The 54,684-nt window shown below is 63.3% G+C and carries 59 protein-coding genes (2 of these 59 running past the window's edge); 28 read left to right on the forward strand and 31 right to left on the reverse strand.

The window, feature by feature from the left end:
* The 3 genes in view from GV819_RS24320 to GV819_RS24330 are tightly spaced (at most 29 nt apart) and all read right to left on the reverse strand, a layout consistent with a single transcriptional unit that may run on beyond the window.
* Positions 1-488, reverse strand: the 5' portion of a protein-coding gene (locus GV819_RS24320; RefSeq protein ID WP_161758591.1) for a transporter substrate-binding domain-containing protein. 415 nt of this gene lie to the left of the window's left edge; only the first 488 of its 903 coding nucleotides appear in the window; its start codon is at positions 486-488; its stop codon lies beyond the left edge, outside the window.
* A 29-nt stretch (positions 489-517) separates the two neighbouring features.
* Positions 518-868: a RidA family protein gene (locus GV819_RS24325; RefSeq protein ID WP_161758592.1), complete on the reverse strand. Its 351-nt coding sequence runs from the start codon at positions 866-868 to the stop codon at positions 518-520.
* Positions 869-895: 27 nt separating this feature from the next.
* Positions 896-2,137, reverse strand: coding sequence for a D-amino acid dehydrogenase (locus GV819_RS24330; protein ID WP_161758593.1), 1,242 nt, complete (start codon positions 2,135-2,137; stop codon positions 896-898).
* Between the two features lie 106 nt (positions 2,138-2,243).
* Here GV819_RS24330 and GV819_RS24335 point away from each other — a divergent pair, with 106 nt between their 5' ends.
* Positions 2,244-3,149: a LysR family transcriptional regulator gene (locus GV819_RS24335; protein WP_161758594.1), complete on the forward strand. Its 906-nt coding sequence runs from the start codon at positions 2,244-2,246 to the stop codon at positions 3,147-3,149.
* A gap of 75 nt (positions 3,150-3,224) precedes the next feature.
* On the opposite strand, the gene trhA is transcribed toward GV819_RS24335, so the two are convergent.
* A complete protein-coding gene (gene trhA / locus GV819_RS24340; protein WP_161758595.1) occupies positions 3,225-3,842 on the reverse strand; it encodes a PAQR family membrane homeostasis protein TrhA in 618 nt (205 codons plus the stop codon).
* Between the two features lie 154 nt (positions 3,843-3,996).
* On the opposite strand from trhA, the gene GV819_RS24345 reads away from it, so the two are divergent.
* Positions 3,997-4,914: a LysR family transcriptional regulator gene (locus tag GV819_RS24345; RefSeq protein ID WP_161758596.1), complete on the forward strand. Its 918-nt coding sequence runs from the start codon at positions 3,997-3,999 to the stop codon at positions 4,912-4,914.
* Positions 4,915-4,994: 80 nt separating this feature from the next.
* Here GV819_RS24345 and madM read toward each other — a convergent pair whose 3' ends face one another.
* From madM to mdcA, 9 genes are all read right to left on the reverse strand, one after another.
* Complete coding sequence (madM, locus tag GV819_RS24350; RefSeq protein ID WP_161758597.1) at positions 4,995-5,759, reverse strand: malonate transporter subunit MadM; 765 nt, start codon at positions 5,757-5,759, stop codon at positions 4,995-4,997.
* A gap of 1 nt (position 5,760) precedes the next feature.
* Positions 5,761-6,168 (reverse strand): malonate transporter subunit MadL, encoded by a 408-nt coding sequence (madL, locus tag GV819_RS24355; protein ID WP_161758598.1) that lies wholly within the window; start codon positions 6,166-6,168, stop codon positions 5,761-5,763.
* A 67-nt stretch (positions 6,169-6,235) separates the two neighbouring features.
* The gene (gene mdcH / locus GV819_RS24360; protein ID WP_161758599.1) at positions 6,236-7,171 is read right to left on the reverse strand and encodes a malonate decarboxylase subunit epsilon; all 936 of its coding nucleotides are present in this window, start codon (positions 7,169-7,171) and stop codon (positions 6,236-6,238) included.
* Positions 7,168-7,794 (reverse strand): malonate decarboxylase holo-ACP synthase, encoded by a 627-nt coding sequence (locus GV819_RS24365; protein WP_161758600.1) that lies wholly within the window; start codon positions 7,792-7,794, stop codon positions 7,168-7,170. The genes mdcH and GV819_RS24365 overlap by 4 nt, the downstream gene beginning before the upstream one ends.
* Positions 7,791-8,594, reverse strand: coding sequence for a biotin-independent malonate decarboxylase subunit gamma (gene mdcE / locus GV819_RS24370; protein WP_161758601.1), 804 nt, complete (start codon positions 8,592-8,594; stop codon positions 7,791-7,793). Before mdcE ends, GV819_RS24365 begins: the two co-directional genes overlap by 4 nt.
* Positions 8,591-9,442, reverse strand: coding sequence for a biotin-independent malonate decarboxylase subunit beta (locus GV819_RS24375; protein WP_161758602.1), 852 nt, complete (start codon positions 9,440-9,442; stop codon positions 8,591-8,593). Before GV819_RS24375 ends, mdcE begins: the two co-directional genes overlap by 4 nt.
* Positions 9,435-9,734, reverse strand: a complete 300-nt coding sequence (locus GV819_RS24380; protein ID WP_161758603.1) for a malonate decarboxylase subunit delta — start codon at positions 9,732-9,734, stop codon at positions 9,435-9,437. The genes GV819_RS24375 and GV819_RS24380 overlap by 8 nt, the downstream gene beginning before the upstream one ends.
* Entirely contained in the window at positions 9,734-10,609 is an 876-nt protein-coding gene (locus GV819_RS24385) for a triphosphoribosyl-dephospho-CoA synthase (RefSeq protein ID WP_161758604.1), read from the reverse strand. Before GV819_RS24385 ends, GV819_RS24380 begins: the two co-directional genes overlap by 1 nt.
* Entirely contained in the window at positions 10,609-12,285 is a 1,677-nt protein-coding gene (mdcA, locus tag GV819_RS24390) for a malonate decarboxylase subunit alpha (RefSeq protein WP_161758605.1), read from the reverse strand. The genes GV819_RS24385 and mdcA overlap by 1 nt, the downstream gene beginning before the upstream one ends.
* Before the next feature lie 193 nt (positions 12,286-12,478).
* Here mdcA and GV819_RS24395 point away from each other — a divergent pair, with 193 nt between their 5' ends.
* Positions 12,479-13,048 carry an NADAR family protein gene (locus GV819_RS24395; protein ID WP_161758606.1) on the forward strand — a complete coding sequence of 190 codons (570 nt, stop codon included), beginning with the start codon at positions 12,479-12,481 and terminating at the stop codon, positions 13,046-13,048.
* A 21-nt stretch (positions 13,049-13,069) separates the two neighbouring features.
* On the opposite strand, the gene GV819_RS24400 is transcribed toward GV819_RS24395, so the two are convergent.
* The 7 genes from GV819_RS24400 to pilG all read right to left on the reverse strand — a co-directional run bounded on the left by GV819_RS24400 (position 13,070) and on the right by pilG (position 24,052).
* Positions 13,070-13,978: a hypothetical protein gene (locus tag GV819_RS24400; RefSeq protein ID WP_161758607.1), complete on the reverse strand. Its 909-nt coding sequence runs from the start codon at positions 13,976-13,978 to the stop codon at positions 13,070-13,072.
* Positions 13,979-14,060: 82 nt separating this feature from the next.
* Positions 14,061-14,513 carry a chemotaxis protein CheW gene (locus GV819_RS24405; protein WP_161758608.1) on the reverse strand — a complete coding sequence of 151 codons (453 nt, stop codon included), beginning with the start codon at positions 14,511-14,513 and terminating at the stop codon, positions 14,061-14,063.
* Positions 14,506-20,418, reverse strand: coding sequence for an Hpt domain-containing protein (locus GV819_RS24410; RefSeq protein WP_161758609.1), 5,913 nt, complete (start codon positions 20,416-20,418; stop codon positions 14,506-14,508). Before GV819_RS24410 ends, GV819_RS24405 begins: the two co-directional genes overlap by 8 nt.
* 51 nt (positions 20,419-20,469) lie before the next feature.
* Positions 20,470-22,533, reverse strand: a complete 2,064-nt coding sequence (locus tag GV819_RS24415; RefSeq protein ID WP_161758610.1) for a methyl-accepting chemotaxis protein — start codon at positions 22,531-22,533, stop codon at positions 20,470-20,472.
* A gap of 140 nt (positions 22,534-22,673) precedes the next feature.
* Positions 22,674-23,213: a chemotaxis protein CheW gene (locus tag GV819_RS24420; protein ID WP_161758611.1), complete on the reverse strand. Its 540-nt coding sequence runs from the start codon at positions 23,211-23,213 to the stop codon at positions 22,674-22,676.
* An 11-nt stretch (positions 23,214-23,224) separates the two neighbouring features.
* Positions 23,225-23,590, reverse strand: a complete 366-nt coding sequence (pilH, locus tag GV819_RS24425) for a twitching motility response regulator PilH (protein ID WP_011064000.1) — start codon at positions 23,588-23,590, stop codon at positions 23,225-23,227.
* A 57-nt stretch (positions 23,591-23,647) separates the two neighbouring features.
* Positions 23,648-24,052, reverse strand: coding sequence for a twitching motility response regulator PilG (gene pilG / locus GV819_RS24430; RefSeq protein WP_161758612.1), 405 nt, complete (start codon positions 24,050-24,052; stop codon positions 23,648-23,650).
* A gap of 235 nt (positions 24,053-24,287) precedes the next feature.
* Here pilG and gshB point away from each other — a divergent pair, with 235 nt between their 5' ends.
* The 7 genes from gshB to GV819_RS24465 all read left to right on the forward strand — a co-directional run bounded on the left by gshB (position 24,288) and on the right by GV819_RS24465 (position 30,313).
* A complete protein-coding gene (gshB, locus tag GV819_RS24435) occupies positions 24,288-25,241 on the forward strand; it encodes a glutathione synthase (protein ID WP_161758613.1) in 954 nt (317 codons plus the stop codon).
* Positions 25,242-25,341: 100 nt separating this feature from the next.
* The gene (locus GV819_RS24440; RefSeq protein ID WP_161758614.1) at positions 25,342-26,241 is read left to right on the forward strand and encodes an energy transducer TonB; all 900 of its coding nucleotides are present in this window, start codon (positions 25,342-25,344) and stop codon (positions 26,239-26,241) included.
* 141 nt (positions 26,242-26,382) lie between these two features.
* A complete protein-coding gene (locus GV819_RS24445; RefSeq protein WP_161758615.1) occupies positions 26,383-26,952 on the forward strand; it encodes a YqgE/AlgH family protein in 570 nt (189 codons plus the stop codon).
* Positions 26,952-27,389 carry a Holliday junction resolvase RuvX gene (ruvX, locus tag GV819_RS24450; RefSeq protein ID WP_161758616.1) on the forward strand — a complete coding sequence of 146 codons (438 nt, stop codon included), beginning with the start codon at positions 26,952-26,954 and terminating at the stop codon, positions 27,387-27,389. Before GV819_RS24445 ends, ruvX begins: the two co-directional genes overlap by 1 nt.
* Positions 27,390-27,508: 119 nt before the next feature.
* Positions 27,509-28,015 (forward strand): bifunctional pyr operon transcriptional regulator/uracil phosphoribosyltransferase PyrR, encoded by a 507-nt coding sequence (gene pyrR, locus GV819_RS24455; protein WP_161758617.1) that lies wholly within the window; start codon positions 27,509-27,511, stop codon positions 28,013-28,015.
* A 25-nt stretch (positions 28,016-28,040) separates the two neighbouring features.
* Positions 28,041-29,045 (forward strand): aspartate carbamoyltransferase catalytic subunit, encoded by a 1,005-nt coding sequence (locus tag GV819_RS24460; RefSeq protein WP_159889569.1) that lies wholly within the window; start codon positions 28,041-28,043, stop codon positions 29,043-29,045.
* Complete coding sequence (locus tag GV819_RS24465) at positions 29,042-30,313, forward strand: dihydroorotase (RefSeq protein ID WP_161758618.1); 1,272 nt, start codon at positions 29,042-29,044, stop codon at positions 30,311-30,313. Before GV819_RS24460 ends, GV819_RS24465 begins: the two co-directional genes overlap by 4 nt.
* Before the next feature lie 68 nt (positions 30,314-30,381).
* On the opposite strand, the gene GV819_RS24470 is transcribed toward GV819_RS24465, so the two are convergent.
* Positions 30,382-30,801 carry an NINE protein gene (locus GV819_RS24470; RefSeq protein WP_161758619.1) on the reverse strand — a complete coding sequence of 140 codons (420 nt, stop codon included), beginning with the start codon at positions 30,799-30,801 and terminating at the stop codon, positions 30,382-30,384.
* Between the two features lie 251 nt (positions 30,802-31,052).
* Here GV819_RS24470 and GV819_RS24475 point away from each other — a divergent pair, with 251 nt between their 5' ends.
* Positions 31,053-31,676 (forward strand): C40 family peptidase, encoded by a 624-nt coding sequence (locus tag GV819_RS24475; RefSeq protein WP_161758620.1) that lies wholly within the window; start codon positions 31,053-31,055, stop codon positions 31,674-31,676.
* A 78-nt stretch (positions 31,677-31,754) separates the two neighbouring features.
* On the opposite strand, the gene GV819_RS24480 is transcribed toward GV819_RS24475, so the two are convergent.
* Positions 31,755-32,789 (reverse strand): type IV pilus twitching motility protein PilT, encoded by a 1,035-nt coding sequence (locus GV819_RS24480; RefSeq protein ID WP_161758621.1) that lies wholly within the window; start codon positions 32,787-32,789, stop codon positions 31,755-31,757.
* Between the two features lie 203 nt (positions 32,790-32,992).
* On the opposite strand from GV819_RS24480, the gene GV819_RS24485 reads away from it, so the two are divergent.
* The 11 genes from GV819_RS24485 (at position 32,993) to GV819_RS24535 (ending at position 40,597) form a co-directional block, all read left to right on the forward strand.
* Complete coding sequence (locus GV819_RS24485; protein WP_161758622.1) at positions 32,993-33,691, forward strand: YggS family pyridoxal phosphate-dependent enzyme; 699 nt, start codon at positions 32,993-32,995, stop codon at positions 33,689-33,691.
* A gap of 34 nt (positions 33,692-33,725) precedes the next feature.
* Positions 33,726-34,544 (forward strand): pyrroline-5-carboxylate reductase, encoded by an 819-nt coding sequence (gene proC / locus GV819_RS24490; protein WP_161758623.1) that lies wholly within the window; start codon positions 33,726-33,728, stop codon positions 34,542-34,544.
* Positions 34,545-34,568: 24 nt separating this feature from the next.
* The gene (locus tag GV819_RS24495; RefSeq protein ID WP_161758624.1) at positions 34,569-35,156 is read left to right on the forward strand and encodes a YggT family protein; all 588 of its coding nucleotides are present in this window, start codon (positions 34,569-34,571) and stop codon (positions 35,154-35,156) included.
* Complete coding sequence (locus tag GV819_RS24500; RefSeq protein ID WP_161758625.1) at positions 35,156-35,449, forward strand: DUF167 domain-containing protein; 294 nt, start codon at positions 35,156-35,158, stop codon at positions 35,447-35,449. Before GV819_RS24495 ends, GV819_RS24500 begins: the two co-directional genes overlap by 1 nt.
* Positions 35,450-35,611: 162 nt before the next feature.
* Positions 35,612-36,751, forward strand: a complete 1,140-nt coding sequence (gene metX / locus GV819_RS24505) for a homoserine O-succinyltransferase MetX (RefSeq protein WP_161758626.1) — start codon at positions 35,612-35,614, stop codon at positions 36,749-36,751.
* A gap of 7 nt (positions 36,752-36,758) precedes the next feature.
* Positions 36,759-37,379, forward strand: coding sequence for a methionine biosynthesis protein MetW (gene metW, locus GV819_RS24510; RefSeq protein ID WP_161758627.1), 621 nt, complete (start codon positions 36,759-36,761; stop codon positions 37,377-37,379).
* A 27-nt stretch (positions 37,380-37,406) separates the two neighbouring features.
* Positions 37,407-37,841 carry a DUF4426 domain-containing protein gene (locus tag GV819_RS24515; protein WP_161758628.1) on the forward strand — a complete coding sequence of 145 codons (435 nt, stop codon included), beginning with the start codon at positions 37,407-37,409 and terminating at the stop codon, positions 37,839-37,841.
* The gene (gene rdgB / locus GV819_RS24520) at positions 37,838-38,434 is read left to right on the forward strand and encodes an RdgB/HAM1 family non-canonical purine NTP pyrophosphatase (RefSeq protein WP_368668934.1); all 597 of its coding nucleotides are present in this window, start codon (positions 37,838-37,840) and stop codon (positions 38,432-38,434) included. Before GV819_RS24515 ends, rdgB begins: the two co-directional genes overlap by 4 nt.
* Positions 38,431-39,633 (forward strand): radical SAM family heme chaperone HemW, encoded by a 1,203-nt coding sequence (hemW, locus tag GV819_RS24525; protein ID WP_161758630.1) that lies wholly within the window; start codon positions 38,431-38,433, stop codon positions 39,631-39,633. Before rdgB ends, hemW begins: the two co-directional genes overlap by 4 nt.
* 9 nt (positions 39,634-39,642) lie before the next feature.
* Positions 39,643-39,966, forward strand: coding sequence for a DUF3392 domain-containing protein (locus GV819_RS24530; RefSeq protein ID WP_161758631.1), 324 nt, complete (start codon positions 39,643-39,645; stop codon positions 39,964-39,966).
* An 82-nt stretch (positions 39,967-40,048) separates the two neighbouring features.
* Positions 40,049-40,597: an RNA 2'-phosphotransferase gene (locus tag GV819_RS24535; protein ID WP_161758632.1), complete on the forward strand. Its 549-nt coding sequence runs from the start codon at positions 40,049-40,051 to the stop codon at positions 40,595-40,597.
* 94 nt (positions 40,598-40,691) lie between these two features.
* Here GV819_RS24535 and trmB read toward each other — a convergent pair whose 3' ends face one another.
* From trmB to GV819_RS24555, 4 genes are all read right to left on the reverse strand, one after another.
* Positions 40,692-41,417: a tRNA (guanosine(46)-N7)-methyltransferase TrmB gene (gene trmB / locus GV819_RS24540; protein WP_161758633.1), complete on the reverse strand. Its 726-nt coding sequence runs from the start codon at positions 41,415-41,417 to the stop codon at positions 40,692-40,694.
* A 9-nt stretch (positions 41,418-41,426) separates the two neighbouring features.
* A complete protein-coding gene (locus tag GV819_RS24545; RefSeq protein WP_161758634.1) occupies positions 41,427-42,221 on the reverse strand; it encodes a thiazole synthase in 795 nt (264 codons plus the stop codon).
* Between the two features lie 163 nt (positions 42,222-42,384).
* Positions 42,385-42,585 carry a sulfur carrier protein ThiS gene (gene thiS / locus GV819_RS24550; protein ID WP_161758635.1) on the reverse strand — a complete coding sequence of 67 codons (201 nt, stop codon included), beginning with the start codon at positions 42,583-42,585 and terminating at the stop codon, positions 42,385-42,387.
* A gap of 70 nt (positions 42,586-42,655) precedes the next feature.
* Positions 42,656-43,036 (reverse strand): DUF423 domain-containing protein, encoded by a 381-nt coding sequence (locus GV819_RS24555; protein ID WP_161758636.1) that lies wholly within the window; start codon positions 43,034-43,036, stop codon positions 42,656-42,658.
* 74 nt (positions 43,037-43,110) lie between these two features.
* Here GV819_RS24555 and mtgA point away from each other — a divergent pair, with 74 nt between their 5' ends.
* Positions 43,111-43,833 (forward strand): monofunctional biosynthetic peptidoglycan transglycosylase, encoded by a 723-nt coding sequence (mtgA, locus tag GV819_RS24560; RefSeq protein ID WP_161758637.1) that lies wholly within the window; start codon positions 43,111-43,113, stop codon positions 43,831-43,833.
* A gap of 100 nt (positions 43,834-43,933) precedes the next feature.
* On the opposite strand, the gene rpoH is transcribed toward mtgA, so the two are convergent.
* The 4 genes from rpoH to ftsY all read right to left on the reverse strand — a co-directional run bounded on the left by rpoH (position 43,934) and on the right by ftsY (position 48,139).
* Entirely contained in the window at positions 43,934-44,788 is an 855-nt protein-coding gene (rpoH, locus tag GV819_RS24565; RefSeq protein ID WP_161758638.1) for an RNA polymerase sigma factor RpoH, read from the reverse strand.
* Between the two features lie 113 nt (positions 44,789-44,901).
* The gene (ftsX, locus tag GV819_RS24570) at positions 44,902-45,924 is read right to left on the reverse strand and encodes a permease-like cell division protein FtsX (protein ID WP_161758639.1); all 1,023 of its coding nucleotides are present in this window, start codon (positions 45,922-45,924) and stop codon (positions 44,902-44,904) included.
* Positions 45,921-46,592, reverse strand: a complete 672-nt coding sequence (ftsE, locus tag GV819_RS24575) for a cell division ATP-binding protein FtsE (protein ID WP_161758640.1) — start codon at positions 46,590-46,592, stop codon at positions 45,921-45,923. Before ftsE ends, ftsX begins: the two co-directional genes overlap by 4 nt.
* Positions 46,589-48,139, reverse strand: coding sequence for a signal recognition particle-docking protein FtsY (gene ftsY / locus GV819_RS24580; RefSeq protein WP_161758641.1), 1,551 nt, complete (start codon positions 48,137-48,139; stop codon positions 46,589-46,591). Before ftsY ends, ftsE begins: the two co-directional genes overlap by 4 nt.
* A 355-nt stretch (positions 48,140-48,494) precedes the next feature.
* Between ftsY and GV819_RS24585 the strand changes: the two genes are divergently transcribed.
* The 5 genes from GV819_RS24585 (at position 48,495) to GV819_RS24605 (ending at position 53,985) form a co-directional block, all read left to right on the forward strand.
* Positions 48,495-49,850 carry a M16 family metallopeptidase gene (locus tag GV819_RS24585; RefSeq protein ID WP_161758642.1) on the forward strand — a complete coding sequence of 452 codons (1,356 nt, stop codon included), beginning with the start codon at positions 48,495-48,497 and terminating at the stop codon, positions 49,848-49,850.
* Complete coding sequence (locus tag GV819_RS24590) at positions 49,843-51,333, forward strand: M16 family metallopeptidase (RefSeq protein ID WP_161758643.1); 1,491 nt, start codon at positions 49,843-49,845, stop codon at positions 51,331-51,333. The genes GV819_RS24585 and GV819_RS24590 overlap by 8 nt, the downstream gene beginning before the upstream one ends.
* On the forward strand, positions 51,333-51,953 hold the full coding sequence (gene rsmD / locus GV819_RS24595) for a 16S rRNA (guanine(966)-N(2))-methyltransferase RsmD (RefSeq protein ID WP_161758644.1): 621 nt from the start codon (positions 51,333-51,335) through the stop codon (positions 51,951-51,953). Before GV819_RS24590 ends, rsmD begins: the two co-directional genes overlap by 1 nt.
* 204 nt (positions 51,954-52,157) lie before the next feature.
* Entirely contained in the window at positions 52,158-53,159 is a 1,002-nt protein-coding gene (locus tag GV819_RS24600) for a hydrolase (RefSeq protein ID WP_161758645.1), read from the forward strand.
* Entirely contained in the window at positions 53,152-53,985 is an 834-nt protein-coding gene (locus tag GV819_RS24605; RefSeq protein ID WP_161758646.1) for an AraC family transcriptional regulator, read from the forward strand. The genes GV819_RS24600 and GV819_RS24605 overlap by 8 nt, the downstream gene beginning before the upstream one ends.
* A 57-nt stretch (positions 53,986-54,042) precedes the next feature.
* On the opposite strand, the gene GV819_RS24610 is transcribed toward GV819_RS24605, so the two are convergent.
* Positions 54,043-54,684, reverse strand: the 3' portion of a protein-coding gene (locus GV819_RS24610; protein ID WP_161758647.1) for a sulfurtransferase. Its footprint extends 213 nt past the window's final position; only the last 642 of its 855 coding nucleotides appear in the window; the start codon falls outside the window, past its right edge — the gene reads right to left on this strand; it ends in the stop codon at positions 54,043-54,045.

Consider the following 54,684-nt stretch of genomic DNA (forward strand, 5'->3'; position numbering starts at 1 on the left):
TCGTTGGTGGTGCCCGCGGTGGTCACCACGTTCTTGCCCCGCAGGTCGGCGAAGCTCTTGATCCCGCTGTCCTTGGCGGTCAGCAACTGGCCTTTGACGTAGATGAAGCCGTAGGAGAACGCCACCTGCTTCTGCCGCTCGGCGGTGACCCCGGTCGAGCCGCACTCCAGGTCCACGGTACCGTTCTGCACCAGGGGAATGCGGGTCTGGGAGGTCACCAGGTTGTACTTCAGCGCCAGCTTGGGCAGTTGCAACTGCTGCTGGATGCGCTCCACCACCTTGTTCGCCAATTCCACTGAATACCCCATGGGCTGGCCGCTGTTGTCGCCCACATAGGAGAACGGCACCGAGGCATCGCGATAACCCAAGGTAATACTCGCGCTGTTGGCGATCTTCGCCAGGGTGCCGTCCAGGGGCGCCTCGTTGGCCTGTGATGTGGCACTGAACAACAGCCCCAGGGTGCAGCCGAGCAACGTGATCTTATGCATTGTTATTCTCCGTTGTGGGTAAAGGCGGTTCAGCGGCGAACGGCGATGACGCTGATTTCAACCAGGATTTGCGGACGTGCCAGGGCCGCTTGCAGGGTGGTGCGGGCCGGCGCCTGTCCGGGGGACAGCCAGGCCGACCAGACCTCGTTCATGGCGGCGAAATCCGCCTGGATGTCCTTGAGGTAGAGCGTCGCGCTGAGCAGTTGGTCCTTGTCGCTGCCGGCCTCGGCCAGCAAGGCGTCGATCTTCTCCAGGACTTCGCGGGTCTGGCCAGCGATATCGCTGCTGGAGCCCGGCACCTGGCCAGAAAGGAACACCAGTTCGGCAAAGGTCACGGCGCCGCTGAGGCGGTTGTTGCTGTGGATACGCTGGATGGTCATCAAAAAGCTCCTGTTGCAAGGGAAGGCTCAGGCAGCACAGGGCGTCAGGCCCTGCATGTCGATACTGGTGGGACGCTGGCCGATCAGTTCGCCCAGCAACCGGCCGCTGCCACAGGCCAGGGTAAAACCCAGGGCGCCATGGCCGAGGTTGAGCCACAGGTTGCGATAGGCGGTGGCACCGATCAGCGGCACGCCGCTGGGGGTTGCCGGACGCATGCCGGCCCATTCCACGGCGGCTTCAAAGTCACCGGCACCGGCAAAGGTTTCGGCCGCCTGACGGCGCATCAGGGCCATCCGCCCAGGGTCCGGGGACGGGTCGAAGCCGACGATGTCGACCATGGCCGCCACCCGCAACTGCTGGCCGATCCGGGCGTAGACGATCTTGCGGTTGTAGTCGGTGATGCTGATATCCGGCGCACGGTGCTGTGGGCCGATAGGCACGCTGAGGCTGTAGCCCTTGAGCGGATACAGCGGCAGCTTGAGCCCGGGCAGGCGCAGCTCGGCGCTGCGATGACCGGCCGCCAGCACCAGGTGCTCCACCGCTAGCTGCCGCTCCCCCAGATCGATGGCCTGCACCCGGTCGCCCTGGTGCTGAATGGCCTGGACTCGCTGGCCCAAGAGAATCTCGCAACGCCCGGAAGCTTGCAGTCGCGCCGCCAATTGCTGACAGAAGGCATGACAGTCGGCCACTTCCTCGTCGGCGGTATGGATGCCGCCGACAAAGGGCGTGTCGCCCAGGGCCGGCTCCAGCGCCGCGCATTCGGCGGCCGACAGCACCTGCTGCTGGCGGCTGTCTGCGAGGTTGTGCCGGGCATGCTCGAAGCTGCCACGCTCACGAAAGGTCACCAGCTTGCCATTGCGCCGCCAGTCGAAGCCCTGCAGGCCATCCTCCTCGCGCCAGCTCTGCAAGGTGCTCTGGCTAAGCTGCGCCAGGCGCAGCAGATGAGCAGCATTGCGCTGGTTCACCGAGTGCCGGCAGGCCCCGAGAAAGCCCGCCAGCCAGCGCCATTGCGCCGGGTCCAGGCGTGGTCGCAGCTTGAGCGGCGAGTCACCCTTGAGCATCCAGCCCAGGGCCTGCCAGGGCACGCCGGCATCGGCCAGGGGCGCCACATAGCGATAGGACAACTGACCGCCATTGGCGAAGCTGGTCTGGCTGCCCAGGGACTCCTGGGCTTCCACCAGGGTCACCTCGAACCCCTGGCGAACCAGGGCGTAGGCACTGGCCAAGCCGATGACGCCGCCTCCGATGATGCAAACCCGCTGACTCATGACTGCCCCTGACCGGTTGTTGAACGGCCTCAGGTTAGGGGCAGGTGACAGGCATCGAACAATGAATAAAGATGGACCTCCCATAAACAAAGGTTATGGACTGCCCATGCGACTGCGTCACATCGAAATCTTCCAGGCCATCCGCCAGGCCGGTTCCATCAGCGGCGCCGCGCAGTTGCTGCACGTCTCGCAACCGGCGGTGACCAAGGTCCTGCAGCACGCCGAACTGCAGCTGGGCTTCCCGCTGTTCCTGCGGGTGCGCGGCAAGTTGCAGCCGACCCCGGAAGCCCTGGAACTGGAGCGGGAAGTGGACAAGGTCAGCGAGAGCCTGCAAGGGGTGCGACGCCTGGCCCAGAACCTGCGCCGGTCTCCGGGCCAGAGCCTGCGCATCGGCGCCACCCCGGCTCTGGCCCTGGCCTTGCTGCCACCGGCCATCAGCGAGTGGACCCGACGTTACCCGGACAGCCTGTGCGAACTGTCCAGCGCCCATAGCCGCGAGTTGGTGCAGAACCTGCTGATGCGCGAGGTCGATGTGGCCCTGACCCTGCAGCGCCCGGATCACCCCGGGTTGAACGCACAAGCCCTGGCCCAGGGCGTGCTGGTGGCCCTGGCCCCATTGGACTATTGGCCGGAGGAAGCCCGGGGCCGGCCGCTGGCACTGATGGAGTTGGCCGATGCGCCGCTGATCGGCCTCAGCAGCGCCGACCCGCTGTCGGCCAGGCTCGACAGCTACCTCAAGACGGTGGAGCCGCCACCGCGGGTGAGCATCGCCGTGCAGACCTACTCCCTGGCCCGGGCCATGGTGGAATCCGGCGCCGGAGTGGCCCTGATCGACCCGTTCACTGCCCTGGGCGCCTCAACGGCCAACACTGCCATCCGGCCCCTGAGCCCGGCGCTGCCGATCACCCTGTACGCCGTGACCCGTGCTGCCGAACCGCCGCCCCACACCCTGGCCAGCCTGCTGGACATCTTCGCCCTCCAGGCCCAGGCCCAACTCGACCACCCCTTGTAGGAGCTGGCTTGCCAGCGAAAGCGTCCGAATGCCCAGCGCAAATATCCAAGGGCCCCTTCGCCGGCAAGCCGGCTCCTACAGGACGTAGAACAGGATGGCGATGAAGTGCAGCAGGCTGCCGGCGATCACGAACAGGTGCCAGATGCCGTGGGCATGGCGCAGACGGCTATCGAGGGCAAAGAAGATGATGCCCACGGTGTACAACACTCCGCCCGAAGCCAGCCAGGCAAACCCGGCGGGGCCCAGGGCTGCCAGCAACGGTTTCACCGCCACCAGCACGATCCAGCCCATGACCGCGTAGATCACGATGGAGAGGATCCGCGCCTCGGAACGCGGCTTGATCTCCTGGAGGATGCCGATCAACGCCAGCCCCCAGACAATCCCGAACAGGGTCCAGCCCCAGGCGCCACGCAGGGTCACCAGGCAGAACGGCGTGTAACTGCCGGCAATCAGCAGGTAGATCGAAAAGTGATCGACCTTCTGCATGATGCTCTTCGCCCGCCCACGCACGCTGTGATAGACCGTGGACACGCTATAGAGCACCAGCAAAGTGAAAGAATAGATCGCCACGCTGACGATCTTCCACGCGCTGCCATCGAGGCTGGCCAGGACCACCAGCCAGATGCCGCCGATAAACGCCGCGATGGCCCCCAGCAGGTGGGTCCAGGCGTTGAATCTTTCTCCGTGATACATCTGTCGTCCGCTCTGAAAACATGAAAAAACACGCAAGGCTCGGGCCTGCAGCTTGAAAGCGCAATATGTCTATGGGGGCGCGGCCGACAAAAAACCAGCGGCCAGTCCTCGACTCATCGGGCATCATCAGCCCCTTCTCACCAGAGTCCGGACCATGCTCATCGACGAAGAGTTGACCCTGAAAAAGCTCGAAGTGTTTCTGGCGTTCATGCGTACCGGCAATCTGGCCCGCGCCGCCAGCGAGCTGCAGACCAGCAATGTCAGCGTGCACCGGGCCATCCATTCCCTGGAAAGCGCCCTGCGCTGCCCACTGTTCAAGCATGAAGGACGCAACCTGACACCGCTGGAAAGCGCCTTCGTGCTGGAGGAGCGGGCCCAGAAACTGGTCCAGGACGTGGTCGAGAGCGTGCGCCTGACCCGCGAAGCCGCGGGCTTCTCGGCAGAACGCTTCAAACTCGGTGCGCTTTACTCATTGACGGTGAAAACCGTACCGCAGTTGATCATGGGCCTGAAGCTGCGCCGCAGCGAGCTGAACATCGACCTGATCCTGGGCTCCAACATCGACCTGCTGTACAAGCTCAAGAACATGGAAGTAGACGCCATCCTCATTTCCCTGGATGAGCGGGTCAACGAACCGGACTGCGAGCAACTGCCGCTGTTTTCCGACGACATCTTCCTCGCCACCCCCGCCGACTCACCCTTTGCCCAGCAGAGCGAAGTCGACCTGGCCGACGTGCGTGACGCCACCTTCATTACCCTGACCCAGGGCTTTGCCACTCATCAGGATGGGGTGCGGGTGTTCAAGCAAGCGGGCTTCGAGCCGAAGGTGGCGATGCAGGTCAACGATATCTTCACCTTGCTGAGCATGGTCAGCTCAGGGGTGGGTTACGCCTTGCTGCCGGGAAGGATCGCGGCGGTGTATGAGAACCGCGTGAAACTGATACCGCTGCAGGCGCGCTACCGCCTGCAGCAGCATATCGGCGTGGTCTTCCTCAAGGCCAAGGAGCGCGACCCGAACCTGCTGGCGCTGCTGGCCGAGTGCCGGATGTACGCCAACCGCCAAAGCACGTAGGAGCTGGCTTGCCAGCGAAAGCGCCCGCAAGACCTCAAGAACCTCTTCGCCGGCAAGCCGGCTCCTACACAGGTGTCGGGCTAGCCCACCAGGCCGCGGACGATGAAGAACAACAGCGACGGCCCCAGCAGACAACCCAGCCCGGTGTGGAAGGTCGCGGTCAAGGCGCCGTAAGGCACCAGCCGCCGGTCAGTCGCCGCCAGCCCGGCAGTCACGCCGCTGACGGTTCCGGCCAGCCCGCCGAAGACCATCGCCGAACGCGGATTGTCCAGGCCCATCCAGCGCGCCGCCATGGGCGTACCCACCATCACCAGGATCGCCTTGATCAAGCCCGTGGCAATCGACAAGGCCACCACATCGGAACTGGCCCCGATGGCCGCACCGGTCACCGGACCCACGATGTAGGTCACAGCACCAGCGCCAATGGTGGTCATGCTCACTGCATCCCGGTAACCAAAGGCCCAGGCAATGCTCGCACCGACCATGAACGGCAGCAGCGTCCCCAGGAGCAGGGCTACCGCGCCGATCATCCCGGCCTTGCGCGCCTCGGTGGCCTGCACTTCAAAGGCGGTGGCGACGATAGCAAAGTCGCGCAGCATGGCGCCGCCCATCAGGCCGATGCCGGAGAACAGCGCCAGGTCCGCCAGGCCCTTCTGCCCACCGGTCAAGGTACCGCCGACCCAGGCCAGCACCAGGCCGATGACGATGGCGATCGCCGAACCGTGGATCCGGCCAAACGTCAGGCGCTTGGACAACAGCACCGAGATCCACATGATCACCCCGACGAAAGCGAAGGCGGTGACCAGACCGTTGTGCTCCAGGCCTTTCTCGATCAGATCCCACATCTCAGCGCCCTCCCGCCGGTGTCACTTGCGCAGCCGGCTCGGCCGGCAGAGGTTCGCCCTTGTGGGTCCGGCTGATCAGGGCAATGGTGCAACCACAGAGCAGCACCGAGCCTATCGCCGCCAGCACCGCCACCGGCCCGCCGTGCAGCGCCGTCACCACGTTCTGCTGGGCAGCCATGGCCACCACCACCGGAATGTACATGGCGCCCCAGAAGCCGACGCCCATCTCGCAATCCTTGGTCATGCCCTCGTGCTTGTGCATCCACAAGCGGGCGCAGATCAGCAGGATCATGGCGATACCGACCCCGCCGACATTGGATTTCACGCCCAGTAACACACCGAGCATGTCACCGACAATCACGCCCGCCAGCGTACAGATCGCCAGCAATGCCACACCGTAGATAATCATTGTTGTTGTCCTCAAAGTGCATCGTCGAAGTTGTTGTTCTTGTGCTTCGTCAGCCTGAGTCGGTGCTCTATCGGTCGCGGCTTTCCTCCTCACGCAACAGCGCCTGCAAGGTGTCCAGGCGCGCACCGTCGAAGGCGATCACCGAACCCTGCTCGAATACTCGCCGCGCCAGCCCGGTCAGCACTGCGCCAGGCGGCAGCTCGATCTGCAGGCGCACCCCACGCTCGTAGGCGCTTTGCACGGTGCCGCGCCAGTCCACTACCCGGCACATGTTGAAGGCCAGGTCGTCGCGCAGTGGTTCCACCCCGCGAATCGGCCGCGCCCGGCTGCCGCTCAGGTAACCCAGCCTGGGCACCTGCAAGGTCACCCCGGCAAACGCTGCGGCCAGGGTCTGTGCCGGTTGCTCCAGCAGCGGACAGTGGGACGGCACACTGACCGCCAGGCGCCTGGCCACGCCGACGCCGGAACCCCGAGCCAATTCGGCCACGGCTTGCATGGCAGCGTCGCTGCCGGCAATCACCACCTGGTTGTCGGCATTGATATTGGCCAGGTACACCGGCATCCGCGGGCTGTGGACCTGGGCCAGGAGTCCTTCCACCGCCCCCAGGTCGAGGCCGATCAACGCGGTCATGCCGTAGCCCTGTGGATAAGCCTGCTGCATCAGTTCGCCGCGCAGGCTCACCAGCCGCAAGGCATCGGCAAACCCCAGGGCACCCGCCACCACCGCCGCTGGATAGGCACCGATGGACAGCCCCGCCACATAATTCACCGTGGCACCCGCTTGCAGCAGGGAACGGACACAAGCCACCCCGGCAATCAGCAGGCACAGTTGCACCGCTCGCGTGGCTGCCAGGGCCTCGGCCGAGTCCAGCGTCAGCACGTCCTGGCCCAGCACCTCGCCGGCCTCCTGCAGGCAGGCCTGCACTTCGGGAGTCTGCGGCAAGCGCCGGAGCATCCCCGGCTGCTGCGCGCCCTGGCCCGGAAACACCAGCAAGCTGCTCACGCTGCCTGCTCCCGAGCACCCCAGGGATCACTCACCAGCCTTGCGCCACTGGCGCTCTTGAGCAGCACCCGTTGCGCCGGGCCGGCCCATTCACGCAGGGCCAGCGCGCCGCCTGGAACCTGCAACTGCATGTCCACCGGGCAACCAGCGCTGTCCAGCAGCGCCAGCAGCTCCCGCGCCTGCACCCGGGAAAAAAGCTCGGGAGTACGCAGGATCAGATCCAGATCGCTTTGTTGATGCAGCGCGGCAACCCCTGAGGCCAATTCGAATCCGGCACTGCCACTGACGCCCCAGACCAGCCCCAGAGCGTCCAGCTCGCCGCGCAATTGCTGCAACGCCTGGAGCGCCGGCCATGGCCGTCGCAACTGCACATGGCACAGTTGCTCGGGGCGCACTGCGCGCTGCACCGTGTCCAATGCCAGCAGCGCCGGATACCGCTGTTCCCGGGAAGAACCTCGCAGTCCTACGGCGATTTGTCCGGGCGCCGTCACTGCGCGACGCACCACCACCGGCTGCCCCGCCTCCAGTGCCGCAAAGGCCCAGTCCGGCGCATCGGCTACCAACTGCTCCGGGGTCATGCCCCAGAGCAAGTCGTGGGGCAGCCAGGGACCGAGCCCGTTCACCACTGCTCCCGCAGCAGTTGTCGAACCCGGCTCGACGCCACTCGGTTCGCGGCGCCAAGGCGACTGCCGAGGTCGACGCCCTTGGCTCGCACATCGCCAATCGCCTCCAGCAGGCATTCATTGACCCGTGCCAGGTCCTCCATTGTCGGCTGTTCGATCTGGCGCACCGAGAGGGTTTGCCAGAGCAGTCCCAGGCCGGCATAGCTGTCGATGTCATAGGCCATGGGCGGCACGCTGGCGGCCAAGGCCTCCAGTTCCTCGACGCTGCGCAGGGTGACCCGCGCCGCCGAAGCCTTGCCCATGGCATGCACCATCACCCCGGGGTCACGCAGGGCAATCAGGCGATTAGCCTGATAACCGTGAGCCAGAAAGGCTCCGGACATGGCCTTGCCCACCAGTAGCGCGATCACCGGATGCCCTGCCAGCCGCGCCCGGGCATAGCTGTCGGCGGCACCGGCCAGGGCCTGATGAATACCCAGGGCCTCTTCACGCCGGCCATAGGCCTGGCTCGGTACATCGACAATCGCAATCAGCGCACGCTTGTGGGCCTGCTCACGGTCGGCGCTGATCACTTCATCCACTGCCTTGGCCAGCCCCCAGCCTTCGAGCAAGCCGACTTCTCCGTTACGGGCACGGACAAAGCGGTTCTCGGGATCGACCACCACGGCAATAAAACGCGCCGGCTGGCCGCCCAACTCGCCGTCGGCGACCTTCAACGATGGTGGCAATCCGGCAACAGCCACCGCACCACCACTCAAGGCGTTGAACCAGTTCAGCCCTCTCAGGGAACAAGCACTCATGAGCGGTCTCCTTGATACAGATCGCGAACCGTTGCCGCATCGATCTGCGGCACTGTGTCCAGCCGGGCCAGGCGTTGCAGATAGAGATCGGCCTCGCGGCTGCGTTGCCGTTGCGGCAGGCCGAGGGCCAGTAGCTCGCGGACCTGGGCCTGGATCTGCGCCACATCGTCGGCCACATAACGGTCCACCAGGCCACTGGCGAAACGCTGCTCGCCACCGGTCAGGCTCCAGATGAAAGGCCGGTCCCGGGAGTCGTATTCCTCAAGCCCGGCTTCCTGCTCGATCACCTGCGGGCCGTTCAGGCCCAGGCGCGCTTCCTGGGTGACCAGGAGATAGCTGCACAGCCCGGCGGCAATCGACATGCCGCCAAAACAGCCGACGCTGCCGGCCACTACGCCGATCACCGGCTGGTACTGGCGCAGATCGACAATCGCCGCGTGGATATCGGCAATCGCCGCCAGCCCCAGGTTGGCTTCCTGCAAGCGCACGCCACCGGTCTCCAGCAGCAACACGGCACGGGTAGCAATGCCGTTGCGGTTGTCCTCGGCGGCCAGCTCCAGGGCTCCGGCAATCTTCGCCCCGCCCACTTCTCCGAGGCTGCCGCCCTGGAAAGCGCCTTCGATGGCGGCGATCACCACCGGCAAACCGGCGATGCTGCCCTTGGCGATCACCACCCCGTCATCGGCCTGGGGCACCACGCCCTGGCGTTCCAGCCAGGGCGACATGACCCGCTGGAACGGGTCCAGCAGCTCACGAAAACTGCCGGCATCCAGCAGGGCCCGGGCCCGTTGCCGGGCGCCCAGTTCGACGAAGCTGTGTTTGTTCAACAAGCGTGCGCTATCAGTCATGGCCGATCTCCTCGAAACCCTGCTCCAGGCGCAGCCGCACTACCCCGGGGGTGGCGCCGAAATCATGGATGTCGATCAGCAGCGCCGGCGGCGTCTGGCCGTCGAACATGCGCTCGAACAGGTGCTGCCAGCGCGAGGCGCTGCCATTCACCGAGGTCTGTACCTGGATCATCAACTTGCCGGCCTGCCCCGGCTCCAGCAGCACTTCCAGGTCTCCGGAGCCGACACAGCCCACCAGGGCGCGGCCACGACCGGGCTGGCCGGCGGGGAATTCAAAATTCAAGGTTTCCATTACAGCGCTCCCTGGATAAAGGTCTCGGCGGATTCGATCCGGTCCAGCAGCAGGCACGCAGCCAACAGGTCCGCAGCGCCGCCGGGCGAGGCATTCAAGGTCAGTAGTTGCAGGTCCAGCTCATGCAAGCGGCGGCGGCCGGCCAGGCTCGCGCTACCGCCGGCGTCGAGTACCGCCTGGGCGCCGCTCTGCATGGCCTGCAGGCCCTCTTCACCAGCGCGATAGAGCACGCAGGTGTCCGCCAGCCGGCTCATGATCGCCAGCAAGGCATCAAGCCGGGCGTTCTGCTCGCCATGGCCTTGAACCCGACTGCGCTTGAGTTGTGGCAGCCCCAGTTGCAGCACCGCGGGAAAGCCCTGCTGCGCTTCTTCCCGAGCGCCGCGCACACCGTAGCGCAGTGCTACCTGGGCACCGTGACTCAGAGGCCGGGGTGCATGCCGGTCGTCCAGCAGCGCCAACCCGGCGGCTCGCAGCGCGACACTGCTGGCCTCTTTAGATTCAGGTTCCAGGGCGGCAGCGGCCACCAACAGGCCCAATGCCCAGATCGCCCCGCGATGGGTATTCACCCCGCCCGTGGTAGCGAGCATGGCCTGCTCGCCTTCACGGCCGATGCGCCCCAGGGCTTCACGCAAGGGCAGGCCAACCGCCCCCAACGCCAGCGCAGCCTCGGCCATTTGCTTGAAGGCCGGCCACAAGGCCAGGGCCGAGGCGTGCATCAGCCCCAAGTGCAAGTCGGTATGAGCGCCATTGCCGCGGCGGTCCACCAGTGCCGGCTTGGGCGACAGATCGGCTTCGTCGATCAATGCGTCCACCGCCAGGTCCGCCAGGTGCTCGGCCAGGCTCAGGGGCTGTGATTGCAGGTTGAATGCGTGCATTACCAGCTCCTGAATTTGGCGGGCGGGTTGTACAGGCCACCGGACCACTCCACCAGATCGGCGACGCTCTTCGCCGCCAGCAGTTCACGACTGGCGTCGGTACGGCGGATGCCGAGGTCTTCCGGCAGCGCGATCAGGCCTTCACGGCGCATGCGCGCGGTGTCCTTGGGGTTGTGCCGCAAGCCGATGGCAGTAACCCCGGCCACCGCGGCGATCATCGCCTGGCGCTCCTCCAGGGAGCGGGCCTTGTACAGGTAGGCGATGCCTTCCTCGGTCAGCAGATGGGTCACGTCGTCGCCGTAGATCATGATCGGCGCCAAGGGCATGCCGCTCTTGCGCGCCACTTCCACCGCATCGAGGGTTTCGACAAAGGTCGGCTTGCCGCCTTCCTGGAAGGTTTCGACCATCTGCACCACCAGTTTCCTGCCCCGTTCGAGCATCGCTTGGGGCGCGTCGCTCTGGTCCTGGCGCATGTCCAGCCAGGCCGGGGTGCCGTGACGACGGCCACGCGGGTCGTGGCCCATGTTCGGCGCCCCGCCGAAACCGGCCAGGCGGCCACGGGTCACGGTGGAGGAATGGCCATCCCCGTCGACCTGCAAAGTGGCGCCGATAAACAGGTCCACCGCGTACTGCCCGGCCAATTGGCAGAACATCCGGTTGGAGCGCAGGGAGCCATCGCGACCGGTAAAAAACACGTCCGGACGTGCGGCGATGTAGTTTTCCATGCCCAGTTCGGTGCCGAAGCAATGCACGCTTTCCACCCAACCGCTTTCAATCGCCGGGATCAGGGTTGGATGCGGGTTGAGGGTCCAGTTGCGGCAGATCTTGCCCCTGAGCCCCAGGGATTCACCGTAAGTCGGCAGGATCAGCTCGATCGCCGCAGTGTTGAAACCAATGCCGTGGTTCAACGACTGCACATTGTGCTTTTCGTAGATGCCGCGGATCGCCATCATCGCCATCAGCACGTGCACCGGCTTGATATGCCGCGGGTCACGGGTGAACAGCGGCTCGATGTAGAACGGCTTGTCGGCCACCACCACGAAATCCACCCAGGACGCCGGGATATCCACCCGCGGCAGCTCGCTGACATCGTCCACCAACTGGTTGACCTGGACGATAACGATACCGTCGCTGAAAGCCGCCGGCTCGATCAGCGCGGGCGTGTCCTCAGTACTGGGGCCGGTGTAGATATTGCCGGCGCGGTCGGCCATGAAGCCGGCGGACAGCACCACATTGGGGATCAGGTCCACCACCAGCCGCGCATAGAGCTCGATGTAGGTATGGATCGCGCCGACTTCCAGTAGCCCGTCTTCCAGCAACTGGCTGATGCGCAGGCTCTGGGTACCGGCGAAGGAAAAGTCCAGCTTGCGGGCGATGCCGCGCTCGAACAGGTCCAGGTGCTCGGAGCGACCAACACTGGGCATGATCATGTGCAGGTCATGCAGCTTGGCCGGATCGACCTTGGCCAGGGAGCGGGACAGGAAGTCCGCCTGCTTCTGGTTGTTGCCCTCCAGCACCACCCGGTCGCCGGGCAGGATCAGGGCTTCCAGCGCCGCGACAATCTTGTCGGTCGGCAACACCACGCCATCGGCGATAGCCCGCACCTGCTCGAGGCGCCGCTGCTTTTCGCTGCGCCGCCGCGACCAACGCGCGTCGGGGGATATTGTTGTTGTCATGCTCACTCCACGGGTTCGCTGTCGTGGCAGTCACCATAGGAGTGAAACCCAAGGGCATCAATCAAGCCCGATGCCGGATAGTTACGCTCAGCGTAACGATTGCCACCCCCATGGCTTCCTGCCTCGCTCTGGGTACACAATGCGCGCCGGACCGGCCAATGAATGGCCCAAGCAGACAACGATGAGAGTCATCATGGACACACCGATTCGCTCAAACCAGGTACTGCTGGAGCAGATCAAGCACGGTCTGAAGCCCGACTACCTGATGTTCTGGGGGCACCAGCCGACTCGGGACGGACGCGTCAGCCAGAGCTGCTTCAGCCAGTGGTTCGCTACCGGCTTCGAGATTGAAGGCATTCACTACCCCAGCGCCGAGCATTTCATGATGGCCGGCAAGGCCCGGCTGTTCGACGACGAAGACACTCACGCCCGTATCCTCAAGGCCGTCACTCCCGCCGACGTCAAGCAACTGGGCCGGGAAGTACGCCGCTTCGATGACGCACGCTGGACCGAGGCGCGCTTCGACATCGTGGTACGCGGCAACCTGGCGAAGTTCAGCCAGCATCCGGCCCTTGGCGAGTACCTGCTGTCCACCCGCGACCAGGTGCTGGTGGAAGCCAGCCCGGTGGATCGGATCTGGGGCATTGGCCTGGCGGCCGACGATGCCAAGGCCAGCCGAGCGGAACAATGGCGCGGCCTCAACCTGCTGGGGTATGCCTTGATGGAAGTACGGGACAGGCTGAAGCAGAATCCGAGTGCTTGATAACACAGGCCCAATCAGAACTCAGAAGCGCAAGCGCAGAAACGCTCTGAACTTGCCGTAAGGAAATAATCCGACGATCAGGCAAACGACAAGGGCCGTCGGTTGATAGTGCAAAAAGAACTTTATGAACTGAACGTAAAAAAAGCCGATCAACAGTACAAAACCTGTCAAAAGTAAAACTTTATGGCGCTTGAATTCGATATTACTCGAAGCCCAAACAAACCCGAGAACCCCAAGAAGCATAGTAATCGCACCATCAACCAATGCGCTGACAAACCCTAAAACAACCTCATCCCCGATAACAAGACAAATATAACCCACGGACAGGAGCGTAGTAATAAATACAAATGACACTCCATATTCAAACAAATTAATTAGTTCCATCTTGCGCTGTTTTTCAATAGCGACCTCATCTTCCGCTGTTTTATCTGAAGTCAACAACGAAGCCAAAAGTCCAGTCCCAAGACCGCCTAAAGTCATGACTACAAAGTTTATGAAAAATGTAACGAGCTCTTGAATTTTTGAGTTTTTATTTATCAACTCTCCATTCTCTGACAAGGACTTCCGATATTCAGACAGTAACTTATCAGGCGCTAAAGAATCCGAAGGATTACTATTTACCCTGTCCATTTTTTTATTGATACTGAGTCTCTCCTCCCCTGAACGCTCAATAGCCTTTTTCGCCTCCATGCCCGCTGCCGACAGATAACCCATTAACACTACCGCGCTAGCTATTGAAACCAAAAAGCCCAGCATAATCCCTGATCTGGTTCTGACTTTCATGACAGCTGCCGCGCTGATAGAAATTGCCAGCATCCAAAAAAGAACAACCTCCCCCAAAGGCAAATTTAACACTCCACGAACAACATCAAACAACACGTCCGCTTTTACACTAAACGCAGACTCGACATCAGAGAGTTCCGTTTTCAAAAAACCTTCCTTATTTCATATGACAATCTGAATTAGACACTCTTACAAACTTTACAGTCTGAAAGTCCAACCACCCAAAAATTTAAACACCCGCCGCCACCAGCAACTCCTCCAGCGCCAGCAGATCCGGCACCTTGGCCACTTGCTCGGCCACTTGCACCGCGGCTTTCTCCAGCGGCGCCAGGGGCACATCGACATAGCTCAACTGGCTGTCGAGCTTGCAGGAGCGGGGAATGCCCTGCACCAGCAAGGCCAGGAACTTCAACTCCGGGCGCCCGCCGAGGGCATTGAGCACGACGATCCGCGCACGCTCGCCAATCACTGTCTTGCCGCCACAGGCCGACTCGAAGCTGATCAGGGGAATCTGCCGCTCACGCCATAGCACCCGTCCCAGGTACCAGGGCGGCGAGTCCAGGTCGAAGGCGCCCTGTTGATAATCGATCAGCTCGGCCACCGCGACATTGGGCAGGATCAGGGTGCGGTCGGCCAGGGGCAGCAACAGCCCGGTCAGGCTGCTGGATCGGTGTTCAAGCATGGGTCTTGCTCCACAGGGCGATACTTTCCAGCAGCACCGACTCTTGATAGGGCTTGCCGAGGTAGTCGTTGACGCCAATGGCCATGGCCCGGTCGCGGTGTTTCTGACCGGTACGCGAGGTGATCATGATGATCGGCAAGTGCTGCAATCGAGGGTCGTTGCGTACCTGGATCGCCACTTCGAAACCGTCCATGCGCGGCATCTCGATGTCCAGCAGCATCAGGTCCGGGGTGTGCTCGGCCAGCAACGCCATGGCGTCGACCCCATCCTTGGCGGTGAGCACGTTCATCCCGTGGCGTTCCAGCAGGCGGCTGGTGACCTTGCGCACGGTGACCGAGTCGTCCACTACCAGCACCAGCATCGGCCGTGTCGGTTCTGCCTCGCCAACCACTTCCTCCCCGGCAACTCGCGGTACTGGCGTCAGTGCCTGCTGCGCGCGGATATGCGCCAGCAGGTCGAGAATCAGCACCACCCGGCCATCGCCGAGGATGGTCGCCCCGGACAAACCCTGGACCGCGGCGAATTGCGGCCCCAGGCTCTTGACCACAATCTCCCGGGTACCGAAGGTGGCATCCACCTGCACCGCAATCCGCTGCTCGTTGCAGTGCACCAGCAGCACCGGCAACGGCAATACCTGGCCCAGCAGTTTCGGCCGTGGCACGGTGTGCAGCAACTCCCCCAGATAGCACAGCTCGTAGCGCTGGCCGGCGTATTCATAGCGCGGCGGATCGAGCGGGTAATAAGCGTCCAGCTCTCCCGGCAAGACCCGGACAATGCCCTCCACGGTGTTCAACGGAATCGCGTACTGCTCGTCGGCGCATTGCACCATCAGCGCTCGGTTGACCGAGACGGTGAACGGCAAGCGGATGCGAAAATGCACGCCCTGCCCGGCAATCGAGTCGATGCTCATGCTGCCGCCCAGCTGGCGCACCTCTTCATGGACCACGTCCATGCCCACCCCGCGCCCGGAGATCTGGGTGATCTTCTCGGCCGTGGAAAACCCCGGCTGCATGATGAACTGCAGCACCTCACGATCACTGAGCTGTGCCTGTGGGTCCAGCAGGCCACGCTTGATGGCCTTGTTGCGCACGGCTTGCAGGGGCACCCCGGCGCCGTCGTCGCGCATGTCGAAAATCATGTCGCCGCCCTCCCGGGACAGGTCGAGGGTGATCCTCCCCTGCTCCGGCTTGCCCGCCGCACGGCGCACGTCGGCGGACTCCAGGCCGTGATCGACGGCATTGCGCAGCATGTGCTCCAGAGGCGCGACCATGCGCTCGAGGACGTTGCGATCCATTTCCCCTTCGGCATTGCCGACCACGAACTCCACCTTCTTGCCCAGCTCTTCGGCCACCTGGCGAACGATGCGCTTGAGCCGTGGCACCATGCGTTCGAAAGGCACCATGCGCGTGCGCATCAGGCCTTCCTGCAACTCGGTGTTGATCCGCCCCTGCTGCTGCAACAGGTTTTCGGCGTCGTGGTTGCGCCGATCGAGGGTCTCCTTGAGGTCCAACAAGTCCGAAGCCGATTCGAACAGCGCTCGGGACAGCTGCTGCAGTTGTGAATGCCGATCCATTTCCAGCGGGTCGAACTCTTCGTAGCCGAGGCGCTCGGCCTCCACCTGCTGGCGGCTGAGAATCCGCCCCTGGGTTTCGGTGTCCAGGCGGCGCAACTGGTCACGCATGCGCTCGATGGTGGTTTCCATCTCGCTCAGGGTGACCCGGGCATCGTTGACCTGCTGCTCGATACGACCACGGAAGATCGAAGTCTCCCCGGCCAGGTTCACCAGGTCATCCAGCAGCTCCGCCGATACCTTGACCATGTCCCCGGCCGCCGTGGCCTCCGGAGCAGGCGTGACAGGTTCAGGCTTGCTCGCCGGCAACGGCGTTTCCACATTGGAAGTCGACGGCACACGCGGGTGGCTGAGGTCGTGGATGGCATCGATGAGCTTCTGCGCCGGCTCGATAGGTTGTCCGGCCCGGGCAGCATCGAGCATCTGAGCCAGGCGATCGTGGCTCTTCTGCAATAGGGTGAACAGCGCCGGACTGGGTTGCAGCAAGCCGGCGGACAGGCCTTCAAAGAGGAACTCCAACTCATGGGCCAAATCGCCGATGGGGGCAATTTCCACCATCCGCGCGCCGCCCTTGAGGGTATGCAGGTCCCGTAGCAGGGTTTCCACTTCCTGTCGCGCCTGGGGCTCGGCTTGCCAACGGCTCAGCGCTGCGGCAGAACTGTCGATGATGTCGAAGCCTTCTTCGAGGAAGATCTCCAGCAGCTCCGGGTCCTGGGCCGAGCTGTCCTCCAGCGTCGCACTCTGGGGGAGCTCCACGGAGTTGCCGGTCTGTTGTCGATAAGCGCGAACCGCATCGACCTGGGCCCGGGAATCATCCAGGGAGCGCTGCCCCTGCAACTGCTCCAACAGCAGCGCCAACTGTTCATGGCTGCCGCGCAACAGCAGGCCCAGGTGCGGGCTGTGGTTGTAGCGCCGGTCCACCAATCCCTCGTAGAGCGACTCCAGCTCGTGGGCCAACTCGGCCACCGGAGCCACTTCGGCCATTCGTGCACCGCCCTTGAGGGTATGCATGTCCCGTTGCAGGGACGACAGCGGTGCGCCGTTTTCAGGATCCGCCAGCCAGCGCTGCAGGGCCTGGTCGGCGCTTTCAAGGATATCCACTGCCTCCTCGAGGAAGATCTCGACGATCTCCTCGTCCGCCCCCGGATGCTCAGGAGCCTGCTCCAGCCGCGCAGTGGCCGCTCCCAGTTCGGTGATGCTCAGGGTGCGACTGCCATCGCTCCTGATCAGGCCTGTGGCGGACGGATCAAGGCCTTCGCCCAGCAACTCGCGCAAGGCCTGGACCCGATCCGCGCGCGGGCTGACTTCCTGGCCCGCCGCCAGTTCGTCGAGCATGTTGATCAAGGCTTCATGGGCACTCTGGGCTTCATCGAAGAAGCGCTCGCTGACCGCCAGGCTGCTCTCCTCCACCGCGCCGTACAGGTCGAGCAAGGCTTCGCACAACGCGTCCACCGGGTGCAGGTCCGCCAGGTGCGCGCCTTCGCCAAGGGTGGTCAATTCGTCCAGCAGGGCGCTGAGTTCCTGGCGCTCGCCGGGATGCTGTTGCCAGCGCCGCAGCAGATTTTCAGCGTCCAGCAGGATGTCCATGCCCTGGGCCAGGAAGTTGTTGATCAGTTGTGGATCGCGCTTGGCCCGGGACGCACTGTCCGGGGCACTGAGCAGGGTATCCAGACGCTCGCCCAGCAGGGCCAGGGCGCGACCGGCCAAGGCGCGGGCGCCATCGATGGGCGCCAGCGGGTCGCTGTCCAGTTGGCGCAGGCCGCGACGCAGCAGGCCCTCGGCCTCCAGCAGCAATTCCACTTCGTCCAGATCCAGAGGGATCAGGTGCGCCCGGTATTCCCGCGCCAATTGGTCGAAGGGGCCGGCCAGCTCGGCGATCGGCAGCACCCCGGCCATGGAAGCACTGCCCTTGAGGGTGTGCAGGGCCCGTTGCAGCTCGTCGCTGGCTTGCAGCGGTACGTGCTCGGCAGCCTGGTCGAGAAAGCGGTTGATGCTGTCCAGGTGGGTCTGCGCTTCGCTGCGGAAGATCTCCAGCAGTTGCGGATCCAGGACCGCCTCCTCGGCGGGCACGCTTGCGGAGCCTTTAGCGTCATTGGCCAGGGCATGGGCACGCGCCGCCAGGCGGTCGACATCATCGCGCTGGCGCTGGGCCTGGGCGGCGAATTCGGCGATCAGCTCCGGCAGCAACGCCAGGGTATCGGCCACCAGTTGCTGGACTTCGTCACTGGGGGCCACGCTGTGCTCCAGTACCCGGTTGAGGAGGTTCTCCACCGCCCAGGCCAGCTCTCCAAGCACCAGCGCGCGCACCATGCGTCCGCTGCCCTTGAGGGTATGGAAGGCCCGGCGCAACTCGCTCAAGGCGGATTTGCCCTGGGGATCGGCGGCCCAGCGCGGCAGATACTCGCGGAGCATCTCCAGCACTTCCTCGGTTTCCTCGAGAAAGACCTCCCGCAGTTCCTCGTCCACCGGTTCCTCGTCCACCGGTGGCGGCAGCAGGCTGCCCGGAGTGATCAAGGCTGGCGGGTTAAGGGCCGACACCGGCACCGCCAGCACTTCTGCCAGGGATTGCTCTGCCTGAGGCTCATCCAGTGCCTGCGAATCCTGCATTACCTGGGCTGGGCTGGGGCTCAGGGCATGATCCAGCAGCACCGGTGCCACCGGTACATAGCCGAGGGCAGCCAGACCGGCTTCAGCGACATCGAGAATCTTCTCTCCCGGCGCCTCGTGATCTTCGCTCAAGCGCTCCAGGTAGTACTCCAGGCTGGTGATCACGTCGGCCAGATGATCCAGTCGCTGCCAATCCGGGCGGCGTTGCTCCAGCAACAGCTTCTCGATGATGAACTGATTGCAGGCCTCCATCAGGCTGGCCGCACGCGGCAGCGGAATCATCGCCAGGGCACCGCGCACCTGAGTCAGCAACTCCGGAACCGAAACCAACTGCTCGGGCTCCCAGTCGGCCTCGATGTACTCGACGATCAGGTCCTTGGCCTGCTGCAGGCAGACCCGCGCTTCCTTGATCACCAGTTGGTGGATCTGGGTCAGGTCGGTGGTAGGCAGGCGGCTGTCTTCACGGCTTTCCGGCTCCACGGTGCCGACCATCCCGGCCAGGGTCGCCTCGACATACAGCAAGGCCCCGGCTACATCCATCAGCACCGCATCGTCCGGCGCGCGCTGGCCCTGGGCCAGGCTCTGGACCACCGCCAACTGGTCGATGATCACCTTGCGCGGCTGGCCGAACCCCAGCACCGCCAGGGTGTCGGCGATCTGCCGCAGCGGCGACAGCAGGCCGTCCAGGTCGCTGGCGTGCTGACGATCGCTGCGCACGAACAGGTCGAGGCGCTCCTTGACCCGCACCAGGCCATCGCACAGCGCCGCCAGCACCGAGCGCATGGCATCGCGGTCGGGGCCGGCCATGCGTGCCCGCTCCTCATCGACCACTGCGCTATCGGGCAACGCGTCATCCAGTCCGTAACGTTCTTTCATGGTCAGCATCAATGGGGTGGGATGGCGCGCTTTGGCGATATAGAACAACAGACTCTTGAGCAACTCGTCGGGGGCGGGCTGGTTGATGCCGGGCATGCCCTGCTCCAGCAGGCGCTTGAGTTCCTTGTCGGCGTCCTTGAGCAGGCTGCGCACCGCCGGGCTGTTGGCAATGACGTCCTGGCGCATGCCTTCCACCAGGGCCGAGGCGATATGCCACAAGGGTGCCAACGGCGCGTCCTGGCACAAGGCCTCCAGACGCTCGAAGACCTTGGCCATGTAGCCCAGGCTGGTTTCGTCGTCCTGCTCCCGCAACAGCTCTACCAAAGCGGTCTGCAGCATATGCCGCAGCTTGCGCAACTGGGTCGGGAACTCCAGGGGCTCCAAGGCCGCCAGGGCCTTGTCGGAGAGCGCCGGCAAGCGCGGCAGTTGCGGGCTGAACAGGCTGGTTTCCGAAAGCAGGCTTTCACCCCGGGCACTGCGCAGGTCATTGAGCAACGGCAGCACTACCAGCGGCAGGTCGCGCCGTGCGCTCTGCACCCGATCCAGGTACTGGGGTAGCTGGCTGATGGCTTGGCGCAGCAGGCGCAGGGCTTCGTCACGCTGGGCTACCCGTTGTTCCTGCAGGGCCAGGGCGAGTTTTTCCATTTCCTCGGCCAGCAGCGCGGCGCCATAAAACTCCACCATCTGCAAGCTGCCATGGACCAAATGAATGCCCTCCAGGCACTGGCTGAGGGCATCCAGGGCCTGCGGGTCGTCCGCCAGATGCTCCAACGCCTGATGCGCCAGCTTCAGGGTTTCGGCAATTTCGCCCTTGACCCATTCCAGGGCCACATAGTCATGCCGATCAACCATAACCACTCCAGTCAAAACCTTATGTCAGGACCTGTTTACCGGTTCTCAGCGTCAACGGTTGTCATTCGGCGCGGGGCCCCGAGTGGCCGGCAAGGTGAAGCCGGATACCGAGCGGCGCAGTTGACTGGCCATTTTCGCCAGGTTACCGATGCTCTCGGCGGTCGCAGTCGAGCCAGACGAGGTTTGCGAGGTGATCTGCTGAATCACGTTCATGGTCAGGGAAATCTGTCCGGCCGAGGAGGTCTGCTGCTGGGCCGCGTTGGAAATGCTCTGGATCAGCGCCGCCAAGGTCTTGGATACACCCTCGATCTCTTCCAGGGCCACACCGGCGTCCTGGGCCAGTCGGGCTCCGCGCACCACTTCGGTGGTGGTCTGTTCCATGGAGATCACCGCCTCGTTGGTGTCGGTCTGGATCGCCCGCACCAGGGTCTCGATCTGCCGGGTGGCCGCCGAGGAACGTTCCGCCAGCCGTTGCACTTCGTCGGCCACCACGGCAAAGCCGCGCCCGGCGTCACCGGCCATGGAGGCCTGGATCGCCGCGTTCAGCGCGAGGATGTTGGTCTGGTCGGCAATATCGTCGATCAGGCTGACGATATCGCCGATTTCCTGGGAGGACTCGCCCAGGCGCTTGATGCGCTTGGCGGTGTCCTGGATCTGTTCACGGATGTTGTCCATGCCGTGGATGGTGTTGTGCACCACCTCGTTGCCCTTGTTGGCGATCTCCACCGAACGCTCGGCCACCGCCGAGGACTCCGCGGCGTTGGCCGACACCTGATCGATGGACTGGGCCATATCGTTGATCGCGGTGGAAGCTTCGGAAATCTGCTGGGCCTGGTGCTCCGAGGCTTCGGCCAGTTGCATCGCAGTGGCCTGGGTTTCCTGCACCGCGCCGGCCACCTGGCCGGCAGTGAGGTTGATCGTGGCCACCAGGTCGCGCAATTGGTCGACGGAGTAGTTGATGGAGTCGGCAATGGTCCCGGTGAAGTCCTCGGTGACCGAGGCCGTCACCGTCAGGTCGCCGTCCGCCAGGTCTTCGATCTCATCCAGCAGGCGCATGATCGCGTTCTGGTTACGCTCGTTCTTCTCGGCGGTTTCCTGCAGCTGGCGATTGGTCTCCCGGACCATCACCAGGCCGATGAGGATAATCGAAGCCAGCGCCAGCAACCCCAGGACGTAGCCGCCAATGGTGTCCAGCTTGCGACTGCCGGCCAGGTTCTCGAAACCGCTGGCCAGCAGCGAGGCCTCGTCCAGCAGGGTCTGAGACAGGCTGAAGATATTGCTCGCCGATTCACGTACTTGAAACAGTTCGGGAGAGGTTTCCAGAATCTCGTCCACGGAACCGGAGACAAACTCGAACAGCTCGGAAATCTCCGCCAGGCGGGCCCGCGCGTCAGGGTCCTCGACCTGGCTGATCTTCAAGCCCGGATTGCCCTGCAACATGCCGTTAAGCACCTGGCCAAAGCGGGCGGCATCACGGCCGAAGGCGTCGGCGGCCTGCACCGCGGTTTCGTCGCCGGCCAGCACCGTGTTGACCGCCCCGAGAATTCGCTCGGCCAACAACGACTGGCGTTGGGCCATGGCCACCTGGGCCGCAGGCGCACCTCGCTGGAGCAGGATCTCGACCACCTTTTCGTACTCCACCTGCAACTGCGGCACGGTTTCCGCCAGGGTCGCCGCCACTTGATGCAGGGACAATACGGTCTGTTCGCTGGCGAGGATCGCGTCGGTGTTCTTCAGCAGTTTTTCCCAGTCCAGCTGCACCGCGCGCATTTCCTGGCGCAGGGCGATGGGCGCCCCTGGCAAACCGGTACTGGGGTCGCCCTTCTTCAGGTAGCTCCAGCGCTGGGCAAAGTCGTTGCGTGCATCCCCCAGCAACTTGAACGCCGCGGCCTTGCCCGCCGCCGCCTCGGTGGCATTCTTGGCGATGCGCTGGGACAGCACCCGCAGCTCGCCGGCATGGCCGATGTACTGCTTGTCATAGGTGGCTTGGGTGTTGAGGTAAGCGAAGTTGGCGAACAGCAGCATGATGAACACGATCAGTGCGATGAACAGCACGATGATCTGCGAGCGACTGCGGGAGCCTTCCAGGGGCTTGCCGGTTTGGGCTTTGGTCATCGATCAGGCCTGTGGCGAGCGGGTGGTTCCGCCGTAAGGGGCCCGGGGCGCACGCAACGCTCGGGCAGCATGGATTGATTCAGGGAGGCGCATGCTTCCCGTGGCACTGCAAACGGGCTGCCATGGCGCCTGGGCGCCCCTCACGCCGCCACCTCGAGAAACCCTGGTGAACGCGCCAGGGCAAAGGGGCTGAAGACCTGCCAGACCTGGTCACGACGGAACTGCCCCTGCAGGTAGGGATAGATCGCGGCGTCGGCAAAGTCGCTGAGACTAGGCTCCAGGCTGTCCTGGGCAAAATGTTGCAGGCCGGCCACTTCATCCACCAACAAACCGAAGAACAGCTCCTTGTACTCCACCACCAGCGCTCGCCGCTGCTTGCGCAGGGGCGACAACTCATGACCGAAGAAACCGCACAGGTCCATGATCGGCAGCAGGCGCCCGCGCAGGTTGGCCACGCCCTTGACCCAGGGCCGGACCCCGGGCAGCAGGGTGTAGCGCGGCTCGTGCAGGACCTCGCTGATCTCGCCCATGGCGGCGACGTACCAATGCTCCCCCAGGCGAAAACCGATACCGCTCCAGCTCTGCTGACGGGTTTCCTGGGACGGCAGGTCCGCGGCCAGCAGACGACAGCGCTGGTCGATCTCCAGCAGCAGTTCGAAGGCGGTCTGGGATTCGCTCATGGCCCGGGCGGTCAGCCGGCCAGGACGTTGTTCAGGGTCTTGATCAGGGTCTCTTCATCCACCGGCTTGGTCAGGTAGTCCTTGGCGCCCTGGCGGGTGCCCCAGACCTTGTCGGTTTCCTGATCCTTGGTGGTAATGATGATCACCGGGATATGGCTGGTCTCGGCATCCTTGGTCAACTGGCGGGTGGCCTGGAAACCATTGAGGCCGGGCATGACGATGTCCATCAACACTGCGTCGGGCTTTTCTTCCCGGGCCAGGGCCACGCCGTCGGCACCGTTCTCGGCCTTGAGCACTTCATGGCCGTGCTTTTCCAGCATGCCGGTAAGTTTGTACATTTCAGTCGGCGAGTCATCGACGATCAGGATACGAGCCATGGTCTTCCCCATACGATAGTGGCGCGCAGCCCGCTGGCCGCACGCCATTGTGCGTGTCTACTGTGGCGTAAGCGCAACAAAGTCCGGGACATGGGCCTTGATCGCGCTCAGCAGTTCTTCCTTGCTGAAGGGTTTGGTCAAAAACTGGTCGGAGCCGACGATGCGGCCCTTGGCCTTGTCGAACAGACCGTCCTTGGAGGACAGCATAATCACTGGAATGGACTTGAACGCGCTGTTGTTCTTCACCAGCGCACAGGTCTGATAGCCGTCGAGCCGCGGCATCATGATGTCGACGAAGATGATTCCGGGATGATGATCGACGATCTTCGACAGTGCTTCGAAACCGTCCACTGCGGTGATGACCTCGCAGCCGACGCTCTTCAACAGCATCTCGGCCGTGCGGCGAATCGTCTTCGAATCGTCGATCACCATCACCTTCAAGGCATTGGAATGCTGTTCCATGTCTGCTCTACCATCGCCCCAGCGAATCGATTTAATCCGGTACTGCTGGCCAACGCCCCAAACCCTTGAACTTCAAGGCCTCAGCCCGGCATGCGAGCCTTTTTAGCACACTCTCCCCCCTGCAATCTATGGACCACGCCAGGCAGTGGTTTTTCCTTGACCCAGGCCCCTGTCAGCGCCACTCTGACGCCACTTTTTCGCCTTGCGCCTACTCATTTTTTGAAGGAATCCACCCATGAGCGTTCGCCTCGGGATTGTCATGGACCCTATCGCCAGCATTTCCTACAAGAAGGACAGCTCGCTGGCCATGCTGCTGGCCGCCCAAGAGCGCGGCTGGACCCTCTTCTATATGGAACAGCGCGATCTGTACCAGGGCGCCGGAGTCGCCCGGGCGCGCATGCGTCCGCTGCAAGTCTTCGCCAATCCAGAGAAGTGGTTCGAGCTGGAGGCCGAGATCGACTGCCCCCTGAGCGATCTGGACGTGATCCTGATGCGCAAGGACCCGCCCTTCGACATGGAGTTCGTCTACTCCACCTACCTGCTGGAACAAGCTGAAAGCGCCGGCGTGCTAGTGGTCAACAAGCCTCAGAGCCTGCGCGACTGCAATGAAAAGCTGTTTGCCACCTTGTTTCCGCAGTGCACACCGGCCACCGTGGTCAGCCGCCGTGCCGACGTGCTGCGTGAATTCGCCGCCGCACATGGCGACGTCATCCTCAAACCCCTGGACGGCATGGGCGGCACCTCGATCTTCCGCCACCGCGCTGGCGATCCGAACCTGTCGGTGATCCTGGAAACCCTGACTGCGCTCGGTAGCCAGCAGATCATGGCCCAGGCCTACCTGCCGGCGATCAAGGATGGCGACAAGCGCATCCTGATGATCGATGGCGAACCGGTCCCTTATTGCCTGGCGCGCATCCCCGCTGCCGGTGAAACCCGCGGCAACCTGGCGGCCGGCGGTCGCGGCGAAGCCCGTCCATTGAGCGACAAGGATCGCTGGATCGCCGCCCAGGTCGGCCCGACCCTGCGGGCCAAGGGCCTGCTGTTCGTCGGCCTCGACGTGATCGGCGAGCACCTGACGGAAATCAACGTCACCAGCCCGACCTGCATCCGCGAAATCGACAACGCCTTCGGCACCAACATCGGCGCACTGCTGATGGATGCCATCGATCAGAAGCTCAAGGCCAAGTGATGTAGAACAACCAAGCACAAACCAACATTGCGTTATCATGCGCCGCCTGTGAAACCCGCGATGTTGGTTTTGTGATGCCTCCTGTGATGTCGAACCGCCGATGAGCCTCCCGTCCGATCTGCCACCCGAACTTGCCCATAGCGGCGTGCGTGCGGCCGATCGCCTGGGTTTTACCCTGTTCCTCGCAGCGCTCCTGCACCTGGCGCTGATCCTCGGCCTGGGCTTCTCCTTTGCCGAGCCCCAGCAGATCAGCAAGACCCTGGAAATCACCCTGGCCACCTTCAAGAGCGAAACCAAGCCGAAGAAGGCCGATTTCCTCGCCCAGGAAAACCAGCAAGGCAGTGGCACCCTGGACAAGAAGGCCATTCCCAAGACCACCGAAGTTGCGCCGTTCCAGGACAACTCGGTAAAAAAGGTCACGCCGCCGCCCTCGGTCAAACCGCAGGTCAATGAAGTCGCACCCAAGGCGGCAGTGGCCACCACCGCACCGAAGCCGAAAAAGACCGTGACCCAACGCGAAGAGGTCAAGAAAGACCCGACGCCCAAGGCCGACACCCCGACATTCGACAGTTCGCAGCTGTCCAGCGAGATTTCCAGCCTGGAAGCCGAACTGGCCAACGAACAGCAGCTGTACGCCAAGCGTCCGCGCATCCACCGCATGAGTGCCGCCTCGACCATGCGTGACAAGGGTGCCTGGTACAAGGACGAATGGCGCAAGAAGGTCGAGCGCATCGGCAACCTCAACTACCCCGAAGAGGCCCGGCGCAAGCAGGTCTACGGCAACCTGCGGCTGATGGTCTCGATCAACCGCGACGGCTCCTTGTATGAAGTGCTGGTGCTGGAGTCCTCCGGCCAACCGCTGCTGGACCAGGCGGCCCAGCGCATCGTGCGCCTGGCAGCGCCGTTCGCCCCGTTCACCGGCGACCTGTCGGACATTGATCGCCTGGAAATCATCCGCACCTGGCGCTTCGCCCGGGGCGACAAGCTTTCCAGCAACTGACCCGCCCTCCCGTAGGAGCCGGCTTGCCGGCGAAGGGACCCGCAGGCCTGCGCAACCTTCGATGACGCCTTCGCTGGCAAGCCAGCTCCTGCAACAGGGTTGCGCTTGTCAGCCGGGCCCGCCAACGCCACACTAGTACTCATGAAAAATGTCAGCCCCAGCTACCTCAAGCATCACTTCCTGATCGCCATGCCGCATATGGCCGACCCGAATTTTGCGCAGACGTTGACCTACATCGTCGAGCACAACGCCAGTGGCGCCATGGGCCTGGTGATCAACCGGCCGCAGGACCTCAGCCTCGCCGACATCCTTGAACAACTGCGCCCCGACGAAGATCCGCCGATCCTCTGCCAGCATGTGCCGATCTTCAGCGGCGGCCCGGTGCAGACCGATCGCGGTTTCGTCCTGCACCCCAACGGCCCGGTCTACCAGGCCACGGTGGAGCTCGAAGGCCTGTCCCTGTCCACCTCCCAGGATGTGCTGTTCGCCATCGCCGAAGGCGTGGGACCGGCCAAGAGCCTGATCGCCCTGGGCTACGCCGGCTGGGAAGCCGGGCAACTGGAAGCCGAACTGGCGGACAACGCCTGGCTGACCTGCCCGTTTGACGCCGACATCCTGTTCAACACCAGCAGCGAACTGCGCTTGGAAGCCGCCGCGCGGCACCTGGGGGTCAACCTCAGCCTGCTCACCAGCCAGGCGGGCCACGCCTGATGGCCCTGCGACTGATCCTCGGCTTCGACTACGGCACCAAGCAGATCGGCGTCGCCGTGGGCCAGGCTATCACTGGCCAGGCCCGCGAGTTGTGCACCCTGAAGGCGCAGAATGGCGTGCCCGACTGGAATCAGGTGCAAGCCCTGATCAATGAATGGAAGCCCGACGCCGTAGTGGTGGGCCTGCCCCTGAACATGGACGGCAGCCCCAGCGACATGTGCGTACGCGCCGAAAAATTCGCCCGGCGCCTGAACGGCCGCTTCAATGTGCCCTTCTATACCCACGACGAACGCCTGACCACCTTCGAGGCCAAGGGCGAACGCCTGGCCCGGGGCGGCCAGAAAGGCAGTTACCGCGACAACCCGGTGGACGCCATCGCTGCGGCCCTGCTGCTGCAGGGCTGGCTCGACGAAAACGCCACGCTGTTGAACACCTGAAGACCCCGAATCCTGAGGATGCGCGGCCCTTCGGCTGCGCGCCTCCTGGCCCAACACCCGCCGTAAGTCCCCGCGCCTTGCTGCCCGGCAACCAGACGCGAGCCCACGAAGGAGCCACCATGAGTCTGCCCAATCCCGCCGCCCTGATCAGCCAGATGGCCATTGATCTCAACGCCCACCTGGCCAAGCGAGCCATCAGCGAGCCGCACTTCATCGGTATCCGTACCGGTGGCGTGTGGGTGGCCCAGGCCCTGTTGGAAGCCCTGGGCAGCAACTCGCCCCTGGGCACCCTGGATGTGTCCTTCTACCGCGACGACTTCAGCCAGAACGGCCTGCACCCTCAGGTACGCCCCTCGGAGCTGCCATTCGAGATCGAAGGCCAGCACCTGGTACTGATCGACGATGTGCTGATGAGTGGCCGGACTATCCGTGCCGCCCTCAACGAGCTGTTCGACTACGGCCGACCGGCCAGCGTGACCCTGGTCTGCCTGCTGGACCTGGATGCCGGTGAATTGCCGATTCGTCCGAATGTGGTGGGCGCGACCCTGTCGCTGGCCGCCCACGAGCGAGTAAAATTGTCCGGTCCTGCGCCGCTTCAACTCGAGCTCCAAGACCTCGCCCTCTAACTCGCCCTTTTAAGAGTCCATTGCGATGACGCCTCTAGACGCCAAGCGCCCGCTGCAGCTCAACGATCAGGGCCAGCTGCGCCATTTCCTGTCCCTCGACGGCCTGAACCGCGAGCTGCTGACGGAAATCCTCGACACCGCCGACTCGTTCCTCGAAGTCGGCGCCCGGGCAGTGAAGAAAGTCCCGCTGCTGCGCGGCAAGACCGTGTGCAACGTGTTTTTCGAGAACTCCACCCGCACCCGCACCACCTTCGAACTGGCGGCCCAACGGCTGTCGGCGGACGTGATCACCCTGAATGTCTCGACCTCTTCGGCGAGCAAGGGTGAAACCCTGCTGGACACCCTGCGCAACCTGGAAGCCATGGCCGCCGACATGTTCGTGGTACGCCACGGCGACTCCGGCGCCGCGCATTTCATCGCCGAACACGTATGCCCGCAGGTGGCGATCATCAATGGCGGCGACGGCCGCCATGCCCACCCGACCCAAGGCATGCTCGACATGCTGACCATCCGCCGGCACAAGGGCGGCTTCGAGAACCTTTCGGTGGCCATCGTCGGCGACATCCTGCACTCGCGGGTCGCGCGCTCGAACATGCTGGCGCTGAAAGCCCTCGGCTGCCCGGACATCCGCGTGATCGCGCCGAAGACCCTGCTGCCCATCGGCATCGAGCAGTACGGGGTCAAGGTCTACACCGACATGACCGAAGGCCTGAAGGATGTAGATGTGGTGATCATGCTGCGCCTGCAGCGTGAGCGCATGCAGGGTGGCCTGCTGCCTAGCGAGGGCGAGTTCTACCGCCTGTTCGGCCTGACCACCGCACGCCTGGCCGGGGCCAAGCCCGACGCCATCGTCATGCACCCGGGCCCGATCAACCGTGGCGTGGAGATCGAATCGGCAGTGGCCGACGGTCCGCACTCGGTGATTCTCAACCAGGTGACCTACGGCATTGCAGTGCGCATGGCGGTACTGTCCATGGCCATGAGCGGGCAGACCGCCCAGCGACAATTCGAGCAGGAGAACGCCCAGTGAAGCTCAGCATTCTCGGCGCCCGCGTCATCGATCCAAGCAGCGGCCTGGATCAAACCACTGATCTGCACCTGGAAGCCGGCAAGATCGTCGCCATCGGCGCCGCTCCCAACGGTTTCAACGCCGTCACCAGCATCGACGCCAAGGGGCTGATAGCCGCCCCCGGCTTGGTGGACCTGAGCGTCGCCCTGCGCGAGCCGGGCTACAGCCGCAAAGGCAGCATCGCCAGCGAAACCCGCGCCGCCGCTGCCGGGGGCGTCACCAGCCTGTGCTGCCCACCGCACACCAAGCCGGTACTGGACACCTCGGCCGTGGCCGAACTGATCCTCGACCGCGCCCGGGAAGCCGGCAACAGCAAAGTCTTTCCGATCGGGGCCTTGAGCAAGGGCCTGGAAGGCGAACAGCTTGCAGAGCTCATCGCGTTGCGCGACGCCGGTTGCGTGGCCTTCGGCAATGGCCTGGAAGGTTTCCGCAGTACCCGCACCCTGTGTCGTGCCCTGGAATATGCCGCGACATTCGACCTGACGGTGATCTTCCACTCCCAGGACCGTGACCTGGCCGAAGGCGGTCTGGCCCACGAAGGTGCCACCGCGAGCTTCCTCGGCTTGCCGGGGATTCCCGAAAGCGCGGAAACCGTGGCCCTGGCCCGGGACCTGCTGCTGGTAGAGCAAAGCGGCGTGCGCGCGCACTTCAGCCAACTGACCAGTGCCCGAGGTGTAGAACTGATCGCCCAGGCACAGGCCCGTGGCCTGCCAGTGACCGCCGACGTAGCGCTGTACCAGCTGATTCTCACCGATGAGGCGCTGATCGACTTCTCCAGCCTGTATCACGTGCAGCCGCCGCTGCGCTCCCGAGCCGATCGTGACGCCTTGCGCGAAGCCGTGAAGTCCGGAGTGGTGCAAGCCATCTCCAGCCATCACCAGCCTCACGAGCGGGATGCCAAGCTGGCGCCGTTCGGTGCCACCGAGCCGGGTATCAGCAGCGTCGAGTTGCTACTGCCTCTGGCCCTGACCCTGGTGCAGGATGGCTTGCTCGACCTGCCGACCCTGTTGGCACGCCTGAGCGCTGGCCCGGCCGAGGCCCTGCGCCTGCCGGCGGGCAAACTGATGGCCGGCGGTGCGGCGGACCTGGTGCTGTTCGACCCAGCCAGCTCCACCGTGGCCGGCGAACGCTGGCTGTCCAAGGGCGAGAACTGCCCGTTCCTCGGCCATAGCCTGCCGGGGGCAGTGCGCTACACCCTGGTGGACGGGCATATCAGCTATCAGGGCTGAGGGCGCGACGCCCGCTTTCGCCGACACGCCGGCTCCCGCGAGGAGCTGGCGTGTCGGCGATGCCTGGTTCAGCGGCGCTTGGCGTTTTCCAGGGAGACCTGGTCGTTCAGGGTCCAGAAGTCGTACAGCACCCCGATGAAGAACAAGCCGCCGGTAAACAGGTAGAGCACACCACTCAACCATTTGCCCTGGTACATGCGGTGCACGCCAAATACCCCGAGGAAGGTCAGGAGTATCCAGGCAACGCTGTATTCCACCGGCCCCGAGGTAAACCGCAGGTCCGCTTCCCGGTCCATGGACGGGATCAGGAACAAGTCGATCAGCCAGCCGATCCCCAACAGACCGAAGGTGAAGAACCAGATCGTCCCGGTTACCGGCTTGCCGTAGTAGAAGCGGTGGGCACCGGTAAAACCGAAAATCCACAACAGGTAACCGATCACCTTGCTGTGGGTATCGTGGGTCGATGCATCCTGACGATAGGTATTCATTGAGAGCCTCTTTATAGGTGATAGATAAATATTCTTAAAAACTTTGTGACTTTTTTACAGGCGTTCGACGTGTTGCCAATGTTACCTTCTCTTCCGTCAAAGCCTTGTACTGCCTGACTTCTGACAGTCTTCTGCGTCAAGTTGCCACCTCTTTGCCGAAGTTGACCCCAAGGTTGAATCGACAAACGGCCTCGGAAGTGACCTGAAAGCTGTTATAAAGTTGCGCGCTAACCAAATAAGAGCCTTGCCTAATGCGTCCATTTTTCAAGACATGGCTAACCATTTGCCTATTAATGCCACTGGCCGCCCACGCCACCAACCGTGAGCAACGACTTCCCAACGTTAATGGCTACACCCCGAAATCCCATGTTTCGACGGTCACCGCCAAGAACAAAACCTCGATCAAGCACCCCACCCGCCTGAGCAAAGCCGACAGCAAACTGGTCGCCAACAATACCGGCCGACCTAGCACCACGGTCCTCAGCCGCGCGGTCAACGTTCTCGGTACTCCTTATCGTTGGGGCGGCAGCAGCCCAAGTAAAGGCTTCGACTGCAGCGGGCTAGTGCGCTACGCCTTCAATGACGTCGCCGCCGTGGACCTGCCACGTACCTCCAACGCCATGGCCAGTGGCCACGGCCAGAAGGTCGAACGCAAGGACCTGAAACCTGGCGACCTGCTGTTCTTCAACATCAAGAGCCGCAAGGTCAACCATGTTGCCATCTACCTGGGCGAAGACCGCTTTATCCACGCCCCACGGCGCGGCAAGGCAGTGACCATCGACACCCTGAAAAAACCTTATTGGCAGAGCCACTATGTGGTTGCCAAGCGGGTCCTGCCTAAAGAGCACGCGCCCCTGCGGGTTGTGCAGCGCTAACACCCCGATTCGCCGGCAAGCCGGCTCCTACAGGTTGTTGTAGGAGCCGGCTTGCCGGCGAATGCATTTCCAGCCCCGTCAAAAGCTCTCCGGCATCCGCGCCTTCTCCCGCGCCTGTTCACGGCTGATCAACCCCTGCCCCAGCAATGCCTTCAGGCTCATGTCCAGCGTGCGCATGCCCTGCGAGCCTCCGGTCTGGATCGCTGAATACATCTGCGCCACCTTGTCCTCACGGATCAGGTTACGGATCGCCGGGCTGCCCAGCATGATCTCGTGAGCCGCCACCCGGCCGCCGCCAACCTTCTTCACCAGCACCTGGGCGATCACCGCCTGCAGCGACTCGGCCAGCATCGAGCGCACCAGGGCCTTCTCCTCCCCCGGAAATACATCCACCAGCCGGTCGATGGTCTTGGCTGCCGACGAAGTGTGCAAGGTGGCGAACACCAGGTGCCCGGTTTCCGCGGCGGTCAGCGCCAGGCGAATGGTTTCCAGATCGCGCAACTCGCCCAACAGGATCACATCCGGGTCTTCCCGCAGGGCCGCGCGCAAGGCCGTGGCAAAGCTCTGGGTGTCACGCGGCACTTCGCGCTGGTGAACCAGGCAATTCTTCTGCGAATGAATGAACTCGATGGGGTCTTCGATGGTGAGGATGTGCTGCTGTCGTTGCTGGTTGAGATGGTCGATCATCGCCGCAAGCGTAGTGGACTTGCCGCTGCCGGTGGGCCCGGTAACCAGCACCAGCCCCCGCGGCACCTCGGTAATCTGCCGAAATACCTCCCCCAGCCCCAGCGCCTCCAGGCTCTGTACCCGTGACGGGATCAAGCGCAGCACCGCACCGGCGCCGCGAGCATGCTGGAAGGCATTGACCCGAAACCTGGCCACACCTGGCAGCTCATAAGCGAAGTCGAGATCCTGATGACTGGCGAACGCCTGCCTTTGCGACTCGCTCATCAAGCCATGAATCAAGGCCAACACCTGCTGCGCTTCCAGGGCCGGGCAATCCAGCGGACGAATATCGCCGTCAATGCGCAACATTGGCGCCAGCCCGGCGGAGAGATGCAGGTCGGAAGCGCCCTGGGAGACGCTCAAGAGCAAGAGTTCGCTGATGTCCATAGTGCCCCCCAATTCCAGTAGAATGCCGCGAGCTTCAGGCCCGCCCGTACCCGGCAAATTCAATTGCCCGGCCCGGGCCATATCCGGCACAGTCCTTGAGCACTGCTCGGGCCGGTGGACAGAAAGGGTCTGGTGGATTCACGCGGCCAGGGGCGGCCAAGATCACCGGCACCCAGCCGCCGTTACTTTTGAGACGGAATCGAATGTCCACGATAGCAGACAACATTGCCCAGCTAGCCGAGCGCATCCGCAGCGCCTGCCAGGCCGTCCAGCGTGACGAACACAGCGTGCAATTGCTCGCTGTGAGCAAGACCAAACCTGCCGCGGCGCTACGCGAAGCCTATGCCGCCGGGCTGCGTGATTTTGGCGAGAACTATCTGCAAGAGGCCCTGGGCAAGCAGCAGGAACTGGCCGACCTGCCCTTGAGTTGGCACTTCATCGGCCCCATTCAGTCGAACAAGACTCGCGCTATTGCCGAGCACTTTGACTGGGTGCATTCCGTGGATCGCTTGAAAATCGCACAACGCCTGTCCGAGCAACGCCCCGCCGAGCTGCCCCCGCTGAACATCTGCATTCAGGTGAATGTCAGCGGCGAAGCCAGCAAGTCCGGCTGCGCTCCGGCCGACTTGCCGGCCCTGGCCAGTGCGATCAGCGCCTTGCCACACCTGCAACTGCGCGGATTGATGGCGATTCCCGAGCCCACCGAGGATCGCGCAGCCCAGGACGCCGCCTTCGCTGCGGTACAGACGCTGAACAACAGCCTGCGGGACAGCCTCAAGCTGCCCCTGGACAGCCTTTCCATGGGCATGAGCCACGACCTCGAAGCGGCCATTGCCCAAGGCGCCACCTGGGTGCGGATCGGTACCGCGCTGTTTGGTGCCCGCGACTACAGTCAGTCCTGATGCGACTGAACCCGACTTCATATAAGGACCTGTCATGAACACGACTCGTATCGCTTTTATCGGTGCCGGCAACATGGCCGCCAGCCTCATCGGCGGCCTGCGGGCCAAAGGTCTGGAGGCCGCGCAGATCCGCGCCAGCGACCCCGGCGAGGAAACCCGGGCCAAGGTCGCGGCTGAACACGGTATCCAGGTGTTCGCCGACAACGCCGAGGCCATCGACGGCGTCGACGTGATCGTCCTGGCGGTCAAGCCCCAGGCCATGAAAGCCGTGTGCGAAGCCCTGCGCCCGAGCCTGCAGCCACAACAACTGGTGGTGTCCATCGCCGCCGGCATCACCTGTTCCAGCATGAACAACTGGCTCGGCGAGCAGCCGATCGTGCGTTGCATGCCCAACACTCCGGCGCTGTTGCGCCAAGGCGTCAGCGGCTTGTACGCCACCACGCAAGTGAGTGCAGAACAGCGGCGCCAGGCCGAAGAGCTGCTGTCCGCCGTAGGCATCGCCCTGTGGCTGGAACAGGAGCAACAACTGGATGCCGTAACTGCGGTTTCCGGCAGTGGTCCGGCGTACTTCTTCCTGCTGATCGAGGCCATGACCGCCGCTGGCGAGAAACTCGGCCTGCCCCGGGAAACCGCCGCACAACTGACCCTGCAGACGGCCCTGGGCGCGGCCCACATGGCCGTCTCCAGTGATGTCGATGCCGCCGAACTGCGCCGCCGCGTGACCTCGCCCGCCGGCACCACTGAGGCCGCGATCAAGTCGTTCCAGGCCGGTGGTTTTGAAGCACTGGTAGAAAAAGCTTTGGGTGCCGCCGCGCACCGCTCGGCCGAAATGGCTGAACAACTCGGTCGCTAACCCGCCCCTACAAAGGAATCGATAATGTTCGGACTCAACGACGCTGCCATTTTTGTCATTCAGACCCTCGGCAGTCTTTACCTGCTGGTGGTCCTGCTGCGCTTCATGCTGCAAGTGGTACGGGCGAACTTCTACAACCCGATCTGCCAATTCATCGTGCGCGCCACCCAGCCGCTGCTCAAGCCCATGCGCCGGCTGATCCCCAGCATGTTCGGGCTGGACATGTCATCGCTGATCCTGGCGCTGATCGTACAAATGGCTCTGTTCGCCATCATCCTTACCCTCAGCCACATCCCCTTCAATGCGCTGGGGCTATTGCTCTGGGCGCCGATCGGCATCTTCGCGCTGTTCCTGAAGATCTGGTTCTTCGCCATGATCATCAGTGTGATCCTGTCCTGGGTCGCTCCTGGCAGCCAGAGCCCGGGCGCGGAACTGGCCTACCAGATCAGCGAACCCTTTCTGGCCCCGTTCCGCCGGATCGTGCCTAACCTGGGCGGCCTGGACATCTCGCCGATCCTGGCCTTCATCGTGATTCAACTGCTGCAACAGTGGCTGATTCCGCAACTGGCGCTCTCCAGCTACATGCCTCCTGAGCTGTTCGGGCTGATCTGATGAGTTTTTTCCGCTGGGACGGTGACGATCTGATCCTGGATTGTCACCTGCAACCCAAGGCCAGCAGCGATGAGTTTGCTGGCCTGCACGGCGACCGATTGAAGATCCGCCTGACCGCTCCACCGGTCGAAGGCAAGGCCAATGCGCACCTGATGGCATTCCTGGCCAAGGCCTTCGGCATTCCCAAGAGCAATGTCAGCCTGATCAGCGGCGAGCTGAACCGGCAGAAACGCGTGCGCCTGCAAGCGCCGAAGAAGCTGCCGGAGCTGCCGGGGCTGGCTCGCCCCGCCTGATTCGCCGGCAAGCCGGCTCCTACGCCCCGCGTCCGCTGTAGGAGCTGGCTTGCCAGCGAACCTCCCAGGTCATTTCCCGCAACGAACACAGCCCCGGGCTTTGCTTGCCGCTGGATGCAGCGGTCTTTAGACTTACGCCTCATTTGAATGAGAGCAGGGTCGATGCCAACTGCCTTTCCCGCCGATTCTGTTGGCCTGGTCACACCGCAAATAGAACACTTCAGCGACCCCCTGGCCCTGGCCTGCGGGCGCGCTCTGCCGGCCTACGACCTGATCTATGAAACCTACGGCCAGCTCAATGCCAGCGCCAGCAACGCGGTGCTGATCTGCCACGCCCTGTCCGGTCATCACCACGCCGCCGGCTACCACAGCCCCGACGACCGCAAGCCGGGTTGGTGGGACAGCTGCATCGGTCCCGGCAAGCCGATCGATACCAGCAGGTTCTTCGTGGTCAGCCTCAACAACCTCGGCGGTTGCAACGGTTCCACCGGCCCCAGCAGCATCAATCCGGAGACTGGCAAGCCGTTCGGCGCCGACTTCCCGGTGCTCACCGTGGAGGACTGGGTGCACAGCCAGGCGCGCCTGGCAGATCGCCTGGGCATTGACCAGTGGGCTGCGGTGATCGGCGGCAGCCTCGGTGGCATGCAGGCCCTGCAATGGACCATCACCTACCCGGATCGGGTACGGCACTGCCTGGCCATCGCCTCGGCGCCCAAGCTCTCGGCGCAGAACATCGCCTTCAACGAAGTGGCGCGCCAGGCGATTCTCACCGACCCGGAGTTCCACGGTGGCTCGTTCCAGGAACAAGGGGTAATCCCCAAGCGCGGGCTGATGCTGGCGCGGATGGTGGGCCATATCACCTACCTGTCCGACGACTCCATGGGCGAGAAATTCGGTCGCGGCCTGAAGAGCGAAAAGCTCAACTACGACTTCCACAGCGTCGAGTTCCAGGTGGAAAGCTACCTGCGTTATCAGGGCGAGGAGTTCTCCGGGCGGTTTGACGCCAACACCTACCTGCTGATGACCAAGGCCCTGGACTATTTCGACCCGGCGGCAAACTGCGACGATGACCTGGCCAAGACCTTCGCCAACGCCACGGCCAAGTTCTGCGTGATGTCCTTCACCACCGACTGGCGCTTCTCCCCGGCCCGCTCCCGAGAGCTGGTGGATGCACTGATGGCCGCGCGCAAGGACGTCTGCTACCTGGAGATCGATGCACCACAGGGGCACGACGCTTTTCTGATTCCGATCCCGCGCTACCTGCAGGCTTTTAGTCACTACATGAACCGCATAACGCTGTGAGGGCACGATGAGAGCCGATCTGGAAATCATCCAGGAATGGATCCCCGCCGGCAGCCGCGTCCTCGACCTGGGCTGCGGTAATGGCGAGCTGCTGAGCTGGCTGCAAGAACACAAGCAAGTCACCGGCTACGGCCTGGAAAACGACGCTGACAACATCGCCGAGTGCGTGGCCAAGGGCATCAACGTGATCGAGCAGGACCTGGACAAGGGCCTGGGCAACTTTGCCAGCAACAGCTTCGATATCGTGGTCATGACCCAGGCCCTGCAGGCCGTGCATTATCCGGACAAGATTCTCGACGAAATGCTCCGGGTCGGCCGCCAGTGCATCATTACCTTCCCCAACTTCGGTCACTGGCGCTGCCGCTGGTACCTGGCCAGCAAGGGCCGGATGCCGGTGTCGGAGTTCCTGCCGTATACCTGGTACAACACGCCGAACATCCACTTCTGCACCTTCGGCGACTTCGAAGAACTGTGCCGTGAACGTGAAGCCCGAGTGATCGATCGCCTTGCCGTCGATCAACAACACCGGCATGGGTGGGCCAGTAAGCTATGGCCTAATCTCTTAGGAGAGATCGGCATCTACCGCGTCAGCAGTCCCGGTCTGCAAGAGCACAAAGTCGCGGTATAAACCACCTTGTACCAAGGAGAAACAATCATGGGACGCTTGATTACGCTGCTACTGACTGCCTGCCTGAGCCTGACGGCCCTGGCTGCTGATCCGATCAAGGGCGAACGCAAGGAAGTGTTCGGTGACGTTACCGTGCACTACAACACCTTCAACTCCACCTACCTGCAGCCGGACATTGCCAAGTCCGCGGAACTGATCCGCAGCAAGAACCAGGGTGTGATCAATATCTCGGTGATCAAGAACAATATGCCCGTGGTCGCCCAGGTCAGCGGTACGGTCAAGGACCTGACCAGCAAGAGCATTACCTTGAACTTCCGGCAAATCACCGAACAGGGCGCGATCTACTACATCGCCCAATTCCCGGTGGAACAGCAAGAAAACCGTACTTTCACCATCAATGTGCAAACTGGCAGCGATACCAATAGCTTCAGTTTCAACCAAGAGCTTTTCCCGGGCGAATAATGAACCTCACGCAACTCGTACTGGCCAGCCATAACGCCGGCAAACTCAAAGAACTCCAGGCCATGCTCGGCGCCTCGGTGCAACTGCGCTCGATCGGCGAGTTCAGCAGCGTCGAGCCGGAAGAAACCGGCCTGTCGTTCGTCGAGAACGCCATCCTCAAGGCGCGCAATGCCGCGCGCATCTCCGGCCTGCCGGCGCTGGCGGACGACTCTGGCCTGGCAGTGGACTTCCTCGGCGGCGCACCGGGCATCTACTCGGCGCGCTATGCCGATGGCCAGGGCGATGCAGCGAACAACGCCAAGCTGCTGGCAGCGCTGCAGGATGTTCCAGAAGAACAGCGTGGCGCGCAGTTCGTTTGCGTCCTGGCCCTGGTCCGGCATGCCGACGATCCGCTGCCGATCCTCTGTGAGGGCCTGTGGCACGGGCGCATCCTTACTGCCGCCAGCGGCGAACACGGCTTTGGCTACGACCCACTGTTCTGGGTTCCGGAGCGTGACTGCTCCAGCGCCGAACTGGGCCCCGTGGAGAAGAACCAGCTCAGCCACCGTGCCCGCGCCATGGCCATTCTGCGGCAACGCCTGGGCCTGCAATGAACACTGATTCGTCCGCGTCGCCGCTGATTCTCGGCGGCGCGCAAACGCCCCGCGCGGCCCTGCCCGACCTGCCGCCCCTGGCGTTGTACATCCACATCCCGTGGTGTGTACGCAAATGCCCCTATTGCGACTTCAACTCCCACGCCGCCAGCCCGACGCTGCCGGAGGAAGAGTATGTCGATGCCTTGCTGGCCGACCTCGACCAGGACCTGCACGCGGTGTACGGCCGCGAGCTGAGTTCGATCTTCTTCGGCGGCGGCACCCCGAGCCTGTTCAGCGCCCTGGCCCTGGGCCGGCTGCTCAAGGGCGTGGAACAACGCATTGCCTTCGCCAGCGACATCGAGATCACCCTGGAAGCCAACCCCGGGACCTTCGAGCAGGAGAAGTTCACCGCCTACCGCGCCCTGGGGATAAACCGCCTGTCCATCGGCATCCAGAGCTTCCAGGAGCAGAAGCTCAAGGCCCTGGGCCGCATCCATAACGGTGACGAGGCCATTCGCGCTGCCGGCATGGCGCGCCAGGCCGGGTTCGACAACTTCAACCTGGACCTGATGCACGGCTTGCCGGACCAGTCCCTGGACGACGCTCTGGGTGACCTGCGCCAGGCCATCGCGATGAAACCGACCCACCTGTCCTGGTACCAGCTGACCCTGGAGCCCAACACGGTGTTCTGGAACCAGCCACCAACCCTGCCGGAAGACGACACCCTGTGGGATATCCAGGAAGCCGGACAGGCGCTGCTGGCCGAGCACGGTTATAGCCAGTACGAAGTCTCGGCCTATGCCCAGCCCGGCCGTGCGGCGCGGCACAACCTGAACTACTGGAGCTTTGGCGACTTCATTGGCATCGGCGCCGGCGCCCACGGCAAGCTCAGCCACCCGGACGGACGCATCCTGCGCACCTGGAAGACTCGTCTGCCCAAGGACTACCTGAACCCGGCCAAGCACTACCAGGCCGGCGAGAAGGCCCTGAGCAACGAGGAGCTGCCGTTCGAGTTCCTGATGAACGCCCTGCGCCTTACCGACGGCGTCGACGCGGCCCTGTTCGCCCAACGTACCGGCCTCGATCCGCTGAGCCTCGCCGAAGGTCGGCGCCAGGCCGAACAAAGCGGCTTGTTGCAGGTCGAACCGTCACGCCTGGCGGCCACGGCCCGTGGGCAACTGTTCCTCAATGACCTGCTGCAATACTTTCTGATCTAAGGAAATCACATGGATCTGATACTCGATCTGCTTGCCACCGTGTCCCGCTGGAGCCGCAGCAATCTTTCGGAAATCGCCCTGGCGTTGGTGGGCTGCCTGCTGGTGCTGTTCGGCGCGGACATCAAGGGCTGGGTCGAGCAACGCCTGGGCGGCATGGCCGGCGCCCTGCGGGTGCCGCTGATGGCCCTGCTGTGCATGGTCGGCAGTGGCCTGGCGCTGATCTATGCCACACCGTGGATCGTGCGCGGCCTGAGCCAGTTCAACAACTACAGCCTGGCCCCAGTGTTGCTGGTGGTGCTGGTGCTGATTGGCGTAGTCGCTGATCGTCGCTGACCTTTAGCCCCGCTCCTACCCCCCGTAGGAGCCGGCTTGCCGGCGAACGCAATCTAACGCCCCCCCGTTATCAAGGATGAACATGAGCAAGAAACTCATCGAAGACACCAGCAAGTTCCTCAGCTACGTGCTGCGCCACGAGCCTCAGGCCATTGGTCTGGAACTGGACAGCGAAGGCTGGGGCGATATCGACGCGCTGATCAGCGGCGCGGTCAAGGACGGCCGGCAACTGAGCCGGGAACTGATCGCGCTGGTGGTCGAAGGTAACGACAAGAAGCGCTTCGCCCTTTGCGCTGACGGCCAGCGGATTCGTGCAGTCCAGGGGCATTCCAACAAGACCGTGCAATTGCAGCTTGAGGAAAAGCAACCGCCCGCCGTCCTCTATCACGGCACCGCCACACGGTTTATGGATTCAATCAACGAAAAGGGGCTGATTCCCGGTTCACGTCATCACGTGCACCTGTCCCAGGAAATCGACACCGCCAAGGCTGTGGGGCAGCGTTACGGCAAGGTGGTGATCCTGCAGATCGCCGCACAGGCCATGCAGGCCCAGGGCTTCAAGTTCTATCAGGCAGAGAATGGGGTGTGGCTGACCGACCAGGTGCCGGTCGGTTTCATCCAAGCCCTGTAGGAACCAGCTTGCTGGCGAAGGCGTCCTTGCGGGCCCCTTCGCTGGCAAGCGGAACGCCGCCCGGCCAGCTCCTACAACAGCGGGTTTGCGTGGCTCAGGCCAGCTTTTCGAACTTCAGGTCCCACACGCCATGGCCCAGGCGCTCGCCTCGACGCTCGAACTTGGTGATCGGGCGCTCGGCAGGGCGTGGCACGCACTTGCCGTCTTCAGCCAGGTTGCGATAGCCCGGAGCGACGTCCATCACTTCCAGCATGTACTCGGCATAGGGCTCCCAGTCGGTGGCCATATGCAGGACGCCACCGACCTTGAGCTTGCTGCGCACCAATTCGGCAAACGACGCCTGGACGATGCGACGCTTGTGGTGCCGGCTCTTGTGCCAAGGATCGGGGAAAAACAGCATCAGGCGATCCAGACTGTTGTCGGCGATGCAGCGGTTGAGCACTTCAATTGCATCGCAGTCGTAGACCCGAAGGTTGGTCAGGCCCTGGGTCAGCACGCCATTGAGCAGCGCGCCGACACCCGGACGGTGAACTTCTACACCGATGAAATCCTGTTCCGGGGCCGCCGCCGCCATCTCCAGCAGCGAGTGGCCCATGCCAAAGCCAATCTCCAGGGAGCGCGGCGCCGAACGGCCGAATACCTGGTCGTAATCCACCGGCGCGTCGGCCAGGGGCAGCACGTACAGTGGCGTCCCCTGGTCCAGGCCGCGTTGCTGGCCTTCGGTCATGCGCCCGGCACGCATCACGAAACTCTTGATCCGGCGGTGTTGGCGCTCGTCGCCGGTTTCCGGCTCGATTGGCGTGTCGTTTGATTCAGTCATCAATGGCTCTTACTTGATCAGACCATCCAGCGGCGAGGAGGCGCTGGCATAGAGTTTCTTCGGCATGCGACCGGCGAGGTACGCCAGGCGGCCCGCGACAATTGCGTGTTTCATGGCTTCGGCCATCATGATCGGCTGCTGCGCGTGGGCAATCGCCGAGTTCATCAGCACCGCTTCACAGCCCAGCTCCATGGCGATAGTGGCATCGGAGGCAGTACCGACACCGGCATCCACCAGCACCGGGACCTTGGCTTCTTCGAGGATGATCTGCAGGTTGTAGGGGTTGCAGATCCCTAGCCCGGTACCGATCAGACCGGCCAGAGGCATGACCGCGATGCAGCCCATTTCCGCCAGCTGACGAGCAATGATCGGGTCATCGCTGGTGTAGACCATCACGTCGAACCCTTCCTTGACCAGCACTTCGGCGGCCTTGAGGGTTTCCAGCACGTTGGGGAACAAGGTCTTCTGGTCGGCCAGTACTTCCAGCTTCACCAGGTTGTGGCCATCCAGCAGCTCACGGGCCAGACGGCAAGTGCGCACGGCTTCTACCGCGTCATAGCAACCGGCGGTATTGGGCAGGATGGTGTAGCGATCCGGCGGCAGGATATCCAGCAGGTTCGGTTCGCCCGGGTTCTGGCCGATATTGGTCCGGCGCACGGCGACGGTGACGATCTCGGCGCCCGAGGCCTCGATGGCCAGGCGGGTTTCTTCCATGTCGCGGTACTTGCCGGTGCCTACCAGCAAACGCGACTGGTACGTCCGACCGGCCAGGACGAAAGGCTTGTCACTACGAACGTTGCTCATCGGAAATCCTCTGTTGGGGTGAGGTTCTTGCAGAATTCTGTATCAGGCCCGGGGCGCTGGTGACCCTCGATCCGGGGCCGGTGAAAGCCTGTCGTCCATGAGTGGGCCCGGAATCGGGCCAGGGCGCTGCGCAGATAAGCAGCAGCGCGGTTGACGCCAGTGACTAGCCGCCACCGATGGCGTGAACCACTTCCACCTGGTCGCCCTCGTTGAGGGCGGTTTCGGCGTGCTGGCTGCGCGGAACGATATCCAGGTTGAGTTCCACCGCGATCCGCCGTCCGGTCAGTTCCAGATGGCTCAGCAGGGCCGCAACGGTCGAGCCGTCGGGCAGTTCAAGGGATTCACCGTTCAACTGAATGCGCATGCCAAGGCCGCCATCATTTTTAGGGGCCAGCATTCTAGCCCGATCATGACCTAAAGGTCAGCTACAAGCGTCAGCCGGCGACTTGCAGGCGCCAGGCGGCGAGCCCCAGCAGGAACCAGCCGACCAGGAAGGCAACGCCGCCGAAGGGGGTGATGATGCCCAGCTTGCTGATGCCGGTCAGGGTCAGCAGGTACAGGCTGCCGGAGAACAGCAGGATGCCCAGGGTGAAGGCTCCGCCGGCCCAGGTCACCAGGCGCCCGGGAATGTGCGCCGCCAGCAGGGCGACGCCGAACAGCGCCAGGGTATGCACCAGCTGATAGGTCACGCCGGTATGAAAAATAGCCAGGTATTCCGTGCTCAGGCGGTTTTTCAGGCCGTGGGCGGCGAAGGCCCCGAGGGCAACCCCGGTGAAACCGAAAAAGGCGGCCAGCATCAGGAAGCCACGCAACATGAGGAACTCCAGTCAGATTCAGCACAAAGGGTCTGTATAATGGCGCGCTCAACGGGTTCGGCCAAGCCATCTCTATGCTGCGTTATCTGTTTCGTCGCCTTGTAAAAGCCTTGATGTGGTTCGCCGTCGCCAGCGTCCTGCTGGTGCTGTTGTTCCGTGTAGTGCCACCACCGGGCACCGCGCTGATGGTCGAGCGCAAGATCGAATCCTGGATCGACGACGATCCCATCGACCTGCAACGCACCTGGAAACCCTGGGACGAAATCTCCGACGATCTCAAGGTTGCGGTGATTGCCGGTGAGGACCAGAAATTCCCCGAGCACTGGGGCTTCGATATCGACGCGATCCAGGCGGCCTTCGCCCACAACGAGCGTGGCGGTTCGATCCGTGGCGCCAGCACCCTGAGCCAGCAAGTGTCGAAGAACCTGTTCCTGTGGTCCGGCCGCAGCTACCTGCGCAAAGGCCTGGAAGCCTGGTTCACCGCACTGATCGAAGTGCTCTGGCCGAAACAGCGGATCCTTGAGGTCTACCTCAACAGCGCTGAATGGGACGAAGGCGTGTTTGGCGCCGAGGCCGCCGCGCGCCACCACTTCGGCGCCAGCGCCGCCAATCTGTCCCGACAACAGGCCAGCCTGCTGGCCGCAGTCCTGCCCAACCCACGAGTGTGGAGCGCCGCACGCCCGAGCACCTATGTCCAGCAACGAGCCGGCTGGATCCGCCGGCAGATGAGCCAGCTGGGTGGCGCCGACTACCTGAATCGCCTGAACCAGACACGCCAGCCCCCTTGGGCCCAGTAAACCAGAAGGTCCTGGTTTTCCGGGTCACCGCCTCGCGGCACCAAGCCCGGAAACAAAAACGCCCCGATCATCTCGGGGCGTTTTGCATGACGCTTAGTCGTTAAGCGGCGATGGACAGTTTCAGCTTGTTCATCGCGCTCTTTTCCAGCTGACGAATCCGCTCAGCCGAAACGTTGTACTTCTGCGCCAGGTCATGCAGCGTGGCTTTTTCCTCTGCCAGCCAACGCTGATAGAGGATGTCCCGACTGCGCTCATCCAGCACTTCCAGCGCTTCATGCAGGTTGCTGGTGGAGTTGTCAGTCCAGTCCGCGTCTTCCAGCTGCAACGCCGGATCGTAGCGATGGTCTTCCAAGTAGTTGGCCGGCGACTGGAAGGCGCTGTCGTCATCCGCTTCGGCAGCCGGATCGAAGGCCATGTCCTGACCGGTCAGGCGACTCTCCATCTCGCGCACTTCACGGGGTTCCACGCCAAGGCTTTCCGCCACGCGATGGACTTCCTCGTTGTTCAGCCAGGCCAGACGTTTCTTCTGGCTGCGCAGGTTGAAGAACAGCTTGCGCTGCGCCTTGGTGGTCGCAACCTTCACAATCCGCCAGTTACGCAGGATGAACTCGTGAATCTCCGCCTTGATCCAGTGCACCGCAAAGGACACCAGACGCACACCCATCTCGGGGTTGAAGCGCTTCACGGCTTTCATCAGGCCAACGTTGCCTTCCTGGATCAGGTCAGCCTGGGCCAACCCGTAGCCGGAATAGCTACGGGCGATATGTACGACAAAACGCAGGTGGGCGAGCACCATCTGCCGAGCCGCCTCAAGATCCTGCTCATAGTAGAGACTCTCGGCCAGTTCACGCTCCTGCTCCGGGGTCAGCAATGGAATGCTGTTTACCGTGTGTACATAAGCCTCCAGGTTTGCGCCTGGAACCAATGCGTAAGCAGGTTGCAAAGAAGTGGTCATACGAAAAAACCTCCGACTCACATAACTCGTGCCATTAGGCACTGCGAAAATTGACCGGAAACCGCGAAACAAGTTCCCATAAACACTGAAAGGTCAATACAAGCAAAAAGACACTACTTCGGTGCCAGCTCCCTCAGGTGGCGGGCCACCGCAATCCACGCACCGATATAACCCAACAGTACCGCCCCTAGCAAGAGCGACAGACCATCGGCAACCGGCACACCCGCAAGGGCAAAATCACTGCCGTACAAACCAGCCAGACCGATTACCGCATCGTTCAACCAGTTCAGGCCGAACGCCAACACGCCCCAGGACAGAATCCCCGCGCCAAAACCATACAGCGCGCCCATATAAAGGAAGGGCCGACGAACATAGCTGTCCGTGCCGCCGACGAGTTTAATCACTTCTATCTCTGTGCGGCGGTTTTCAATATGAAGACGAATGGTATTGCCTATCACCAAAAGTAATGCAGAAACCAGCAGCACGGTCAGACCGAAGACAAACCGGTCTCCCAGCTTGAGGATGGCCGCCAAGCGCTCGACCCATACCAGGTCCAACTGCGCCAGTTGCACCTTGGGCATTTCCGCCAGGCGCTGACGCAAGGCTTCAAGCGTCGCCTTGTCCACTTCGTTGGGCGTCACCAGCACCACGCCCGGCAGCGGGTTATGGGGCAACTCGCGCAATGCCTCGCCCAGCCCGGACTGCTGCTGGAACTCTTCCAGGGCCTTTTCCTTGCTGATGAACTCGGCATCCGCCACGCCGGGCAGGCCCTTGATCTCTTCGCTGAGCTTCTCGCCCTCGACACCAGAGGCGCCCAGGTCCAGGTACAGCGAGATCTGCGCCGCGCGCTGCCAGGAACCGCCCAGGCGCTCGACATTGTTCAGTAACAACGACAGGCCCATGGGCAGGCTCAGGGCCACCGCCATCACCAGGCAGGTAAAGAAGCTGCCGATGGGCTGCTTGCCCAGGCGCCGCAGGCTGTCCAGCAGACTGGCGCGGTGACTTTCCATCCACGCTCGCAGCAGAGTGCCAAAATCCGGGCCGTCGTCTTCGTCGCGTTTTTTCTTTGGCGGCGGTGCTTCGGACGCCTTGGGCGCTACGCGCTCCGCCACTTTTGGGGTACGTGTGGCACTCATACGCCGGCCTCCCCATCGCCGATCAAGCGACCGCGTTGCAGGGTCAGCATGCGGTGGCGCATGCGGGCGATCAGCGCCAGATCGTGACTGGCGATCAGCACGCTGGTCCCCAGGCGGTTGATATCTTCAAAGACGCCCATGATTTCCGCCGCAAGGCGCGGGTCGAGGTTACCGGTGGGTTCGTCTGCCAACAGCAGCGCCGGGCGATGCACGATGGCCCGGGCGATGCCGACGCGTTGTTGCTGGCCGGTGGACAGGTCGCCAGGGTAGAGATCGGTTTTATCCGACAGTGCTACACGCTCCAGGGCCGAGTCCACGCGCTTGGCGATTTCCGCCTTGGACAGGCCCAGGATCTGCAGCGGCAAGGCGATGTTGTTGAACACTGTGCGATCGAACAACAGTTGGTGATTCTGGAACACCACGCCGATCTGCCGGCGCAGGAACGGGATCTGCGCATTGCTGATCTGCCCAAGGTCCTGGCCAGCCAGCAACAATTTGCCAGTGGTCGGGCGCTCCATGGCCAACAGCAGGCGCAGCAAGGTGCTCTTGCCGGCGCCGGAATGGCCGGTGACAAACAGGAATTCGCCGCGACGGACGCGAAAGCTCAGCTCATGCAGGCCGACGTGGCCGTTGGGATAGCGCTTACCGACCTGTTCGAAACGAATCATGAACGCTCCCGCTCGGCAAACAGTGCCTGGACAAAGGGTTCTGCTTCAAAAGTGCGCAAGTCATCGATGCCTTCGCCAACGCCGATGTAGCGGATCGGCAGGCCGAATTGCTTGGCCAGGGCAAAGATCACCCCGCCCTTGGCGGTGCCGTCGAGCTTGGTCAGGGCCAGGCCAGTCAGGGCCACGGTCTGGTTGAATTGCTTGGCCTGGTTAATGGCGTTCTGGCCAGTACCGGCGTCGAGCACCAGCAGCACCTCGTGGGGCGCGTCGGCGTCGAGCTTGCCGATCACCCGGCGGACCTTCTTCAGCTCTTCCATCAGATTGTCTTTGGTGTGCAGGCGACCCGCAGTGTCGGCGATCAACACATCGATGTTGCGCGCCTTGGCTGCCTGCACCGCATCGAAGATCACCGAGGCCGAGTCGGCACCGGTGTGCTGCGCGATCACCGGGATCTTGTTGCGCTCGCCCCAGACCTGCAGTTGCTCCACAGCCGCGGCCCGGAAGGTGTCGCCGGCGGCGAGCATGACTTTCTTGCCTTCCAGCTGCAGCTTTTTCGCCAGTTTGCCGATGGTGGTGGTCTTGCCAGCACCGTTGACGCCCACCACCAGGATCACGAAGGGCTTGTTTTGCGCGACGATCTTCAGCGGCTGCTCTACCGGCTTGAGCATGCCGGTCAGTTCGGCCTGCAGCGAGGTGTACAGCGCATCCGAATCGGTAAGCTGCTTGCGGGCGACTTTCTGGGTCAGGTTCTGGATGATCACCGACGTGGCTTCAACCCCGACGTCAGCGGTCAGCAGGCGGGTTTCCAGGTCTTCCAGCAACTCGTCGTCGATGGCTTTCTTGCCGAGGAACAGGCTGGCCATGCCCTCGCCGATGCTACTACTGGTCTTGGACAGACCCTGCTTGAGACGGGCGAAGAAACCGACCTTGTTCTCCTCACTGCGTGCCGGCTCGGCAACTGGCTCGGGCTCTGGTGCCGACACCGCCGCCAGTTCAGCTACAGGAGCAGGAGCAGGAGCAGGAGCAGGAGCAGGAGCAGGAGCAGGAGCAGGAGCAGGAGCAGGAGCAACAGGCTCGGGGGCAACGAATGCGGGGGCTACTGGAGCTTGAACGTCTATCACCGGAGCCGCTGCAACCACAGGCTCCTGGACAACAACCTGCACAGGACTTGCCGTCACGGCCGGAATCGGCGGCGTCACATGCTCCAGTTGCACCTCTTCCACCAATGCCACCGGTTCTTCCGCCACCGGCAAGGTCAGCCAGGGCTTGTGCTCCGGGCTCGGGGTCAGCGGCAGTTCGGGCGCGAGCATCGGCGCCGGCTCTGGCTCGACTTGAGGTTGCAGCACAGGCTCGGCCAGCGGCAGTACCACCGGCTCGGCAGGTGCAATGCTCGGAGCAGGCTCGGCAACAGGTGCCGCGGCAGGCTCAACAAGAACTTGTGGTTGTTCGACAACGGCTTCCTGCGGTTTTTTACGCAGCCATCCGAACAGGCCTTTCTTCTCGCCAGCCGCGGCTGGGGTCTTTTTGTCGTCGTTGGAACCAAACATGGAGGACGGCTATCTCAAGGTAGCGATGCGCCAGTGGGCGCCTCGGCAAATAAATATTCGATGCAGAACAGACTACGATTAACCCAGCTTGTTCACGCGCAACATTTTGTCGAAGTGCTCAATAGCACCTCAAGGCTCGACTTTACTTAGGACTGGAACGGCAAAATCGGCGAAAGAGCGAAGTTTAGCGGATAAAACCGCGCCTCTTGCCGGTAACTCATACAACCTGCTCAAGCACATCCTGATCCGCGAAGACCTGATAGGCGTGGCCGCCAGTAAAACGGATCAGTATCCTAGCACCTCCTCGCCCGCCGACGCTAAGAACACGCGGGCAGCCCAACAGGTTTAAAAACGAATGAATGCTCTAGCCCGCCGCGCCGCAGGCCTGCTGCTCAGCACAGTTTGTCTGCCCCTTGCAGCCCTGGCTGCCGACCCGCAACCCACCCACGAATTCACCCTCGACAACGGCCTCAAGGTCATCGTCCGTGAAGATCATCGCGCCCCCGTGGTGGTCTCCCAGGTCTGGTACAAGGTCGGTTCCAGCTACGAAACCCCGGGCCAGACCGGTTTGTCCCACGCCCTGGAACACATGATGTTCAAGGGCAGCGAGAAAGTCGGCCCCGGCGAAGCCTCGTTGATCCTGCGGGACCTGGGTGCCGAAGAGAACGCCTTCACCAGTGACGACTTCACCGCTTATTACCAGGTACTGGCCCGCGACCGCCTGGGCGTGGCCCTGGAACTGGAAGCCGATCGCATGGCCAGCCTGCGCCTGCCGGCCGACGAGTTCAGCCGCGAGATCGAAGTGATCAAGGAAGAACGTCGCCTGCGCACTGACGACAAGCCGATGTCCAAGGCCTATGAACGCTTCAAGGCAATGGCCTACCCGGCCAGCGGCTACCACACCCCGACCATCGGCTGGATGGCCGACCTGAACCGGATGAAGGTCGAGGAACTGCGCCACTGGTACCAGGCCTGGTACGTACCGAACAACGCCACCCTGGTGGTGGTCGGCGACGTCACCCCGGACGAGGTGAAAACCCTGGCCCAGCGCTATTTCGGTGCGATCCCCAAGCGTGACGTGCCGCCGGCGAAGATCCCCATGGAACTGGCCGAGCCCGGCGAGCGCCTGATCACCCTGCACGTGAAGACCCAACTGCCGAGCCTGATGCTGGCCTTCAACGTACCCAGCATCGCCACTGCCGAGGACAAGCGCTCGGTGAATGCCCTGCGCCTGGCGGCGGCCCTGCTGGACGGTGGCTACAGCGCTCGTATCCCGACTCAGCTGGAGCGCGGCGAAGAGCTGCTGTCCGGCGGCTCCACCGGTTACGACGCCTACACCCGCGGCGACAGCCTGTTCATGCTTTCGGCCACCCCCAACAGCCAGAAGAAGAAAACCATCGCCCAGGCCGAAGCCGGGCTGTGGCGCTTGCTGGACCAGTTGAAAACCACCCCGCCCTCCGCCGAAGAACTGGAGCGAGTACGGGCCCAGGTCATCGCCGGGCTGGTCTACGAGCGTGACTCGATCACCAGCCAGGCCACTGCCATCGGCCAGCTGGAAACCGTCGGCCTGTCGTGGAAACTGATGGACACCGAGCTGGCGGAACTGCAAGGCGTGACCCCGGAAGACATCCAGAAGGCCGCCCGCACTTATTTCACTCGGGAGCGTATGAGCGTGGCCCATGTACTGCCTGAGGAGTCCGCTCATGAGTAAGCGCAAGAATGCTTCACCGATCCTGCTGGGCCTGGCCCTGGTGGCCCTGCTCACTGCCGGTGGCCTGTACCTGTCGCGCTCCGGCGAATCCAATGCCAGCCAGGCCCTGGACAACGCCAAGTCCAGCCAGAAGCTGCAATCCCTGGCCGAGCTGGATGGCAAGGCCCCCAGCCATCGCGACCTCAATGTGCAAACCTGGAACACCGCCGAAGGCGCCAAGGTGCTGTTCGTCGAGGCCCGCGAGCTGCCGATGTTCGACATGCGCCTGATCTTCGCCGCTGGCAGCAGCCAGGATGGCAACACCTCCGGCCTGGCCCTGCTGACCAACGCCATGCTCAACGAAGGCGTGGCCGGCAAGGACGTTGGCGCCATCGCCCGGGGCTTTGAAAGCCTGGGCGCGGATATCGGCAACGGCGCCTACAAGGACATGGCCGTGGTCTCGCTGCGCAGTCTCAGCGCTGTGGATAAACGCCAGCCGGCGCTGAAACTGTTCGCCGAAGTGGTGGGCAAGCCGACCTTCCCCGCCGACTCCCTGGCACGAATCAAGAACCAGTTGCTCGCCGGCTTCGAGTACCAGAAGCAGAACCCCGGCAAACTGGCCAGCCTGGAACTGATGCAGCGCCTGTACGGCAACCATCCCTATGCTCATCCCAGCGAAGGCAATGCCAAGAGCGTTCCGGGCATCACCCTGGCGCAGTTGCAGGCCTTTCATGCCAAGGCCTATGCCGCCGGCAACGTGGTGATCGCGCTGGTGGGCGACCTCTCGCGCAGCGACGCCGAGGCGATTGCCGCGCAGGTTTCCGCTGCACTGCCCAAGGGCCCGGCCCTGGCGAAGATCGAGCAACCCGTTGAACCCAAGGCCAGCGTCGGCCATATCGAGTTCCCGTCAAGCCAGACCAACCTGATGCTGGCGCAACTGGGGATCGACCGTGACGATCCGGATTACGCCGCAGTGTCCCTGGGCAACCAGATCCTCGGCGGTGGCGGTTTCGGCACCCGACTGATGAGCGAAGTCCGCGAGAAGCGCGGCCTCACCTACGGCGTCTACTCCGGCTTTACCCCGATGCAGGCCCGCGGCCCGTTCATGATCAACCTGCAGACCCGTGCAGAAATGAGTGAGGGCACCTTGAAGCTGGTGCAGGACGTGTTCGCCGACTACCTGAAGAACGGCCCGACCCAGAAGGAACTGGACGACGCCAAGCGTGAACTGGCCGGCAGCTTCCCACTGTCCACCGCCAGCAACGCCGATATCGTCGGCCAGCTGGGGGCCATGGGTTTCTACAATCTGCCGTTGAGCTACCTGGAAGACTTCATGCGTCAATCCCAGGAGCTGACGGTGGAACAGGTCAAGGCCGCCATGAACAAACACCTGAGCGTCGACAAGATGGTCATTGTCAGCGCCGGTCCTACCGTCGCGCAAAAGCCGTTGCCGCCCCCCACTGACAAACCCACCGAGCAGCCGCTCGGGGTTCCGGAGCACTAATGGCCCGTCCAGCCCGTCCCAGCAAGAAACCCGTCCACAACCAGCACAACGGTGTGGGCCAGCTGCGCATCATCGGCGGCGAATGGCGCAGCCGTAAGCTGAGCTTCCCCGACCTGCCGGGGCTGCGGCCGACTCCGGACCGGGTGCGCGAAACCCTGTTCAACTGGCTCGCGCCTCATGTCGCCGGAGCCAAGGTCATCGACCTGTTCGCCGGCAGCGGCGCGGTATTCCTCGAAGCCCTGTCCCGTGGCGCCGCCACGGGCCTGGCCCTGGACAGCAACAACGTCGCGATCTCCAGCCTGCGCGAGCACCTGGGCACCCTGCACTGCACCGTAGGCCAGGCGCAGACCGCCGACGCCCTGCGCTACCTGGAAACCCAACCGGCGACGCCCTACGACCTGGCATTCCTCGACCCGCCGTTCAACCAGAACCTGCTGCCCGCGGCCTGCGCCCTGCTGGAAGAGCGCGGCTGGCTGGCGGAAGACGCCTGGATCTACACCGAAAGCGAAACCCCGCCGTCAACCCTGGGCCTGCCCGGGCGCTGGCGCCTGCACCGTGAACAAAAATCCGGGCAGGTGTATTACTCGTTGTGGCAACGTATGGCTGAGAGCGCCGCTTAGAACCCGTTGAGGCTCTAGCGAGCGACGCTCAGGCAAGGCAAAAATGGCCGAGAAAGCGCAGTTCAAGGGCAAGAGTGGGTATATCGAAGGCATTTTTGATGCCCCGTGAGCCAAGCGCAGCAGATCCTGAACCGGTTCTTTACCTCGGCCGTAACAGATGCGTAGCCCGCCCGGGCTGCGCACCGCCGCATCGAGACCCTTCCCGTGGCTGATTCGCCTGATCGCTTTATCCCTGCCTTCGGCCTGGGCAACCCGCACCTGCAAACCCTGTGGGGCCCGCTGTGGCGCCCGACTACTCACCTTGAGCGCCAGCGCGAGCGCCTGTGGCTGGAAGACGGCGACTTTCTCGATCTTGACTGGCACGGGCCCCATAGCGCCGAGGCGCCGCTGGTACTGGTGCTGCATGGCCTGACCGGCTCCTCCAACTCGCCTTATGTCGCCGGCCTGCAAAAGACCTTGGCGGCCCAGGGCTGGGCCAGTGCAGCACTGAACTGGCGCGGCTGCTCCGGCGAACCCAATCTGCTGCCCCGCAGCTATCACTCCGGCGCCAGCGAAGACCTGGCCTCGGCCATCGCCCACCTGCGAGCCAAGCGTCCCCAAGCGCCGCTGTACGCGGTGGGTTATTCCCTGGGGGGCAATGTGCTGCTCAAGTACCTGGGGGAAAGCGGCAGCAACAGCCCGTTGCAAGGGGCCGCGGCGGTGTCGGTGCCGTTTCGCCTGGATCAATGCGCGGACCGCATCGGCCAGGGCTTTTCCAAGGTCTATCAGGCGCACTTCATGCGCGAGATGCTGGCCTACATCAAGGACAAGCAGCGCCAGTTCCAGCACGACGGTCGCCACGAAGGCCTGGCGACCCTGGCGCAGCTCGGCTCGCTGGAAAAGATGCGGACCTTCTGGGACTTCGATGGCCGGGTCACCGCGCCACTGCATGGGTTCGCTGATGCCCAGGACTATTACCGTCGCGCTTCCAGCCGCTATTTCCTCGGCGAGATCCGCACCCCGACCCTGATCATTCAGGCGGCGGACGATCCGTTCGTATTTCCTCACAGCCTGCCCGAAGCCGCCGAGCTGTCCGCCAGTACCCAATTCGAACTTCAGGCCCGGGGCGGCCACGTGGGTTTTGTCGAAGGCACGCTGAAACGCCCCAGCTACTACCTGGAACGGCGCATTCCGCAATGGCTGTCAGAGCTGGGCCGCCATGGATAAGTCCGCCCGGGAGTCGATCCGTTTCTGGCAGGCCGCGCCCCTGGCGGGGGTAGAACTTCTGGCTGCGCGGTATATCGAACAGCGCTTCGTGCCCCATGTGCATGACGGCTATGTGATCGGCATGATCATGGCCGGGGCCCAGCGCTACCGTTATCGCGGCGCCGAGCACCTGGCAGGCAGCGGCACCCTGGTGCTGATCAATCCGGATGAGCTGCACACCGGGGCCAAAGGCGCCGAAGACGGCTGGCTGTATCGGGCCTTCTACCCCGACAACCAACAGATTCTCGGTTTACTGGAGGAGTTGGAACTGCCCAGCGGCAGCCTGCCGACCTTTGGGGCGACGCTGTACCGCGATGCGGATCTGGTCAGCGGCTTCGCCCGTTTGCACCATCTGCTGGAAAGCCCGGCCACAGCCCTGCAACAGCAGACCCAGTGGCGGGAAATGCTGCTTCTGCTGTTGCAGCGACACGCTGCGGTCAAGGCACCGGGTGAACCTGGGCAGGAACACCGGGCGATTGTGCAAGCCAAGGAGTTGCTGCGGGCGCAATTGGCGGCACCGCCGTCACTGGAGGAATTGGCCGCAGCCGTGAATCTGTCACCGTTCCACTTTGCCCGAGTGTTCCGCCGGGCCACGGGGATTCCGCCCCATACCTGGCTGATGCAGCAACGCATCGCCAAGGCCCGAGCCTTGTTGCGCGACGGTTGCCTGCCGCTGGAAGTCGCGACTCAGTTGGGGTTTGCCGACCAGAGTCACCTCAGTCGGCAGTTCAAGCAGGTTTACGGCGTAGCGCCAGCGGCCTACCGCAGTGCACTGCAGGCCACCTGACGCGGCAACGGCCGTGGCGCGGGCACTTGTTCCTTCGCGCCCCCAACCACATCGGGTTCAGTCGCCGGTGGCAACAGCCCGCTGCGGATCGGTGATCCATTCGCTCCAGGAACCGGCGTACAGGCTGCCCAAGGGGTATCCGGCCAGACACAGGGCAAACAGGTTGTGGCAGGCGGTCACGCCAGAACCGCAGTAGGCCACCAATTGCTCCGGGGAGCGGCCCGCGAGCTTCTCGGCAAAACGCTGCTTGAGCTGCTCAGGTGGCAGGAAACGCCCGTCGCTGCCCAGGTTGTCGGTGAAGGCTGCGCATTGCGCCCCGGGAATATGCCCGGCCACCGGGTCGATCGGCTCCACTTCACCACGAAAGCGCGGCAAGCCGCGGGCATCCAGCAGGGTCAGGTCAGGCTGACCCAGGCGCCGTTGCAGGTGCTCGGCATCCAGCAACAGGCTGTTGTCCGGCTGGCCGCTGAACTGCCCTGGCAGCGTTTCCGGTGGATCCAGGCTCAGGGGCAGGCCGGCGGCGTGCCAGGCTTTCAAGCCGCCATCAAGAATGAACACTCCATCGCGCTTGCCGAGCCAGGCCAGCAACCACCAGGCACGGGCAGCAAAAGCTCCGGGGCCATCGTCGTACAACACGATCTCGCTGTGGTTATCGATGCCCCAGGCCTGCAAGCGCGTCACCAGTTGCGTCGGCGCCGG

The organism is Pseudomonas sp. Fl5BN2 (assembly GCF_009908205.1).
GTDB lineage: Bacteria > Pseudomonadota > Gammaproteobacteria > Pseudomonadales > Pseudomonadaceae > Aquipseudomonas.

What these genes read in the sequence shown, in the direction of transcription:
- hemW (WP_161758630.1), top strand. Translation starts at nt 38,431, where the DNA reads ATGAACACTGATTCGTCCGCGTCGCCGCTGATTCTCGGCGGCGCGCAA.
- GV819_RS24555 (WP_161758636.1), bottom strand. Translation starts at nt 43,036, where the DNA reads ATGTTGCGTGGCTTCCTGATGCTGGCCGCCTTTTTCGGTTTCACCGGG.
- proC (WP_161758623.1), top strand. Translation starts at nt 33,726, where the DNA reads ATGAACACGACTCGTATCGCTTTTATCGGTGCCGGCAACATGGCCGCC.
- trmB (WP_161758633.1), bottom strand. Translation starts at nt 41,417, where the DNA reads ATGACTGAATCAAACGACACGCCAATCGAGCCGGAAACCGGCGACGAG.
- GV819_RS24475 (WP_161758620.1), top strand. Translation starts at nt 31,053, where the DNA reads ATGCGTCCATTTTTCAAGACATGGCTAACCATTTGCCTATTAATGCCA.
- madL (WP_161758598.1), bottom strand. Translation starts at nt 6,168, where the DNA reads ATGATTATCTACGGTGTGGCATTGCTGGCGATCTGTACGCTGGCGGGC.
- ftsY (WP_161758641.1), bottom strand. Translation starts at nt 48,139, where the DNA reads ATGTTTGGTTCCAACGACGACAAAAAGACCCCAGCCGCGGCTGGCGAG.
- thiS (WP_161758635.1), bottom strand. Translation starts at nt 42,585, where the DNA reads ATGCGCATTCAGTTGAACGGTGAATCCCTTGAACTGCCCGACGGCTCG.
- GV819_RS24590 (WP_161758643.1), top strand. Translation starts at nt 49,843, where the DNA reads ATGAGTAAGCGCAAGAATGCTTCACCGATCCTGCTGGGCCTGGCCCTG.
- mtgA (WP_161758637.1), top strand. Translation starts at nt 43,111, where the DNA reads ATGCTGCGTTATCTGTTTCGTCGCCTTGTAAAAGCCTTGATGTGGTTC.
- metX (WP_161758626.1), top strand. Translation starts at nt 35,612, where the DNA reads ATGCCAACTGCCTTTCCCGCCGATTCTGTTGGCCTGGTCACACCGCAA.
- GV819_RS24445 (WP_161758615.1), top strand. Translation starts at nt 26,383, where the DNA reads ATGAAAAATGTCAGCCCCAGCTACCTCAAGCATCACTTCCTGATCGCC.
- pyrR (WP_161758617.1), top strand. Translation starts at nt 27,509, where the DNA reads ATGAGTCTGCCCAATCCCGCCGCCCTGATCAGCCAGATGGCCATTGAT.
- ftsE (WP_161758640.1), bottom strand. Translation starts at nt 46,592, where the DNA reads ATGATTCGTTTCGAACAGGTCGGTAAGCGCTATCCCAACGGCCACGTC.
- GV819_RS24530 (WP_161758631.1), top strand. Translation starts at nt 39,643, where the DNA reads ATGGATCTGATACTCGATCTGCTTGCCACCGTGTCCCGCTGGAGCCGC.
- gshB (WP_161758613.1), top strand. Translation starts at nt 24,288, where the DNA reads ATGAGCGTTCGCCTCGGGATTGTCATGGACCCTATCGCCAGCATTTCC.
- metW (WP_161758627.1), top strand. Translation starts at nt 36,759, where the DNA reads ATGAGAGCCGATCTGGAAATCATCCAGGAATGGATCCCCGCCGGCAGC.
- GV819_RS24415 (WP_161758610.1), bottom strand. Translation starts at nt 22,533, where the DNA reads ATGACCAAAGCCCAAACCGGCAAGCCCCTGGAAGGCTCCCGCAGTCGC.
- madM (WP_161758597.1), bottom strand. Translation starts at nt 5,759, where the DNA reads ATGTGGGATCTGATCGAGAAAGGCCTGGAGCACAACGGTCTGGTCACC.
- GV819_RS24500 (WP_161758625.1), top strand. Translation starts at nt 35,156, where the DNA reads ATGAGTTTTTTCCGCTGGGACGGTGACGATCTGATCCTGGATTGTCAC.
- GV819_RS24535 (WP_161758632.1), top strand. Translation starts at nt 40,049, where the DNA reads ATGAGCAAGAAACTCATCGAAGACACCAGCAAGTTCCTCAGCTACGTG.
- GV819_RS24335 (WP_161758594.1), top strand. Translation starts at nt 2,244, where the DNA reads ATGCGACTGCGTCACATCGAAATCTTCCAGGCCATCCGCCAGGCCGGT.
- trhA (WP_161758595.1), bottom strand. Translation starts at nt 3,842, where the DNA reads ATGTATCACGGAGAAAGATTCAACGCCTGGACCCACCTGCTGGGGGCC.
- GV819_RS24395 (WP_161758606.1), top strand. Translation starts at nt 12,479, where the DNA reads ATGGACACACCGATTCGCTCAAACCAGGTACTGCTGGAGCAGATCAAG.
- GV819_RS24325 (WP_161758592.1), bottom strand. Translation starts at nt 868, where the DNA reads ATGACCATCCAGCGTATCCACAGCAACAACCGCCTCAGCGGCGCCGTG.
- GV819_RS24405 (WP_161758608.1), bottom strand. Translation starts at nt 14,513, where the DNA reads ATGCTTGAACACCGATCCAGCAGCCTGACCGGGCTGTTGCTGCCCCTG.
- GV819_RS24345 (WP_161758596.1), top strand. Translation starts at nt 3,997, where the DNA reads ATGCTCATCGACGAAGAGTTGACCCTGAAAAAGCTCGAAGTGTTTCTG.
- pilH (WP_011064000.1), bottom strand. Translation starts at nt 23,590, where the DNA reads ATGGCTCGTATCCTGATCGTCGATGACTCGCCGACTGAAATGTACAAA.
- GV819_RS24380 (WP_161758603.1), bottom strand. Translation starts at nt 9,734, where the DNA reads ATGGAAACCTTGAATTTTGAATTCCCCGCCGGCCAGCCCGGTCGTGGC.
- GV819_RS24385 (WP_161758604.1), bottom strand. Translation starts at nt 10,609, where the DNA reads ATGCACGCATTCAACCTGCAATCACAGCCCCTGAGCCTGGCCGAGCAC.
- GV819_RS24330 (WP_161758593.1), bottom strand. Translation starts at nt 2,137, where the DNA reads ATGAGTCAGCGGGTTTGCATCATCGGAGGCGGCGTCATCGGCTTGGCC.
- GV819_RS24460 (WP_159889569.1), top strand. Translation starts at nt 28,041, where the DNA reads ATGACGCCTCTAGACGCCAAGCGCCCGCTGCAGCTCAACGATCAGGGC.
- ftsX (WP_161758639.1), bottom strand. Translation starts at nt 45,924, where the DNA reads ATGAGTGCCACACGTACCCCAAAAGTGGCGGAGCGCGTAGCGCCCAAG.
- pilG (WP_161758612.1), bottom strand. Translation starts at nt 24,052, where the DNA reads ATGGAACAGCATTCCAATGCCTTGAAGGTGATGGTGATCGACGATTCG.
- GV819_RS24375 (WP_161758602.1), bottom strand. Translation starts at nt 9,442, where the DNA reads ATGACTGATAGCGCACGCTTGTTGAACAAACACAGCTTCGTCGAACTG.
- GV819_RS24420 (WP_161758611.1), bottom strand. Translation starts at nt 23,213, where the DNA reads ATGAGCGAATCCCAGACCGCCTTCGAACTGCTGCTGGAGATCGACCAG.
- rsmD (WP_161758644.1), top strand. Translation starts at nt 51,333, where the DNA reads ATGGCCCGTCCAGCCCGTCCCAGCAAGAAACCCGTCCACAACCAGCAC.
- rpoH (WP_161758638.1), bottom strand. Translation starts at nt 44,788, where the DNA reads ATGACCACTTCTTTGCAACCTGCTTACGCATTGGTTCCAGGCGCAAAC.
- GV819_RS24585 (WP_161758642.1), top strand. Translation starts at nt 48,495, where the DNA reads ATGAATGCTCTAGCCCGCCGCGCCGCAGGCCTGCTGCTCAGCACAGTT.
- GV819_RS24440 (WP_161758614.1), top strand. Translation starts at nt 25,342, where the DNA reads ATGAGCCTCCCGTCCGATCTGCCACCCGAACTTGCCCATAGCGGCGTG.
- mdcE (WP_161758601.1), bottom strand. Translation starts at nt 8,594, where the DNA reads ATGAGTGCTTGTTCCCTGAGAGGGCTGAACTGGTTCAACGCCTTGAGT.
- GV819_RS24480 (WP_161758621.1), bottom strand. Translation starts at nt 32,789, where the DNA reads ATGGACATCAGCGAACTCTTGCTCTTGAGCGTCTCCCAGGGCGCTTCC.
- GV819_RS24515 (WP_161758628.1), top strand. Translation starts at nt 37,407, where the DNA reads ATGGGACGCTTGATTACGCTGCTACTGACTGCCTGCCTGAGCCTGACG.
- GV819_RS24485 (WP_161758622.1), top strand. Translation starts at nt 32,993, where the DNA reads ATGTCCACGATAGCAGACAACATTGCCCAGCTAGCCGAGCGCATCCGC.
- ruvX (WP_161758616.1), top strand. Translation starts at nt 26,952, where the DNA reads ATGGCCCTGCGACTGATCCTCGGCTTCGACTACGGCACCAAGCAGATC.
- mdcA (WP_161758605.1), bottom strand. Translation starts at nt 12,285, where the DNA reads ATGACAACAACAATATCCCCCGACGCGCGTTGGTCGCGGCGGCGCAGC.
- GV819_RS24410 (WP_161758609.1), bottom strand. Translation starts at nt 20,418, where the DNA reads ATGGTTGATCGGCATGACTATGTGGCCCTGGAATGGGTCAAGGGCGAA.
- GV819_RS24495 (WP_161758624.1), top strand. Translation starts at nt 34,569, where the DNA reads ATGTTCGGACTCAACGACGCTGCCATTTTTGTCATTCAGACCCTCGGC.
- GV819_RS24545 (WP_161758634.1), bottom strand. Translation starts at nt 42,221, where the DNA reads ATGAGCAACGTTCGTAGTGACAAGCCTTTCGTCCTGGCCGGTCGGACG.
- GV819_RS24605 (WP_161758646.1), top strand. Translation starts at nt 53,152, where the DNA reads ATGGATAAGTCCGCCCGGGAGTCGATCCGTTTCTGGCAGGCCGCGCCC.
- GV819_RS24470 (WP_161758619.1), bottom strand. Translation starts at nt 30,801, where the DNA reads ATGAATACCTATCGTCAGGATGCATCGACCCACGATACCCACAGCAAG.